Below are 50,608 nucleotides of genomic sequence, written 5' to 3'. Positions count from 1 at the left end.
GTTACTAGCTTTTGCTAGCTGCCTCTGTCGAAGCGGATGCGTATCTTACAGCGCATCTTTTTTTTGTCAACAACTTTTGTTTATTTATTTTTAAACTTAGTTTTTGACATCCTCATCAGTTGTTAGCGTTTTGCTGTTCCCTGTTGAGGAGGCGCGCATTTTACGCATTCCTGACACATCGTCAACACCCTTTTTAGAATAAATACAAAAAAAGCGACCGTTCGGTCGCTTTTTAATCTATTAGCACATTAAGCATGCGTTTAAGCTTGAATATCCTTATTTTAATCAGCTAAAAAAGGCATATCCTCTTTAATATGAGCAAAGACATATGATTATTGCTACGTAATCATTCTTGCTTACTGTCTGCACTTTCATTGCTTTTCTTTTTATCAGCATTGAAGTCCGCATCTTCTTCATGGTCGCCCACTACGTCGTCTAACGTTACTTTCTCAACGGTACGAAAAGTATTGATAGGTCCAGCTAACGCATATAGTGCAAACACAAGGAACAGCACCAGTGCGGGCTCTGTTGCTACAACAACGAATATCAGGAGAACTACAAGAAGACCTACAAATGGGACCTTGCCATGCCAATTAACTTCTTTGAACGAATTGTATTTAAAGTTGCTCACCATAAGTAAGCCAGCTAAGCCAGTTACTGCAGCAACTATAAAACCATAGTCGGTACCTACTGCATCATACTCAACACCTACCCATACAAGACCAGACACAACTGCCGCAGCAGCCGGACTTGCGAGCCCTTGGAAGAAACGCTTATCTGCAATACCCACCTGTGTATTAAAACGGGCCAAGCGAAGCGCTGCACCTGCAACATATATAAAGGCTGCTAACCAGCCTAGCTTGCCAAGTTCAGTCAACCCCCAGTTATAAGCAACAAGTGCAGGCGCTACGCCAAAAGAAACCATATCGGCCATAGAGTCAAATTCAGCACCGAAGTCACTTTGTGTATTCGTCATTCTTGCCACACGCCCATCTAAACCATCAAAGATCATAGCGACGAAGATTGCTACTGCGGCCGCCTCGAATCTTCCGTTCATTGATGAAACCACAGCAAAGAAACCCGAAAACAACCCTGCTGTTGTTAATAAGTTGGGAAGTAAGTATACCCCTTTACGTTTTTGATCAGACATATGTCCTCATACTTCTACATATACAATTGCGTTAATTATTTCATAGATATCTAGGAACGCATAGCAAAGTAAAAATACAGTGTCTTAGCCTGCATATTTTTACCCTGCTTCGATAAAGCAAAGAATACTCGCTATTCTATCGCCGACATTACTAGCAGCAGCCCCCAGACGCTTCAGTTGCCTAACGTATCCCTTCAACTGAGTCTAATAACTAGGTATACGGCAACATACCTTAAATAGGTCACCGTTCATATATCATACAACTCCATGTTGAAATTAGGTACTTACTAAGTGTGCGCCAATAGAAAGGTGCAACGCTATCTTAGTATGTACTAGAAGCGAAAAGCGCTTCTTTTATAGGAAAGCAATTATGCTATTACTTCCAAAACACTTTTCTTTGAAGTCTGTATTACTAGTCTCCACGGCTTTGCTATCCACGTTAAGTGCTAATTCAGCATATGCCACCTACTATTATACCAAGCAGAGTTATTCACATTGCGGTTCGTCAAGTCAAACATCAGAACAAAGCAAAGTATGCAATTCACCGTTAGGTGAATACAATTATGACTTAGTAGATAATAAAGTAACCCAGAACACCCCGACAAGTGATTCAATCGTTCAAATAGACGGGCTAAATATAAACATGTCTGCCTTTTCTGATACGCAGGGAATTACTGGAGAAACCGTAGTCGGCGCGAAGCTAGAGAAAATCTCTGATAAATGGGCTTATGGTGTAACGAATAATGATGAAGCGAATTATAAAGGTTATTCCGACCACGCCATTGATAACTTAAATTACTTCTCTAGTGGTAGCGACAACTCTGAATATTATAGGTTTACAAACGTAGAACGAGATTACGATTTTGTTTTGCTGTCTTTTGATTCTGCGGTAACGCTTACCGGCGCTAGCTTTTCTTGGCTACACAGCAGCAGCGATAGTCAGGTGTCTGTAGCAGCGCTTGGCAATACGGCTAAACTAACCTCTGGCGTTAACACGTGGAGTGATATTGTTGCAGATGCACTAACCTCAGCATCGTTTGACATCGAAAGCTGTGAATATTTAGATCACCGCGCAGACTTTACGTTCACTGAGTCGGCCCAATATTGGTTGGTGGGTGCGTACAACACTGTATTTGGTGAAACAGACGGAAGAATAGGCAACGACGCGTTTAAACTTGCCAATATCGGTTTCTCTATTTCAGAAACAGCGGGTACAACAGATACTACCGAAGTGTCTGAACCTGGAACTATCGGTCTACTCATGGCCTGCTCACTCTTCGTCATGTGGCGTCGCAAAAAACTTATTTAATAAAATTAGACTTTAGATCACTGACAGGTGGTACAACCTGTCAGTTTTTTTTACTATCACTAACTCACACGCATCAAAATCCCAAAAAAACCAATACAAATCATAATCATACAAACATGGCACAAAGTTCGCTTAACCTTCAGTAGTATTGTAAAGCAAATTTAGAGTCGGTATTTATTTATATGAAGTATTTAGGATTAGCGACAGTTTTTCTTTTATTTTCCGGGAATGTATTAGGTAGTGACAGCAGTTTAGATGAAGGCACTTACTCGTTAGTAAATAGCGGTATTTCATATTCACTTCTTGGTGATTCTCAAAATGGAACCGCGGTTACGACTATTGATGGTAAAACAGTTTATGTTGGGCTTACTGCGTGGTCTGATACGGGTTATTATAAAAGCCACTCTGATACCTACACCAGTCGTTATTATCTTGACGAAAACGACGACCTTGTCAAAAAACAAGGCGTGCTTGATGGCTGGATAAACAGCAATAACACGACAGGTTATGGACTTATAAACAAAGACTCGACCGAACAGAGCGACTACACAACTTCGAGCTATTACGGAGATGCTCATACAATAGACAATAGAAGAACAGGCGATAGAGGAAAACAAGACTTCGATATGGTTTTGTTGTCTTTCAGCGAAGAAGTTACCCTTACCTCTGGTTCATTTTCCTCGATATATCGTTACAGTGGACAATCACAAAACGAAGTATCTGTAATAGGCCTTGGCGATATTGATAAATTTAAAGGTACCGAAAACTTCACATGGAATGACATTGCCTCTACTAGCGGCATAGAGACGGGTCATTTCTCTGTTGGAAGTAAAGTGAACAACTATTATCAGTCTGAGTTTACCGGCTTGAGCGCCGCCAAATACTGGTTAGTAGGTGCCTACAACACTATATTTGACAGCGGAGCTTCTCAGGAGAGCGACTTTGGATTCAAGTTGTCTGCCCTTGGATTTTCGATAGACAACACTCCTGATACTCCTACTAAACCACCAACAGAAGTCAGCGAACCAGGTGCCCTAGCACTAATGAGTTTAGGTTTGGGTCTTGTTCTATATAGACGTAAGCGTCGCGTTTAATGGTTTAAAAACGCTTAGAAAACACGTATCTTTAGAAGGTGGCTTAGGTCACCTTTTTTTATGCTATTTTTAAGCCAGTGGCTAGGCTAAGTTTCGAAGGTTTATATGGATTTTTTTAATAATAAAAAGCGAATTGTACATCGCACTATTATCTCAGCAGTTGCCTCATCGTTAATCACTTTCAACAGTTTTGCTACTACATCAGAAGATTACGAAAAAGCGCTCACCGCGTTTAACCAAAACGAGTATGAAGAAGCCTATATTCACCTTAAAAATAGCTTACAAAAAGACCCTGAAAATCTAGCTGCAAAAATTCTTATGGGCGAAATACTGCTTATAAACGGCTACTTAACCGCGGCCGAAATGGAGTTTGTAGAAGCGCTAGAGATGGGTGCCGATATTAACCTTCTGGCAGAACCGCTTGGCAACACTTGGCTGTTCTTAAACAGATATAAAGAGATTGTCGATTTTGCCGATTTAAACAAACTGTCAGGAGAGGCAGAGCGCGAGTGGTTAATGATTCGTGCAACAGCATGTATTAGATTGGAAGACGAGCAGTGTGCCTTACGCGACTACAACACTATAGTCTCACGCACACCTAACTTCGTGCCAGCTATAAACGGCTTAGCCTCTATTGCCCTTCAAAATGAAGACTTAACTAAAGCGAATTCTCTTATCAATAAAGCCATGTCGTTAGAACCAGAAAACGCAATCACATGGCGATTAAAGGGCCAGCTTGCTTACCGACAGGGTAATACAGACGCAGCAACTGCACATTTACAAAAAGCCCTAACGTTTAACCGAGACGACCCTATTGCCCTGCGTAATCTAGTGGATTTGTATCTAGAGGCGAAAGACTACGATACCGCAAAGCTATTCGTTGATGAAATTATTGAGGATACACCTAACGATCCGTTAGCCATATTACTCAATAGCTGGCTACAAAGTAGAGACAACCAGCAATCTATTGATAATGCAAAGCTAAAAGAACTTAACGACTTCATGGCGCAGCTCGACCCTGAGCTGATAACCTCTCAACCCATGTTACTGTATATCAGTGGTTTAACGAACTTCTTTAACAACAACATGGAAACAGCCGCAAAGGACTTTAATGCTTACTTGCAGCAGGAGCCTGATGACCTGCAGGCAGTATTAATGCTAAGCCAAGTCTATATGGCAACACAGCAAGACAAACAAGCGCTTGCCCTGCTTGAACGCCATCAGGATGCGTTAATGGAAGACCCTGACTCAGCATTGCTATTAGGTGATTTATTTATTCGCCAAAACAAAGCGTTTAAAGCTGAACGACTGCTGCAGAACCTTGAATATAAGTACCCAAATGAAAATAAGCTCCAGCTTTTTAAAATTAAACTGATGGCAGCGAGGGGAAAACAGGACGAGGCGCTATCAATTCTTGAAAAGAATTTGCCCACCTACAAAGATAACGCAGGTTTTCTATTCACTTATTCACTAATGAATTTACAAGCGCAGAAGTTTGACAATGCATTAAAAGGTGCAAACCTGCTTAGTGAACTTTATCCTGAAGAAGCTGAAGTATATAACCTTAAAGCTGGCATCTTGATTAGACAAGGTCAGCTAGAAGAAGCCAAAACCAATATTGAAAAAGCGCTGGCACAGAACCCTACCCTTTTTCCCGCAAAATTTAATTTGGCGGCTACAGAGAGTCGCTTAGGCAACGTAGAAACTTCTAATCAACTGATTGAAGAACTTCTTACTTTGTCACCGCAGCATAATGAAACGCTGATGCTAAAAGCGTTTAACCTGACCAAAGCAGGCAAGGTAGATGAAGCAAAGCAAATCTATCTCGATTTACTAACTCTTACGCCGTCGAATAGCGGTGCTAGAGAGCGTGTTTCGTCTTTGTATCAGCAACAAGGCGACATTAAGAATGCACTGTATCACTTAGACCTGCTAATTAAAGATGACTTCGACAATGCTGACTACCTTCTTCGTAAAGCTGCCCTTCAGCTTGCTAATAATCAGCGTGCAGATGCGGAAAAAACGCTAAGCATTGTAAGAAACTTTATTAACGACGACGCAGGTAAATTAATTGCCTATGCCGACCAAGCCCGAAACATTGGTGATAGCGAGAGCGCGTTAAACGCCATGGCTCGCGCACACGACATAGCAAACACAAGCACATTTGTTACCCTGCGCTATACAAGTTTGTTGTTAGATTTACAGAAAAACGATAAAGCACAGTCGTTGTTAGCGACAATTCCTGCAAACCAGCAGCAAAACCCGGTTTACCATTTTCTAAAAGGAAGATTAGCTGCGAATAAAGGTAATGATGAAAGTGCGATTAACGCTTTCAAAAAAGCGCTAGAAGTCGACGCTTCTTTTGCACAAGCCTTTGTTGCGATCTACAACTACGCATTGAACGAACAATTCGTTGATGTATTTTTAAATACTGCCCGCAAATTGGTGAGCGAAAGTGAAAACAACCTGCTGGCGAAAAACCTTTTAGCACAGTACCTTTTCTTTATTCAAGAGTTTAACGAATCGATAGCGCTATACAAAGAGCTTGTTGAAGAGCCCAATCTATTGAACCCAGCCGAGGCCTTTAACCGCTTAGCTATCATGCATATAGAAAAGTCTTTAGTTACCGCGAAAAACTATGCGAGACAGGCTTACGAATTACAGCCTAATTCATCAAAAATACTCGACACTTTTGGGCATATTAAAGCGCTACAGGGAGATTATGAGGGTAGTCTTAAAATGCTTAGAGACGCTTTCGCAAGGGACGCTAACGACCCTAACGTTCGCTACCACCTTGGCTACACGCTTGCAAAACTCAATAGAATTGACGAAGCGAAGAAAGAGCTAGAGTATGCAGTAAATGTAGAACGCCCTTTCTTTAGACGTCCGCAAGCTAGAGCATTATTAGAGAGCCTATAAGGCTCTCTCTCGCATACGATTAAAGGCAGCACGAACAATTGCGTTTGTGCTTCTCCATCTTACCAATGCCCGGATTAAAGGTATTGGTAGGGTCTAGCTCTCTGTAAAACTGCTGTAACGTACTCTCAGCTTCATACAAATGCCCGACGTTATGCTCGGCAGGATATTTAGCGCCGCGACTATCTAATAATGCCAACATGTCCGCCTTTACTTTTTTGGCATCGCTGCCCTTTTTAAGTATGTAGTCTTGATGGAAGACATGGCAAAAGAAATGGCCGTAATAAAGTGGCTTTTCGACATGTTTGGCTATGTGCTCAGGCAACTTTTCTACCCAAAACTCGTCATTGCGGCGCAACGCAATATCTAACGCTAAAATATCCCCGACTTGTTTGTGATACAGCATTTGATAGCGCACCGCGGCACCTGCCGCTGCGAAGCGGAGTAAAAAGGCTTTAGATGCTTCCTCTTCATTACAAGTAATGTAGTCTCCGTCTAGTTTCTCTTCCTTAAACAGCTTGGACATAAGTCTGCGAGCCTCCTCAATACCTTCATCGCTCATTTTAAGGATAAGATGGTGCTCGTACTTGTCGCGGTAGGCTCTTAAACTTGCAGGGATTTGATCAGAGAAAAGCTTACTCCCAAACTGCATAACTCTGTCGCTTAGGTAACGAGGCATAAAAGGCAGTTTGTTGAGCACAGCATCCACCCGCCCTTTAAGTGCAAACATTTTAGGTAGTGCATCTGTGCCTAAACGTTCAATACTTAATATCGTATCTTTGCCATACCTATCTGCAATATCAAACATTTCTCTATGCAAGTATTCACCAACTTCAGGAACATTATCAAACGTTGACAGAATATCTCTGCGGATGCGGGTAAGTACAGCAGCATCGTTCGTGCCTATGTAAAAGGTTTGTTCTTTTTTAGGTACTTCGAATGTGTCTAAGCGCACGGCAAAAACGGCGATTTTGCCTGCACAGCCACTGGCTTCATAAAGCCTTGTTGGATCGGCATTGAAGCGACTCGGCGTATCAGCGTTTACATCTCGAACGATTTCTTCATAGTCACTGGCTGACGCTTTCTTTATCGTTTCTGGGAGGGATTTCTCAAAATTACCGGAAGAAAGGTTTCCGATAATTTCTTCAGGTGTTTCACCCAAGTCTATCCCTAAATGATTAACCAGATTTAGCTCGCCGTTTTCATCTATTTGAGCGAATAAGGATAGCTCTGTGTACGCAGGCCCTCTTTTGACAAGCGCCCCACCTGAATTGTTTGCTACGCCACCAACGATAGACGCCCCTAAACACGAAGACCCAATCACCGAATGTGGCGCGCGCCCTAGTGGCTTCAACATTTTTTCCAGCTTAAACAAGCTTGCCCCTGGAAAACTCAACACCTGCCTACCATCGTTTATTAGGAGGATATCGTCCATGGCTAGGGTGTTAATTACTATTACCGGTCTATCATAATCGTCACCGCTTGGTGTCGAACCTTCAGTCAGCCCGGTTTTCGCGGCCTGCATAATGATGATGCAGTTAAAATCAACACAGACCTTAAGCACTTCCCAATATTGCATGAGCGTGGTTGGAAACAGTACGGCCAATGCCTTACCTTCGCCCGAGCGCCATCCTTTTCGATAGTGCTCAGTTTGGCGTTCTCCAATGGCAAGGTTGCTTTCCCCGAGTACGCGTTTAAATGCGTTAATAATTGGGGCTGTTTCCATGTATGACTCCTAACACTCACGCTGAAATTACTCTAGCAGAGTAAACTAAAGGAAAAGACAGTGCCAAGGCAATAATAAAGCAACAAAAAAGGCACTGTTTCCAGTGCCTTTGACTTCAAGATTTGGTTTGCTGATTAACCGCTTACTACAAATAGTCCGCTTTCGTCAGCATCAATGCGAATGGTGGACTCAGGCAATAGCTCACCCGCTAGCAATTGCTGGGCGAGTGGGTTTTCTACTTGCACTTGAATCGCTCGCTTAAGCGGACGCGCGCCAAACACAGGGTCGAAACCTGCATCGGCTAACTTGTCCATGGCTGCGGCAGACAAGGTCAGTTTGTACCCTTTTTCAGCAAGTCTTGCACGCAACGAGGCAAGCTGAATTTTAGCAATAGACTTAATTTGCTCTTTACCTAATGGATGGAATACCACAATGTCATCCACACGATTGATGAACTCGGGCCTGAAATGCTGCCCCACCACGCTCATTACCGATGCTTTCATATCGTCATACTGACTTTCGTTGTGTTTATCTTGAATGATGTCTGAACCTAAATTAGACGTCATGATCACAACCGTATTTTTGAAATCTACGGTGCGGCCTTGCCCATCAGTCAGTCTGCCGTCATCCAGCACCTGAAGAAGAATGTTGAATACATCAGGATGTGCCTTCTCAACTTCATCTAACAAGATTACTGAATAAGGCTTTCGGCGCACCGCTTCGGTTAAGTAACCACCTTCTTCATAGCCAACATAGCCAGGAGGTGCGCCCACTAAACGCGCCACCGAGTGTTTTTCCATAAACTCTGACATATCGATACGCACCATGGCATCTTCAGTATCAAACATAAAGCCGGCCAAAGCTTTGCACAATTCAGTTTTACCTACACCCGTTGGGCCTAGAAATAGGAACGAGCCAATGGGACGGTTTGGATCGGCAAGCCCCGCACGTGAACGTCGAATGGCATTTGATACTGCTTCAACGGCTTCTTCTTGTCCAACAACCCGTTTGTGGAGCACATCTTCCATGCGCAACAACTTCTCGCGCTCGCCTTCTAGCATTCTCGCTACAGGTATACCCGTCCAACGAGAGAGCACATCAGCAATTTCGATGTCCGTTACTTTATTTTTAAGCAACGTGGTTTCACGGGTTTCGTTTTCTGCCGCTTGCTCAAGCTTGGCTTCAAGTTCAGGAATACGACCATATTGAAGCTCCGACATACGATTCAAATCAGATGCCCGACGAGCAATTTCTAAATCTAGCTTTGCTTGTTCTAGCTCTCCCTTAATAGTCTGGGTGCCTTGCATGGCATCTTTTTCGTCTAGCCATACTTTTTCTAGCTCTGCATACTTAGTTTCAGCTTGCTCGCGCTCTAGCTCAATCATTTCAAGGCGTTTATGGCTGGCGTCGTCGGTTTCTTTAGCAAGCGCTTGCTCTTCCAGCTTTAGCTGGATAATACGGCGCTCCAAACGGTCCATATCTTCTGGCTTTGAGTCTATTTGCAAACGAATGCTAGATGCAGCCTCGTCAATAAGGTCAATGGCTTTATCTGGCAATTGGCGGTCACTAATATAACGATGTGACAAACTTGCCGCTGCAACGATGGCAGGATCCGTGATGTCTACCGAGTGGTGAAGCTCATAACGCTCTTTCAAGCCACGAAGAATAGCGATAGTGTCTTCTACACTTGGCTCTTCAACCAATACCTTTTGGAAACGACGCTCAAGTGCCGCGTCTTTTTCAATGTACTGACGGTATTCATCTAGCGTGGTTGCTCCCACACAGTGAAGTTCACCGCGAGCCAGCGCTGGTTTTAGCATATTCCCAGCGTCCATTGCGCCATCGCCTTTCCCTGCACCTACCATGGTGTGCAGTTCGTCGACGAATAAAATGACGCGGCCTTCTTCTTTAGCTAGCTCGTTAAGAACAGCCTTTAACCGTTCTTCAAACTCACCGCGGTATTTAGCACCAGCGACTAATGCCCCCATATCTAGGGCAAGAACGCGCTTGTTCTTTAGGCCTTCAGGTACTTCGCCGTTAATGATGCGCTGTGCTAAACCTTCAACAATAGCCGTTTTTCCCACACCTGGTTCACCAATAAGGACTGGGTTGTTTTTGGTTCTGCGCTGTAGCACCTGCACCGTTCGACGAATTTCGTCATCACGCCCAATCACCGGGTCAAGCTTGCCTTGCTCCGCACGCTCGGTTAAGTCTGTGGTGTACTTCTCAAGAGCTTGGCGCACGTCTTCAGCGTTAGGATCCGTCACTTTCTGTCCGCCACGCATATCATCGATAGCACCTTCAATGGCGTCTTTGGTGATATTCAAACTCTTGAGAATTTCACCCAATCGTCCTTTGTCTTCAAGTGCTGCTAACACGAAGATTTCCGACGTTATATATTCATCTTTTCGCTGTTGAGCTATCTTGTCGCAAAGATTGAGCAGAACACCACTGTCTTTGCTTAATTGAACATCGCCCCCAATGCCTTCGATTCGAGGTAGGCGTTCAATGGCCTGACTTAAAGCAGAACGAAGTGCGTTAACATTAATGTTAGCTTGATCAAGCAACGGGCGTACTGAACCACCTTGCTGATTCAGCATGGCGGTCATTAAGTGGACAGGTTCAATATATTGATGATCTCGCCCCAATGCGAGTGATTGAGCATCGGATATTGCGAGCTGAAATTTACTGGTAAATCTATCTAGTCTCATAATCTCAACCTAATAAGTGAACAACTATACCTACGGTAACACGCCGCGATTACGAACATTTTAACTCTCGCTGAGTGGGTAATGATCTATGCGGAATGGTATTCTTTATATTCTAGTTATGTAGACTGCTCAATTGCGATTCAAGTATGAGATTGAAAAGTTGGCCAAAAAGATAACAAATACTGTAGGAAGTTTGATTTAGCGCAAATGTTTGATGAGACTGAAAACTGCAGCCTTTTATCCTAAACAATCTAAAGCAGTCCTATTACGCTTACCATGCGCCCCGTCGTGCGTTTGTTTTGATGGGTTGCTCTTCGATGTGAATAGAAGCGTCGCTCATCAGAGTAAGTGCAAAGATTACTTTGCGTTATATTTTCTACACCTGTTTGCTGCAATTGAATCTGTGCCACTAGAGGTAAATCTAAAAAGTATTTCCCTTTATTATTACTATTGGAAACTGCGCCATCTATGTGACGAAATTTACTAGCCAAATTTGCGTCTACTTCATAGCAAGCACCGCTTATTGCAGGACCTATCCAAGCCATGATTTTATTGGTATCGCAGCTAAATTGCCCAACCGCATTTTTGATAATATTGGTCTCAAGCCCTTTCCACCCCGCATGTACTGCTGCCACTTCTTGACCACTCTCATCACATAATAAGATGGGCACACAGTCAGCAGTCATTACAGCGCAAAAATGTGAAACAGAAGAAGAGTACGCTGCATCCGCGGTGGTATCAGCGCTTGGCAATGACACTACACGGTTGCTGTGCACTTGTTCTAACCACGTAGCTTTTTGACTGTGGGGGAGAAGGCTTCTATTGGCTTTAACTAATAAGAGATCATCCCCCACGTGCGCGCCGACATTTAAGCCTGCAAAATCCCCCATACTAGCGCCCCCTAACCTTGTCGTTGTATAAGCGACTATGTTAGATGGGCAAGACCACTCTGGCGTAATCAACTCCAGCGTAGATGAAATAGGTGAATTTGCATCTGACAATGTCATAATACCTACTCCCTAGTTAGAGCATATCTTGCGGATTGTCCGTTGTGTCTTTCTTGACTGCTTTAAGCAAGTCCTGCATATCTTGAGGCAGTGGTGCTTTCCACGTCATCCACTCTTCAGTTTCAGGGTGAAATAGTGAAAGCTGAGCTGCGTGCAATGCCTGACGCTGAAAACCACGAAGTGCTGCGATAAACTCCTCGGATGCGCCTTTAGGTAAACGCGGACGCCCGCCGTAAACCTGATCGCCCAGTAGCGGATGTTTTATATGCGCCATGTGCACACGGATTTGGTGTGTACGACCGGTTTCAAGCTTCAATCGCAGGTGAGTATACGCACGGAACTTTTCAATAACGCGATAATGGGTCACCGCAGGTTTACCCATTTCGCGAACTGCCATGTGCGTGCGCTTTGTGGCATGTCTGCCAATAGGTTCATCTACAATACCACCCGCAACCATAGTACCTAGCGCAATGGCTTCATATTCACGACTCATTTCGCGACGCTGTAGTTGGTCAACAAGGTGCGTTTGCGCAGGTATTGTTTTTGCCACTACCATTAAACCCGTGGTGTCTTTGTCTAGACGATGGACAATGCCCGCTCGCGGAACTTTATCAATCTCAGGGTAATGATTTAGCAACGCATTTAGCACGGTTCCGCTCGGATTTCCCGCGCCAGGATGCACGACCAAATCGGCAGGCTTGTTTATTACCAAGATATGCTCATCTTCATAAACTATATTTAGCGCGATATCTTGCGCTTCGCTTGTAACCTGTACATCCATTTCGGCTTGTACCGTAACAAGTTCGTCCATCTGCATTTTGTGGCGAGGCACGGTGATCACTTCACCATTTACTGCAACATTCCCTTCTTGAATCCAAGTTTTTAGCTTAGAACGAGAATATTCAGGGAACAAATCAGCTAATACCTGATCTAACCGTAAACCAAAATGCGTAGCTTCCGTTGAAGCCTCTAATTGTATTGTGTTCGGCGACTGTGTCATAACACCATTGATTACGTCTAAAAAAGAGTATTATAACAAGTATTCACGCTGTACACTGCCTTGTTTACGTTTTTGTATGGTTTTTCTCGTCGTTAGTGCGTTAGAATGCAATTAAAGTGTTGTTGTTTAACACATGAGCTTAGACAGCGAAGTATTAAACTGTTTAGCAGGAAAATAGAATTATTATGAAATCATTTCGTCTACTGGCTCCCGTTCTATTGGGTGCTATGGTGTCTGTCGCAGGATGTAGTTCTTCAGATCAAGAAGAGAAAGCAGTTTTAGCTAACATGGGTGCGCAGCAACTGTATGACAGAGCAAAGCAGAGCATGGAAGTAGGTAACTTCAGCGCTGCAGCGCAAACGTTAGGTGCACTAGATTCACGTTACCCCTTTGGTCCTTTGTCGCATCAAGTACAGCTAGATCTTATTTACAGCTACTACAAGTCGGGTAAAAATGAAGAGACGCTAGCCACTATCGACAGATTCATCCGACTAAACCCGAATCATTCTGATGTTGATTATGCTTACTACATGCGTGGGTTAACCAACATGGAATCGGACAGCAATCTGTTCCAAGAATTAATGAATATTGATCGTACGGATAGAGATCCATCAAAGTCCCGTGCGGCTTTTGAAGATTTCCGCAGGCTCATTCAACAGTACCCAGACAGCAAATACGCAGCTGACGCAAAGCAACGCATGGTGCACATCAAAGACCGACTCGCCCGCTACGAGATAGCTATTGCGCGTTTTTATATGAGACGTGAGGCTTATGTAGCTGCAGCAAACCGCGGTCGCTATGTTATTGAACACTTCCCAAATACCACGCAGGTTCAACAGGCTTTAGAAATTATGGTTTCAAGCTATGAACAGCTTGGCCTTACGGAACTGCGTGATAATGCAATGAAAACACTCAAGCTTAACTACCCGGACAGCGAATTTATTGGCTAGTCAGCAGATTCCTTTACATTAGTTAAACCAAAAAAACGCACCAAGGTGCGTTTTTTGTATGCTAGGAATATCTATAAATCAATATTCAGAAAGTCATTTTAACGGAAGAATAAATGACTGAACGGATTTAGTAGTCTTGCTAAACCGGAGGTAAAGTGTAACGGCTGGTCTACGATACTAAATACTAAACAACCTTCTTTACCCTCAGCTTTTGGGGTATGCGTTTTTTCGCCGTCCATAAAAATGAAATCACCCGTGTCATATCGACTAAGCCCATCACTAAACTCACCGTCGATAACCAGCGTATATTCAGTACCTCGATGCGTATGCTCTGGCACGCTACCGCCACTACCCATGAAAATAAAATTAGCGACACCCTGATTACCTAAATCAACAGGCGCTTGCCATAATTTTCCGACCAAGCTCGACCAATTACCCGTCTTATCTATGTAGCGATGTAATGTTCGGGGTAACGTAAACGTCCGGCCGTCCAATTCGATTGTCCTAAAACCAACGTGCTCATGCTCATCAACGTTTCGCGCTAACTCTCGATACTCTAGCGGCTGATTTGATTCACTGCGGTTCTTATTGGTCGAAGGTAGTTGGGTTATTTGAGACAGCATGTCACCAAACTGAAATGCGATATCGCCCGCATCAGCTGCCCTATCGTTTGCGGTTGACACCATTTGAGCAGCCAAACTCTCTGTTTCAATTTCTACAAACCGCTGACACTTCTCACACATGTCGCAATGTGCAGAAACCATTAAAGATATAGCAGGTGTTTGTGTGCCCTCAACAAATTCTTTAAGCTGCTGGGCACTCGGGTGAAACCTAATCATTATCGTTTAACATGACCTTTAGTCGTTGTAGCGCCAAACGTGTACGCGACTTTACTGTGCCTAGTGGTATAGATAGTTCATCAGCAACTTCTTGCTGCGACTTGCCATCAATATATATGGCCTCGACTACCGCTTTTTGCTTAATGGGCAAAGACTCAAACAAATATCCAATTTGCTCCAACGTGACTTGCTCGTCTAGCGGCGCCTCATTGGCGTCTGCCGTTTGCTCACAAAGCACCGGCCACAAATCATCAGAGCATACGTCTTCTTTTCGATTCTGCAGCTTGCGAAGCATATCAAAACGTATATTACGTGCAATAGTAAAGATCCATGTGGATGGCGACCCTTTCTCGGCATTAAAAAGGTGCGCTTTCTGCCAAACATTCGACATTGTGTCTTGCACCAACTCCATCGCTAATGCTTCATTACCCATCTGCTTTAAAGCGTAAGAGCGTAAGCGAGGTGCAAAATAATTGAATACTCGAGCAAATGAACGCTTGCATCTGGCCTCAGCAACCGCGACAAGGTAATCAGACATTTCAGTAGCACACTCTTTAGGTTTGATTGTGCTGTTACTTTGTTCCAAAGGAATTCCAACTAACATAAGATTCGTCCGCTTTTCCGTTTTGGTTGTATCATTCTACGGCGTTCTGACTTAAAACGTTTGCGAAATTCGCTAATATTGGATTACGAATTTGTAATCTCAAGATCAACTCTCATTATCAAGCGATTAGTGCAGAGAGATAATTGACCAAACTAGTACATTCTCTTTGCGCTAAAAAATGCTGCTTTTGAGAGCCATCTACAGGCAGTAGCTCCAGCCATCGATTTAATACCCAGTTGGGGCAATCAAATTTCGGTGATTCATACAACGCTGCCAGTTCTTCGTAATTTCCAAATATTTCTTTAAGCCGCTCGTCCATAGGCGCTATTTGTTGAGGAGCTAAATCGCACTGCCAAGGTTTTAAAACTTTACAACTACCGGTGCGAAGACCATCGTTGTCTACCTCGATGTTACTAACCTCAACTAAATGAGAACCAGCAACCTTTATGCCAAGCAACCCGTCATCAAGCATATCGAAGTCCACAACCTGTGCGTATGTTCCTATTTTATGAATATGCTCGTTTGCATTCTTATCGCCGTTTGCATTTAACATACACATCACAAAGCCTTTATTTTCGGCACATGACTCTTTAACCATGCGTACATACCGAGGCTCAAAAATACGCAAAGCCATTCTACCTTCAGGCAAAAGGTGCGCAGATAAAGGAAATAAGGGAAAACGTTCTACACTCATACTCGACACTTCCAAAAACACGAAATTTATTACGCAACTGAGTACAAATAGGATCGAATGGGAAAATTTTTCACTAATAATCTGAAAAACATGATCTCTAGAACGTAGTTTAATGTAATTTATGATTTATCTAACAACATTAACAGATTTAGATCATAGACTTGCAGTCGATATTCAAAAGAGTCCCAACAAGACCAAACAGAATTTGGCAGCAAATTGTTTTTCCATCATACCACTTCGACGTTAAGGAAGCTGAATGGATGTCATTGCACGCTTTTGTAAAATTTACACAGATATATGTCAAATCTCTCCAGTGGACTTAGAAAAAATATACGCCAATGACATTTTATTTATAGATCCAATCACTACACATCGTGGAATTGGAGAAGTGAAAAACTACTTTGCTAACCTTCTAACCCAAGCGGAAAGCTGTAAATTCGATATAGCGGACATTTTTATCTGCTCACAACAGATATCCTCATGTCACTCTAATGTCACTCACGTTGTAAATTGGACAATGACCCTCGTACTAAAAAATAACGCGAAAAAGATCACGCTAGACGGCACAACACAACTTGGTGTTGAAGGTGACATCATCATCTACCACAAAGATTATTACGATTTGGGCGAAATGGTATACGAGCACGTACCTATCTTAGGTTTTATAATCAAAAAGATTAAAGGGAAGCTGGCAAAATGAAGAGTATATTAATTACTGGCGCAACATCTGGAATAGGTAAAGCACTTGCAATCAAGTGTGCCGATAATGGATATAGTGTCATTGCGTGTGGAAGAAACAAAGATGCCCTCGATGAGCTTAGCAAATATAGTAATATTAGCGGTTGCCAGTTCGATGTGTCAGATTTAGAAGATACAAAGCGAGCTTTAGCAAATGTTAAGTTCGATATTGCTGTACTCAATGCTGGTACTTGTGAATATGTCGACCTTGAGGATTTCGAGCCAGACATGTTCCGGCGCGTTTTCGAGCCTAATTTCTTCGGCGTAGTTCACTGCGTTAACGCACTTCTCCCACGATTAAAAGATGGCGACAAGCTGGTCATAGTTGACAGTATGGCCCGTCTATTACCTTTCACTCGAACTCAAGCCTATGGCTCTAGTAAAGCTGCTCTTCACTATTTTACCAAATCTTTAGAAGTCGACCTTCACCATAAAGGGGTAAAAGTACAGGCCGTCTCACCAGGTTTTGTTGAAACCCCCCTTACCGATAAAAATGACTTCGAAATGCCAATGAAAATTAGTGCAGAAGAAGCTGCCGAGGCTATGCTTAAAGGGATAGAAAGTAACAAGCAAACCGTTTTCTTTCCTCGATTCTTTGGCTTTATTCTGCGCTTTATGCACATTTTGCCAACGCCACTTCAAAAGCGACTATCGTTGTCTATGCGAGAAAAACAATAAGAGACACAATAATGAATAATAAGATTGCCATAATAGGCACAGGAATTTCAGGATTAACCTGCGCATACCTTCTTAACAGAAAGCACGACATCACAGTTTACGAAGCAAACGACTATATAGGTGGTCATACTGCTACTAAAAAAATTAAGGATAATGGTGAAACCCTTCACATTGATACCGGCTTTATTGTATTCAACGATTGGACTTACCCTAACTTTATTAAGCTTATTAATCAGTTAAACGTTGACTACCAGCCAACAGAGATGAGCTTCTCTGTGATGAGTAAAAAAGCGAACCTTGAATATAATGGCAATAACTTAAATAGTTTGTTCGCACAGCGGCGCAATATTTTTCGACCTAAGTTTTGGCGCATAGTAAAAGACATACTCGCGTTTAATAAAGCGTGTAAAGCTATGGTTGCGGAAAAGCGTGACACGTTTTCGTTAACGCTAGAAGATATTATTAAAGAATTAGGGCTAAGCGATGATTTCGCGCGCTACTACATACTGCCTATGTGCGCAGCAATTTGGTCTAGTAGCCTCGAACAGACGAGAAAGTTTCCGTTAACCTTCTTCCTGCAGTTTTTTAATAACCATGGCCTGCTCAATATTACCGACCGACCACAGTGGTTCACTATTAAAGGTGGCTCTAGTCAATACATTCCACCACTGGTTGCACCATTTGAGTCTAAGATTAGATTATCTACAGCTGTAGTTTCTGTGGCCAAACGCGATGATAAGTGGGAAGTTACCGATTCATCCGGTGCAGTTGCGACATTCGATCATGTAGTGTTTGCGTGTCACAGCGACCAAGCACTAAAAATGATTCATTCACCTACATCGCTGCAAAAGAATATTCTTAGCAATATTCCTTATGCAGAAAATGATGTGGTAATGCACAAAGACACGGGCCAATTACCCAAAAGAAAGCTGGCGTGGGCAAGTTGGAACTACAGCTTAAAAGAGGATGCAAGCGAGGAAACCCGCCCCGCCTCTGTCACCTACAATATGAACATTCTCCAGAGATTAGAAGCAGAGAATACTTATTGTGTAACGCTAAATAATACGCCTGAAATTGAAGAGAAGAGTATTTTACGAAGCTACCAATACACTCACCCTCAGTATAGCGCCAACATGGTTGAAGCGCAGTCACGTAGAAGTGAGATTTGCGGCGTAGATAACTTACATTTCTGTGGAGCCTACTGGTACAACGGCTTTCATGAAGATGGCGTTACCAGTGCACTAGACGTTTGCTCTCGTTTTGGTGAAGCCCTGTGATAGAAAGCGCGATATATAAAGGCAAGGTATATCATCAACGTTTCAAGCCGACCCAACACAAGTTTGACTACGATATTTATCTGTTTTGGTTAAAGCTCGAAAGCGACGAACTGAACGCGCTATCAGATACGCTGACGTATTTTAGCGCCCATAGCAAAGCAAGAGTTAGATTCAAGCGGGAGGATTACTTAGGCGACCCGTCGATTTCGCTGAAACAAGCGGTTTTGGAAAGGATGACCGAGTTAAACGGTGGTAAAACACTTAACGGTGACGTTTTCATGTTGGGTCAATTACGCATGTGGGGCCTTTATTTTAGCCCAGTTAATTTTTACTACCTTCGCAATGATGAGGGTATATATTCTCACATGCTTGCGGAAGTAAGTAATACTCCATGGAATGAGCGCCATCACTATCTTGTAAACCTAGACACTCAAGCCGATACGCCTAAGGCTTTTCACGTTTCGCCTTTCAACCCTATGGATATGACCTATAAATGGTCGATTTCCCAGCCTTCGTCTAGACTTTCTTTAGCGATGGATTGCGTAAGAGAAGACAAAGAATTTAGCGCGGGGATTAATTTGACTAAATTTACTTTAGATAATGCGAATCTATCTGCCGCACTTAAACGTATACCCAGTATGACAATAAAAACTGTGGCCGGAATTTATTGGCACGCGCTTAAGCTATTGCTGAAACGAACGCCACTATATACACACCCAGAAAAGAGTCAGGAACAATAACAATGTCTTTCGGTGAATCTGTACTACTGACCACCTCAGAGGTCTCTTTCGTAGATAAAACTTGTAGAACACTTTTTCTAAAGTGTTTAAACCAACTCCCCTTTGGTCGCCTGATAATTCAAGAAAACGGTGACGAGATTGCACGTTTTGGTGAAGAAAATAGCGATTTACGTGCTACTGTAAATATCAAAGACGTGCAGGCCTATCGTCGCTTGCTACTTGGCGGTAGCGTGGGCGCTGGCGAAGCCTATATGGATGGATTATGGGACAGCGACAACGTGACGGCTGTGGTAAGGGTATTTGCTAGAAACTTACCCACCCTTGATGACTGGGAAAATAAATTCAAATGGGTCACCATGCCCATTAACAAAATTCAACACTTTGCACGTCGCAACACGAAAGACCAAGCCAAAAAGAACATTGAAGCGCACTATGATTTGGGTAACAAGTTGTACACCCGATTTCTTGACCCAACAATGATGTATTCGTCGGCTATTTATCCAGACCCTAATGCTACGCTAAACGAAGCGCAAAATTACAAACTCAAAGCGATTTGCGACAAATTGCAACTTAGCGACACTGATCATCTACTGGAAATTGGTACCGGTTGGGGCGGCCTTGCAGTCTATGCTGCGAAAAACTATGGCTGTAGCGTGACCACCACTACCATTTCGGAAGAACAGCACGCCTGGGCAAAAGACTGGATCGCACGAGAAGGGCTTGAAAACAGAATTACCCTGCTTAAAAAGGACTACCGTTTACTTGAAGGCAAATTCGATAAACTGGTTTCCATTGAAATGATCGAAGCTGTGGGTAAACAGTTTTTAGGTAACTTCTTCGAAAAATGCTCATCACTGTTAAAAAACGATGGGCTTATGCTGCTTCAGTCGATAACTATAGATGACAGACGCTACGACAGCTATTCGAACAGCGTTGATTTTATCCAAAAATACATCTTCCCAGGTGGATTTTTGCCATCGCAACATCAGCTGAATGTCCATCTTAAAAAGTATACTGATATGATGATAAGAGACTTACATGATATTGGTATCGATTATGCGAAAACGCTGGACCATTGGTACGAAGCGTTTATCTCGGCAAAAGATGAATTGTTAAATGATGGATACGACGAGCGCTTCATGCGAATGTGGACCTATTACCTGAAATACTGTGAAGGTGGCTTTTTAGAGAGAACAATCAGTACTGTACAGCTTGTTATATCTAAACCTCACTTCAGAGATGAACTAGCCAGAGTGTAGTCTATCCGTTAATGGAAACGTGGACAGGTTCCAAAATTAAAAAAACGGTGCTTATATAAGCACTGTTTTTATGAGCAGCCACCCAATACACATGCAGCAATTAATCATCTACCACTGATATAGGTTTAGATATCATCGGCTTACCCTGATTGATGTTTATTTCCACACGGCGGTTTTTAGCTCTGTCACTCGATGTTGTGGCATTCTCTACAATAGGATCAGTATCGGCTTTACCAACCACAGACATACGACTTTCATCAAAGCCTGGGGCCGTTCGCATAGCCTCTGCCACTGCAACGGCGCGCTGTGAGGATAAATCCCAATTTGAGCGATATAGTTCGTTAGCAATATGCTGACCATCACTATGGCCCGAAATCTCGATTTCTCCGGGTACATCTGCTAACAGCACACCAATTTTTCTTAATACGGGCTGAAACTGCGGCTGTAAGAAAGCAGAGCCGGCGGAAAACGAACCATTTTCTCTAATTCGAATGGTTAGCTGCTGCCCCAGCGACTCCATCTCAACCGACCCGTCTAAAATTTGTTTTTCTAGTTGTTGGGCTACTTTTTTCATTAGCTCTGCCATTTGAGATTGGTCAGTGCTTTGTTCAGCGGATGAAGATGACTCAGTAGCCGTCTGTTGAGACTGACCGCCGCGTTGTTCGCCACGTTGCTTTTGCCTGCCGCCCGCTGAGTCCTCGTTTCCCGCTTGAAATTCAAGCATTTGTTGAGTCATTTCGGTAGTTTGCTGCTGAATGGATTCAATTGGCGTTGGGTCGGGTTTACCTGGGCGAAACTCCATGGCAATAACACTGGTCCCCTTAGGAATATCTTTTACTTCGATTTTGTTTTGCACCCCGAATGCAAATTTCATTGAGCCAGCTATTTGCTTAAATTTGAGCACGTCCATTTCGGAGAATGAGAGTAAAAGTACAAAAAAGCACATAAGCAAAGACATTAAGTCTGCGAAGGTCCCCATCCAGGCTGGAAGCCCCTCGGGGGGGCATTTTGGGCATTCTTCTTCGGCCATTACTCTTCCTCTGCGCTTCCACGCTTGCTTGCAGCAAGGTAGTTTTTCAGTACGCCCTCAATAACTCGCGGGTTTTGACCGTCAGCGATGCCGACAATACCGTCAAGAACAAGACTTTGATTGAGCTTCTCTTCCCCTGCCCGTACGGCCAATTTAAACGCTATAGGCAAACAAATAACGTTGGCGAAAAAAGCACCATATAAAGTAGTAAGTAGTGCTACCGCCATTGCTGGGCCGATAGCTTTCGGGTCATCCATGTTTGATAGCATGGCAACCAAACCAATCAGGGTTCCAATCATACCCATCGCCGGTGCAATATCGCCCATGCCTTTGAAAAATGATGCGCCGAAATCGTGTCGTTCTGACGTCATGGATATATCTTTAGCAAGTGTTTCTCTGACCACCTCTATATCATGGCCGTCAACTAACATATCCACACCCTTTTGCATAAACTCATTAGAGATTTCCGCCTCTTCTAGGGCGAGAAACCCTCCTTTTCGCGCTGCATCTGCCATCTCTACAATTTTTTCAATAAGCTCTTCCGGCGATTCAATTTTGAACATGAAGGCTTTGCCAGCAATCTTACCTGCACCGAAGAACTGACCTAAAGTAAACTGTGACAAAACAACGAACAAGGTCCCACCAAATACAATTAATATTGATTGGACGTCGATGAACATGCCTAAGCTGCCGCCTAGAATCATAGCCATAACTATGAAACCAATGGCGCCCAACATACCTATGACGGTTGCTAAATCCACTCACTCTTCCCCATTTATGCGCAGACAGTGCTGTTGATGTACAATAATTCTATCGGCAAGAGATAGAAATACTAAAACGACATTATTGAAAAATATCACATTTATTTGTTTTTTATGAAGCGCGTTAAAAACTCCCCGCATTTCCCAAGACATTTAAAAACGATGAGTTTGCCCATTCATAGAATTCACGTTAGGCAAACGCTGTCACTTCACATTTAAAAGTAATAAAACTACTCAACACGAATATAGCACAGTTTCTGTTTGTCCTGTTTGCTCAACTGCGTGAAAAAAAAGCTATGTCGCAGTGATATAGGCGATATACGGACAAACCATTTGACCCTTGTGCAGCCCTCGGTTAATGTGCGCGGTATACGTATTTTGGCCACTATATTGAGTGTTTTTATGACGACAGAAAAAGCATCAGCGTCTTTTGAAGAAACTTTATCAGAACTAGAAGCTATCGTTAACGAAATGGAAAACGGTGATCTGCCTTTAAATAAAGCACTAGAAAAATTTGAGCGTGGTATTGCACTGTCCCGCCAAGGCCAGCAATCACTCGAAAACGCCGAACAAAAAGTAAAAATACTGCTCAGTGAACAAGGCGAAGAAACCCTTCAAACTCTTCCTGAAAGTGAACAGCCGTAATTCGTTCATTTTTAACTAACAGGCAATATATGAATTTTTCTGCTTTGCATCAACAAGTTAAACAGCAAACTGATGCATCTCTTCTTACGTTAATTGATGATTTACCCGATTACGCGCCGCGCCTAAAAGACGCCATGCGCCACGCCTTATTGGCTGGCGGTAAGCGCATGCGCCCCCTTTTGGTTCAAGTTGTTGGCAACACGTTAGATGTGCCCAAAAAAGACCAGATGGCCATTAGCATGGCGATTGAGTGCGTGCACGCCTATTCATTAGTGCACGACGATTTACCCGCCATGGACGATGACGACTTGCGTCGCGGAATGCCAACCTGCCATATCGCCTTTGATGAGGCCACAGCTATCTTAGCTGGTGACGCGCTGCAAGCACTTGCATTCACGGTGTTAGCCGATGCGCCATTAAGTACGTATGCTGAAACAAAACGTAGCCAGTTACTGTCTGTACTTGCGAAAAGTGCTGGCTACCTAGGGATGTGCGGTGGGCAAGCTATCGATTTAGCCAGCACCGGCAAAACCATCTCGCTAGAAGAGCTTAAACAACTGCATAGATTGAAAACCGGTGCATTGTTAAAAGCCTGCGTAGAAATGATCGCCATAGTTAGTGAAGGCTTACTGCCTCAAACTAAAATTGACTTAATGGCTTATGCCACGGATATTGGACTAGCTTTCCAAGTTCAAGACGATATTTTAGATGTGGAAGGCAGTAGCGAAAAATTAGGTAAGCCCGCGGGGTCAGACGAAGCGTTAGGGAAAAATACCTTTCCCGCCAAACTTGGCATTACAGGCGCTAAACAAGAATTAGAAATGCTTCACGATAATGCACTTCAAGCATTGGCGCGTTTACCCTACAATACTGACAGTTTAATTGCGTTTAGCGAGCTTTTGGTAAAACGCGACCATTAGCCACGCGCCATGTTGAAAAAGATAATAAGTACATGAGTTTAGATCTCCAACATTACCCAACGCTTGCGCTTGCGCAAACACCCGATAAATTGAGGCAGTTGCCCCAAGACAAATTACGCGAGCTTGCCGACGAATTACGTGAATATTTACTAAATAGCGTAAGCCAAACCAGCGGGCATTTTGCTTCAGGCTTAGGCACTGTTGAGTTAACAGTGGCGCTGCACTATGTATATAACACGCCATTTGACCGCTTGCTATGGGACGTAGGCCATCAAGCCTACCCTCACAAAATCCTGACCGGCCGTGCAGAGCGCATGAGCACCATTCGCCAAAAGAATGGTCTGCACCCTTTCCCATGGCCGCCTGAGAGCGACTACGACACCTTTGCTGTTGGGCATTCATCCACGTCGATAAGTGCAGCACTGGGAATGGCCGTAGCGGCAGAAAAAGAAGGTAAGGACCGCAAGGTAGTAGCAGTTATTGGCGATGGTGCAATGACCGCAGGTATGGCCTTTGAAGCCCTTAATCACGCTGGTGATATCAAGAAAGATATGGTTGTAGTACTTAACGACAACGAAATGTCTATTTCTGAAAACGTAGGCGCATTAAATAGCCACCTAGCTCGCTTACTTACAGGTAACTTTTTCAACTCTATACGCGATGGCGGCAAAAAGCTATTAAGCAACGTGCCTCCAATCAAAGAGTTTGCTAGCCGTGCAGAAGAACACATAAAAGGCATGGTCGTTCCGGGTACCATATTTGAAGAGCTTGGCTTTAACTACATAGGCCCTATCGACGGCCACGACGTTAATGGTGTAGTTGATACGCTTCGCAATATGCGTAAGTTTGATGGACCACAGCTGCTGCACGTAGTCACCAAGAAAGGTAAAGGCTACGCGGTTGCTGAAGAAGACCCTATCAAGTTCCACGCGGTACCTAAGTTCAACCCAGCAGATAACGCCTTACCCAAGTCTAAGCCTTCAGCCCCTACCTACTCGGCAATCTTTGGAAATTGGCTGTGCGATATGGCCGCGCAAGACCCTAAACTAATGGCGGTAACGCCAGCTATGCGCGAAGGTTCAGGTATGGTTGAGTTTTCTCAGCGCTTCCCTGAACAGTATTTTGACGTTGCGATAGCCGAACAGCATGCTGTGACGTTTGGCGCAGGGCTTGCCAAAGACGGGATGAATGCGGTTGTTGCTATTTATTCGTCATTCCTGCAGCGCGCCTACGACCAGCTAATACATGATGTGGCAATCCAAGACCTACCCGTATTGTTTGCTATCGATAGAGCCGGTATCGTTGGCGCAGATGGCCCTACTCATCAAGGGGCGTTTGATATCGCTTTCCTTCGCTGTATTCCAAATATGGTGGTTATGGCTCCTTCAGATGAAAATGAATGTCGCCAAATGCTCTACACCGGTCACAAGCTTAATAAGCCTGCTGCTGTTCGCTACCCTCGTGGTGCTGGCATGGGTGTCACGCCTGAGGAAACCATGACAGAACTTGAGATTGGTAAATCTCGTACGGTTCGTGAATCATCAAAAGGCAAGTCTGAAAGTATCGCCATTCTAAACTTTGGCTGCTTACTGCCTTACGCTCTCGAAGCTGCAGAAGCCATTGATGCCACCGTCATCGACATGCGTTTTATTAAGCCGTTAGACGGCGACGCAGTATTAAAAGCAGCCAGTGAACACAGCGCGCTTATCACGCTAGAAGACGGCTGTATTATGGGCGGCGCTGGCAGTGCAGTACTTGAGCACTTGCAGCAAAACGGCGTATTAAAAGCGGTGAAGATGTTGGGTCTACCTGATAGCTTCATTCTACAGGGTACACAGCAAGAAATGTACAAAGAACACGGTTTGGATGCTGAAGGCATTATTGCTGCAGCTAACAGTTTAAGCGCTAATTAATTGAGCTCAAAAGCTATCACTAAAACATTAAAAAGCCCGCTATTTTGCGGGCTTTTTCGTAAATAGTTTTCTCACTGTCAACGGACTTTCGGTACGTCTAACAAAATAGCGGCGAGTATTCGTCAGGAACTAAAACAAAGCCAATGCTGCTGGCCAGAACGCAATTAGCAAATGTAGACAGCCACACGCCATAGCGCCCGCGATAAGATCATCAAGCATAATGCCTGTCCCCCCGTGTAAGCGCTTATCTATAATACCTATTGGCCAAGGCTTCAAGATATCGAAAAGCCTGAATAGAACAAAGCCTACAAGCAAAGAGGACGCTGAAATAGGTACAAATAGAAAGGTCACAAACATGCCCGCTATTTCATCCCACACAATAGAGCCGTGATCATGAACCTGCATATCATCAGCCGTTTTACCGCACAGGTAAATACCCACAACAGAAAATATTAGCGTAAGCGCGATAAAAGAAATCATGGAAATCTGGCTGCACGCAATAAGTAGAGGCAACGCAGCAAGAGAGCCAAAAGTTCCCGGCATGAAAGGAACTAGCCCACTACCAAAACCTAGCGCAAGAAAATGAACGGGATTTTTCATACTCACTCTTGCGCGATATTCAGCCTGCATGCTTCTTCCTTTTTATTGGTTTTGTAGAATATGTGGTTGCCTAAAAGGCGTGCTCGTAACCAGACGGGTTAATGGGCGTGTACTTTTCATTGTCCTTAAGTAATGAAAGCGTGCCTTTATGACCGGTTAATTGTCCGATACATGTGGCCTTCACATTTGTGCTCGCCAATGAGGTTTCTAAGCTTCCGCGCTGTTCTTCGCTTACGGTAAAAATAAGTTCGTAGTCGTCGCCTGCAGATAGCGCATACTCTACGGCTTGTTCAGGTGTAACTGCACTGGTTAACGCGCGTGATAACGGTAAACGATCTACATGAACATTCGCACCGCAATTAGACGCTTTTAAGATGTGCCCCAAATCTGAAAGTAATCCATCAGAGATATCAATACACGACGTTGCAATACGTCGGATAGCTGTGCCCACCGCAACGCGAGGGGTTGGAAAATAATGACGGTTGACCAACACGTCTTTCGCTTCACCGCTTACGCTAAGCTTATTTTGTAGAATATCTAAACCAGCACCTGCGTCACCAAGCGTTCCGGTGACATAAAGCCAGTCACCCGGCTTAGCACCGCTGCGCGTTAATTCGGAGCCAGGCGGTATAAAGCCTTGAGCCGTAATGGTAAACGCCATTGGGCCTTTAACCGTATCGCCACCGATAAGCTGTACAGAATAGTACTGAGTTAGCTCGTAAAGGCCCGAAACAAAGTCATCTAGCCAAGCTTCGTCTACTTCCGGCAGCGATAGAGATAAGCTAATCCACGCAGGCTCTGCGCCCATCGCGGCAAGGTCGCTTAAGTTAACAGCGACTGTTTTATATGCCACAGACTTAGCCGGTGCGTCTTTTAAAAAGTGTACGCCAGCAACAAGAGTATCGGTGGTAACGGCAAGCTGTTGGTTTTCAGGAACCGTTGTTACAGCACAGTCATCACCAATACCAATAACAACGTCTTTGCGTTTGTGGCCGCTGTTTGAAAAGTAGCGGCCGATAAGATCAAATTCTTTCACGGTAATTTTAAAACCCTTTTAGCGGCAATCCTTGCCGCCATGGTAAGGTTAGTCGCGCTCGTCTTTGCGCAACGTGCGCACTGCTTTATCCAGTGCACCATTAATGAATTTATGACTTTCTTCAGCACCAAATGCTTTAGCAAGCTCAATCGCTTCATTAATGATTACGCGGTAAGGTACGTCAATGCGCTCAGTCAGTTCCAGCGTCGCAATGCGCAAAATTGCTTTTTCAATAGCGTCTAACTCTTCAGGCAAACGGCCAAGGTAAGGCTTAATGGTTGCATCAAGTTTACTTGCGTTGTGTGCAACACCGCGAAGCAAGGCCTGAAAATACGCCATATCTACCTTTTGCATGTCGTTACTGGTGGCTAGCGCCAGTTCAACCTGCTGAATATCGTTGTGACTCATTTGCCATGAATACACGCCTTGCAAGGCGAGTTCACGGGCTTTACGACGAGCTGAAACTTTCACTTAATGTTTACCTTAAAGCTTTTCAACAGCATCGATAACGTTAACCATTTCCAGCGCGCCAAGTGCAGCTTCTGCACCTTTGTTGCCCGCTTTGGTTCCTGAACGCTCGATAGCTTGTTCAATTGAATCTGTTGTGATTACGCCAAATGATACAGGTACACCGTATTCAAGTGATACTTGCGCAAGACCTTTGTTGCTCTCGCCTGCTACAAAATCAAAGTGTGGCGTGCCGCCACGAATAACTGCACCAAGAGCGATGATGGCGTCAAATGACTTTTTCTCAGCTAATTTCTTAGCAATTACAGGTAACTCGTAAGCACCAGGTACACGTACTACCGTGATATCGTCATCACTCACTTCACCGTGACGCTCTAGCGTGTCTAATGCACCTTCTAGTAAGCTTTCAACAACAAAGCTATTAAAGCGTGATACAACGATAGCAAACTTCTTACCGGTTGCTCTGATATTACCTTCAATTACCTGCATGGATTCATTCCTCGAGAAAAAACGGCGCGAAGTATACCACAACTGCGCCCAAACTAAATCGATTGTTTCTTTAACTTCAACTATTCGTAAACGGGTACTTTAGCTTTACTCAATGTGGGAAGGGAGTGCTCGTCGCAAACCCTCTCCACTTGAGCTCCGCCCTACTGCTAAATACTAGTCGTGCACGTACTCAACTACTTCAAGGCCGTAACCTGAAAGTGCGTGATATTTAATTGGCTTACTAAGAAGACGCATTTTGTGTACGCCCATTGATGCTAAAATTTGACTGCCTACACCAATGGTGCGTGACGATCCCTGCCAGTCAGCGCCAGCTGGGCGTTCGCCTCGGTCTTCAGCGGCAAAGCGACGAACCTGACTTTCAATGTGCTCTTCTTTACCTAATAGCACCAATACGCCACCGTCTTCTGAAATTTTGCGCATGCCGTCTGCAAGCGTCATCGAGCGATGAATACCGCGGGTAGACCCAAGAAGATCACTAAAGGTATTGTGAAGGTGCACACGTACAAGTGTTGGCTTGTCTTCTTTAATCTCGCCTTTTTTAAGTGCGAAATGAAGCTGATTGTCGATGCTGTCTTTAAAAGTGTGAAGCTCGAAGTCGCCATACTCGGTTGGCATATTGCACTGAGCAACCTTCTGTATGGTGGTTTCGTTGAGATTGCGATATTCAATCAAATCAGCAATGGTGCCAATTTTAAGGTTGTGTTTTGCCGCGAACTTTTCTAGCTCAGGGCGACGAGCCATAGTGCCGTCTTCATTAAGAATTTCTACGATAACCCCTGCAGGCTCTAACCCTGCCAAACGCGGCAGGTCTACACCCGCTTCAGTGTGACCTGCGCGGTTTAACACGCCACCGTCTTTAGCAATTAGCGGAAAAATATGACCTGGCTGCACAATGTCTGTCGCTTTCGCGTCTTTTGCAACAGCAGCTTTGATTGTTGTAGCGCGATCTGCCGCTGAAATACCTGTGGTCACGCCGGTTGCCGCTTCAATAGACACAGTGAAGTTGGTAGAAAACTGTGCTTCGTTTTTATCCACCATAAGCGGAAGATTCAAGGTGCGACAGCGCTCTTGCGTCATTGGTAAACACACCAAACCGCGGGCGTGGGTAACCATAAAGTTAATGGCTTCTGGCGTCACATGCTCAGCCGCCATTATCAAATCGCCTTCATTTTCCCTGTCTTCGTCATCCATCAAGATAACCATTTTACCTTGGCGAATGTCTTCAATTATTTCTTGTGTAGTGTTAAATGCCATGTTGTGTGCTTCTTGTAGGGTTATTTTCGTAAAAATCCGTTCTCGGCAAGAAATGCCATGTCAATGCCTTTGCTTTTTGGCTCGGCGGCTTTGTCGCCCAACATCAATCGCTCTAAATAGCGCGCAATAACATCAACCTCTAAGTTCACCGCTGTGCCCACCTTATAGCTCCCCATAATGGTTTCTTGCAATGTATGAGGAATGATCCAAAGCATAAATTCTGCGCCATTAACTTCGTTAACAGTTAAGCTGATGCCATCGACAGTAATACTGCCTTTATGCGCGATATATTTAGCCAAGGCTTCTGGCGCTTTTACCCAGAATTCGACGTAGTCAGAGTGCTTAATGATTTGCGTAACTTCGCCCACGCCGTCCACGTGACCGGAAACGATATGGCCACCTAAGCGGTCGCTTGGCCGCATTGCCTTCTCAAGATTCACCGTAGAGCCTGCACTGTAATGGGCAAAACCAGTTAATTTGATAGTCTCTGCTGACACATCAGCGCAATAATAATCGGGCCCCATATCGGTGACTGTTAAGCAAACACCATTGGTTGCGATACTGTCGCCAAGTGCGACATCAGACATATCAAGCGTAGGTGATGCAACGGTTAGGCGAATATCGTTGCCTCGGTTATCAAGCTTTTTAATTGTACCTAGCGCTTGAATAATTCCAGTAAACATAAAGTTCCTCTTTAATCGCGTTAACCACGAGTGCTGCTAACATCAGGGCGGAAGATAAGCTTAATATCGTTGCCCACCTGACGATTTTCAATAAGCGAAAGCGAAATACATTCATCTAACGACGTAAACGCTGGGAAATTAACCATGCTCATACCCTTATCACCTAAGAGCTTGGGCGCTTGGTAGCAAATTAGCTCATCTACCAGCCTTTCTTGCAGTAATGCGCCGGCAAGGCCTGGGCCCGCTTCCACCCATACTTCATTATACTGCTTATCGCCTAATGCCGACATTAGTGAATGTAAGTTGAGCTTACCGTCTTTTTCATCTACCGAAAGATAGTGTTGTGTAGCTGTATCGGGATGGGACTGCGAAGTAGCCGTTAAGGTGGTATTGCCGTCGTTAAATAAAGTGTAGTCTCGACTAAGCGTGCTTTTGCCATCGACAACAACTCGTGCTGGTTGACGGATGTGCTCAAGAGGATAATTGTCAAACTGTGCCTCTTTTTCTCGCACCAACAGGCTAGGATTATCAGCTTTTACTGTCCCGGAGCCCGTTAACACTACACAGCTTTGCGCGCGATAGCGCTGCACATCTCGCCTTGCCTCGGGTCCAGTGATCCATTGACTTACGCCATTTTGAAGCGCTATTTTTCCATCTAAGCTAATGCCCAATTTCACGCGAACAAAAGGTTTGCCGGTAAGCATGCGTTTGATAAACCCGGGGTTTAGCGCAGCGGCTTCAGCAGCCATCACGTCGCTAACTACTTCAATACCTGCTTCTTGTAAGATGTTAATACCCTTTCCGCATACATTTGGGTTAGGGTCGGTCATAGCGATAACCACCCGCGCCACCTTCGCTTCAACCAAAGCTACCGCACAAGGCGGCGTGCGGCCAAAATGACTACAAGGCTCTAGTGTAACGTAAGCCGTTGTTCCTTTCGCTCCTTGCGGACGTGCGTTAGTGGCTTGTCTTAGTGCATGAACTTCGGCATGGGGGGTGCCAGCTTGAATGTGATATCCCTGGCCTAGTAATTGATTGTTTTCGTCAACAATTACACAGCCAACGCGAGGGTTCGGAGAGGTGGTAAAGCGCCCTTGTTGGGCAAGCTGAATGGCTTTTGCCATCCAAAAATAATCGTTTTTAACCGTATCGTGGTTCACTTGGATTCCTGTTGTAGCCCTAAGTGTCTGATGTTTGAGAGGTAGCCGACTTAATCTCCTAATCGTGCAATCTCTTCTCCGAATTCACGAATATCTTCAAAAGAGCGATAAACGGAGGCGAACCGAACATAGGCAACTTTATCGAGTTCTTTGAGGGCTTTCATTATTAGGTTGCCGAGCAATTCACTGCTCACTTCGCGTTCACCGGTTGCGCGCAACTGTGATTTAAGTGAGAGAATACATTGTTCAACTTTTTCTGTGCTAACAGGGCGCTTTTCTAGTGCCCGTTGCAAGCCTGCACGAAGTTTGTCTTCGTTAAAAGGTTCACGAGAACCATCGCGTTTAATAACGCGGGGCATCACAAGCTCAGCACTTTCAAAAGTCGTGAATCGCTCGTGACAAACCATACATTCACGGCGCCTGCGCACCTGTTGCCCTTCTGCGACCAAACGAGAATCAATAACTTTTGTTTCCTGTTCTGAACAAAACGGGCAAAACATGAATAATCCTTAAATATTGCGTACTTAGGCTTATTAAGCGAACGTAGACTAGTTAGTCCAGCATTAGTACCAAAGTACGCAATAAAACACAAACCTATTTATTTATAAACAGGGAATTGTGCGCAAAGTGCAACCACTTCGTCTTGAACGCGTTTGATAACAGACTCATCGCCCATGTTATCTAGGATGTCGCAAATCCATGTTGCAACTTGCTTAGCTTGTTCTTCTTTGAAACCACGGCGAGTGATCGCTGGGCTACCGATACGAAGACCGCTGGTTACAAACGGTGAACGCGGATCATTTGGCACTGAGTTTTTGTTTACCGTGATGTTTGCGGCACCTAGTGCTGCATCTGCATCTTTACCGGTAATGTCCTTGTCAATAAGGTCAAGAAGGAACAAGTGGTTGTCAGTACCGCCAGAAACGATGTTATAACCGCGCTCTTGCATGACAGAAACCATCGCTTTCGCATTTGCAACAACTTGCTGCTGATACACTTTAAATTCTGGCTGTAGCGCTTCTTTAAAGGCAACGGCTTTAGCTGCGATTACGTGGCAAAGTGGACCACCTTGATTACCTGGGAATACTGAGCTGTTAAGCTTTTTGTAAATTGCTTCGTCGCCGCATGAAGATAGGATTAGACCACTACGCGGACCCGCAAGAGTTTTATGGGTAGTCGTGGTTACTACATGAGCATGAGGAAGCGGGTTTGGATAAACGCCAGCGGCTACTAAGCCCGCTACGTGCGCCATATCAACAAGTAAGTACGCGCCAACGCTATCTGCGATTTCGCGGAATTTCGCCCAATCGACAATGCCTGAATAAGCAGAGAAACCACCGATAATCATTTTCGGCTTGTGCTCTTTAGCAAGCGCTTCAACCTGCGCGTAATCGATTTCGCCGGTTTCTTTGTTCAAACCATACTGTACAGCGTTATAGGTTTTACCAGAGAAGTTTACGTGTGAACCGTGAGTTAGGTGACCACCTTCAGAAAGGCTCATTCCCAACACCGTATCGCCTGCGTCAAGTAATGCCATGAATACGGCAGAGTTAGCTTGTGAACCAGCGTGCGGTTGAACGTTCGCGTAGTCTGCACCAAAAAGTGCTTTTGCACGGTCAATAGCAAGTTGTTCAACAACGTCTACGTGCTCACAACCACCGTAGTAGCGCTTGCCTGGGTAGCCTTCCGCGTACTTGTTAGTAAGCTGCGAACCCTGTGCTTCCATTACACGTGGGCTACAGTAGTTCTCAGAGGCAATTAGCTCTATGTGATGTTCTTGACGCTCAACCTCTTTAGACATTGCATCGGCTAATTCAGGATCGAAGTCAGCTATATTCATTTCGCGAGAAAACATGGGGGCTCCTTAACTGCGGTTTTTATATGGCGTTACGCACTGATTGCTCAAATTCGAGCCATATTCTAGTCATTTTCGGGAGCTTGTATACCGCTTTGTGACCAAATTAATATAAATGGCGCAGGTTTAACGAAATACCTGCGCCAGCGCGAGATCAGACCTGTTTTTCCAGGGCTTTAACACGGTCAAATAAACTACCAATTTTGGCAAGGCGAACCGTATTTTTACGCCAGTCACGGTTGGTTTGTGCTGGCTGGCCAGAAGAGTAAACACCCGGTTCAGTGATATCTTGTACAATCATGGTATATCCAGTCACCTGAACATTATCGCAAATGCTAATGTGGCCATTAATGCCCACTCCACCACCGATAATAACGTGCTTGCCGATATGGCAGCTACCAGCAATACCTGTAGCGCCGCAAATACAAGAATGATCACCAATAATACAGTTGTGGCCAATTTGTACTTGGTTATCGATAATAACGTTAGTGCCTAAAATCGTATCTTCCATGGCGCCGCGGTCAATGCTGCTGCTTGCGCCAATCTGACTGTCGTCACCAATGCGAACCGACCCTGTTTGAGGGATAGGGATCCAAACGCCTTTATCGTTTGCGTAACCAAAGCCTGCCGCACCAATAACCGTTTGGCTATGAATTGTCACGCGCTTACCAATCACAACGTCATGATAGATAGTTACGTTAGGGTGAATAGTACAGCCTTCACCAATATGGGTGCCTCTACGAATAACCGTATTCGCGCCTACAGTAACTCTATCGCCTAAAACCACGTTCTCTTCAATGATTACATTGTGGCCTAGCGATACATCACTGCCGATGCGGGCAGATGGCGCAATTACCGCTGACTCAGCAATACCTGTCGCTACCGCTGGGGTAGTATCAAACAACTGAGCGATAAGGGCGAACGCTGCATGAGGGTTTGCCACAACCAACGCTGGAACTGGGCTATCATCTTTCAAGTTTTTGTGCAGAATTACCGCACCAGCCTGAGTATCTTTTAACTGCGGCTTGTATTTAGGATTGGTCAGAAACGAAATTTGGTGCGATGCTGCACCAGATAACGTACCTACTGCAGAGATAGTAATGTTTCCATCGCCCTGCACTTCCCCACTTACATGTTTGGCAAGCTCTTCCAGACTGTATGTGCGTTTACTCATAGCGGTCATCATAATTACCTGTTCAGAGATATGAATAGTGTTGAGTCTATCGCTCTGGGAACTTTCTATTTGATTTCAAGCTCACCCATGAGCACGTTTTACTCATTTTTATAAATTACTCATTTTTATAAAACTAAGTTTACCTCAAATCGCTTCGCCAACCGATGCATAAATCAATCTTTTTGACATGAGCGCTCAAATAACACCCAAGCGCGAAAACACCTAGCCTTGATGTTAAGAGCTTATTGTCCTTTGCTGCACACTTTTGCAGCAGTCTGTCTGCCATCTCAATTAGAATTCATACTCCAAAGGTCAACAGGCTCTAGCATAAACAGCCTTGTTGCGAGTAGAATACGCACCAATTAAGACTAAATTATTTTTCACCGCTTTTTCAGCGAGGATAGAGCATGGCTCAATACGTTTACAGTATGCATCGCGTGGGCAAAATCGTCCCACCAAACAGACACATTTTAAAAAATATCTCACTAAGCTTTTTCCCTGGTGCCAAAATTGGTGTGCTAGGTCTAAACGGTGCGGGTAAATCAACCTTGCTTCGCATTATGGCTGGCGTAGATACCGATATTGAAGGTGAAGCGCGCCCTCAGCCAGGCTTAAAAGTGGGCTACCTTCCGCAGGAGCCACAACTTGATGAAACAAAAGATGTTCGCGGTAACATCGAAGAAGCCGTGGCCGACGTTAAACACGCGTTGACTCGCCTTGATGAAGTGTATGCAGCTTATGCAGAGGCAGATGCTGATTTCGACGCCCTTGCTAAAGAGCAAGGTGAGCTAGAGGCTATTATTCAAGCCAAAGATGGCCATAACCTAGAAAACGCCCTAGAGCGTGCTGCTGATGCCCTTCGCCTTCCAGCGTGGGATGCGGACGTTAGCAAACTATCTGGTGGTGAACGCCGCCGCGTAGCGCTGTGCCGCCTGCTTCTAGAAAAGCCTGAAATGTTGCTTCTAGACGAACCGACTAACCATTTAGACGCAGAATCAGTCGCATGGCTAGAGCGCTTCCTTCACGATTATGAAGGTACCGTAGTTGCTATTACCCACGATAGATACTTCCTTGATAACGTAGCGGGTTGGATTTTAGAACTTGACCGTGGTGAAGGTATCCCGTGGGAAGGTAACTACTCTTCTTGGTTGGAGCAAAAAGAAAACCGACTTGAGCAAGAAGAGCGTACCGAAACGGCACGTATGAAGAGCATGAAACAGGAACTTGAGTGGGTACGCTCAAACCCGAAAGGTCGTCATGCTAAAAGTAAAGCTCGTATGGCCCGCTTTGAAGAACTATCTACCAGCGATTACCAAAAGCGTAATGAAACCAATGAGCTTTTCATTCCGCCAGGTGAACGCTTAGGTGACAAGGTTATTGAAGTAAGCAACCTTAAAAAGTCGTATGGCGATCGCGTACTTATTGACGACTTAACGTTTAAAGTACCAAAGGGTGCCATTGTAGGTATCGTTGGTCCTAACGGCGCGGGTAAATCAACCTTGTTCAGAATGCTTACCGGTGCTGAGCAACCTGATTCAGGCACCATCGATTTAGGCGAAACCGTTCAGATTGCTGCGGTAGAACAGTTCCGCGACCACATGAACGAGAACAACACCGTGTGGAAAGAAATTTCTGACGAACAAGACATTATTCGCATTGGCAACTTTGAAATTAACAGCCGCGCCTACTGCAGCCGTTTTAACTTTAAAGGCACCGACCAGCAGAAGTTCATCAAAGACTTGTCAGGTGGTGAGCGTAACCGTGTTCACCTTGCGAAACTGCTTAAAGCAGGCGGTAACGTATTGCTACTGGATGAGCCAACCAACGACCTAGACGTAGAAACACTTCGTGCCTTGGAAAACGCGTTGTTGGAGTTCCCAGGCTGTGCCATGGTTATCTCGCACGACCGTTGGTTCCTAGACCGTGTAGCAACACACATTATGGATTACCGCGATGAAGGTAACATCAACTTCTTTGAAGGTAACTACTCAGACTACGAAAGCTGGTTGAAGCAGGAATTTGGACAAGATGTGGTTGAACCGCATCGCCTTAAATATAAGCGTATGTCTAAATAACACAAAATCAGAGATGTAAGATCTGTATCTCTGCTTTACGCCTCAAAGCCGCTATCGCTGATAGCGGCTTTTTATTTGTTCGCTTTTCATTGCGAACCCACGCAAATTAGCCAATACTAATATCAGTCCGCATAGGTCATTACCCACTCAGCGAGATTTAAAATGTTCGTAATCGCGGCGTGTTACCGAGGTATAGTGACTCTACATCAAGGTGACACAACAAAGAGTACGGACATTTTAAACTCGCCCTTCGGGAAGGTCTGGCAAGCTTCCTAGCTTCATCCTGGGAATTTGAAAGGGAACAGCCACTCCTGTATTCCCACGCTTCGCTAGGAAACTTGCCAGCGCCTTCTGAGTGCGCAATTATCTACGCGGACTGGTATAACAGCGTTAATGATAACTGGGTATTTGAAAAATGACGGATAAGCGCCAATTCCAACGGGTGTCACTGAATGTAAATGGCACACTGGCACACAATGACATTAGTATTGATGTGGTAGTCAGCGACGTATCGCTTCAAGGCATTAAACTTCAAGCTACCGAAACGGCGTTGTCACACTTACCTTTTGATAGTCACGACCCTTACACTGCAACGTTCCAAGCAAATGAAGACAGTCCTGTAATAACCCTTGCTATTTCGCAGTTGTATCGTCATGCCGACAGTAGAAAAGAACGGGTTTCATTAGGCTGTAAAGTAGAGCAAATGGATGTCGACAGCATTAGCGCCCTTCGCCGCTTAATAACCTTAAACAGCGACGACGCCAGTATTGAAGAGAAAGACCTGAATGCGTTAGTTAATGCGGTTTATCAGGCGCCACATTAACCTCTAAAAAAACGGATTTCACTCGTTTAATGCAGGAAAGGCCCATTCAATAGGCCTTTCAATCTAACTTATACCATCGAAACCATATTTACATGTGCGTTCACGCTACTCAAGTGCGTCTAACGCTTCAGATAAACGTGCCACCGGCACCACTTTCATGCCATTAATGGCTTGTTTAGGTGCATTCGCTTTTGGCACGATCGCCCGCTTAAAACCATGTTTCGCCGCCTCGATAATGCGTTCAGTTCCATTCGGCACTGGGCGAATTTCGCCGGCTAGTCCCACTTCACCAAAAACGATTAAGTCTCGTGGCAGCGAGCGGTTTCTGAAACTTGAAATCATGGCCAGTAATAAAGCAAGGTCAGCACTGGTCTCAGAAACGCGCACCCCACCAACTACATTAACAAATACGTCTTGATCGTTCATTTGCACGTTACCGTGACGGTGAAGCACGGCTAACAACATGGATAAACGGTTCTGATCTAACCCTACAGCAATCCGTCTAGGGTTAGACATTTGCGAGTAGTCAACCAATGCCTGAATCTCAACAAGTAGCGGGCGTGTGCCTTCCCAAATTACCATCACGCTAGACCCTGGCGTTTCATTGTCACCTCTACTCAAGAAAATGGCAGAAGGATTGCTCACTTCTTTTAGGCCTTTCTCTGTCATGGCAAATACACCGAGCTCATTTACCGCACCAAAGCGGTTTTTATGACTTCGAAGCGTACGGTAGCGACCATCACTTTCTCCTTCCAGCATCATAGAGCTGTCGATACAGTGCTCAAGAACTTTCGGACCCGCCAAGTTACCGTCTTTTGTTACATGGCCAACAATGAACATGGCAATATGATTTTGCTTGGCAAAGCGCGTCAAATACGCTGCACTTTCTCGTACTTGCGACACACTGCCTGGCGCAGACTGCACATCTGACACGTGCATTACCTGAATAGAGTCGATAACCATAATTTTAGGCTTTTTCGAGAGCGCTAAATCGCAGATAGTTTCCACGTTTGTTTCCGCTAACATCATCAGCTTGTCGTCAGGTAGATTTAAGCGCTTTGCTCGCATGGCGACTTGCTGAAGCGACTCTTCCCCTGTGACATAAAGCGCGGTTTCACTTTTTGCCATCTGGCACATCACTTGAAGTAAAAGCGTACTCTTACCTGCACCTGGCGAGCCACCAATTAACATAGCTGCCCCAGGGACTATTCCGCCCCCTAACACTCTATCTAGCTCTTTAAATGTTGACGAGAATCGCGGTAGTGATTCGAGATCTATTGCATTTAACGTCTCAATTTTAGCAGCGGTTTGCCCTGCATAGCCTGACGTGGTTTGGCGTGCGACACTTTTGGCACTTGCAACCACAAACTCACTTATCGTATTCCACGCTTTACACTCCGAACATTGACCTTGCCAGCGAGGGAACTCTGCACCGCAGTCAGAACACACATAAGCAGTTTTACGTTTTGCCATATTCCAGTTTTATCCATTGCTTAAAAAGAGTATTCTAACACTTAACAACGGTGAATTAAGCACAAACCTAAGGTCAGTTTTTCCCCAGAAAAACAGTACAAAAGTATAACAACTTTGCGGGTTAATGAGTTTTGCTGATTTGCCGATAACAACTAAAATAATGATACTAAACAACAAAGTTGCGCATTCATGAGTCAAGATTTAAAGCAATATGCTGATATTATTGAACAGCTAAAGCCCATGGTTAATGAGCCTGAGTTTAACCAGGTATTGCTTCAAACTGCTTCTGACGTTCCAAAAGAAAAACGCTTTCTGATTAAAATGGAAGTAAAGCGTTTAGCCAAACCTTGCATGCGTACCATAGATTTGCGCGGCCATGTTGACGGAAAGTGCAATAAATACGTACACGAAGGGCGAAGCCACTACATGGATGACGTCGCTGTTGACAAATTTGAAGAGCAGCTTAGGGTATTTGGCCGATATACTTATGGTGTTTACGAGGCGGTACAAAACACTGAAAACAACTTTCGCTTAATGCGCGAAAAAGAGCTTGCTCAAGAGCGCGCAGATAAAGAAAACCCCGAAGTTAAAAAACGCTCTGCAGTTTTAGAGCAATTTAAAGTTCCCACTGTAAACCTTCTCGATTATAGGCAGCGTAATACAGAGCGCATGAACTTTGCGGTTGCCGTAGAAATATTCAACAGTGCAAATCAATCGATGCGTGGCTTGAGCGTGGATATTTCTCTTGAAGGCTTGCAGATAAAATTATCGAAAGACTCTTTTTTTGAAAAAGGTGAGACCCTTTTTATCTACTTCAGAGGGCTTGAAAGCGAATTTGCCATGGATAAGAAAAATGGCATTGCTTACAAACTAGTGAAAATCATTACAAAGAATGACGTTAACTACTTAGCCCTACAGCGCGACAAGACTCACCCAAACCCAGCATTCGACAAGTTCTTAGAAACCTTCATACACGGCAATAAGCGCCGTTATAAAGTGAACATGACGAATACCATTGAAGCAATAACCAGCAAGACCTGTGAACAGTACTTTTCTCCTCGCAGCCCTACACTTCCTATATTTATTGATGTGGTAAATGAAACCTTAGTTCCACGCTATGCAATGGTAAATGAAGTTAACCGAGAAACCGTTCAATACTGGCAAGATGAAGAAGACAACTGTCGTCTGAATTTCTTGCTAACACAAGAAAGGCTTGCGCGTTTGCTCAACAAGTCGGACGAAGTAAGAGAGATTTTTGTATTTAGTTTTACGCACTTGCATAGCGACAAAGTGTATTTTTATTCAGCCTCCTATGAAGAGCTTCAACAGAAAGAGGTGCTGTCTCGGGTATTCTTAGGCTTTGGTTCAAGAAAAGCCAGCTGGCGAGTGTTTAAAATAACGCTAACAGATATGGAGCCCGAACAAGCGCACATCCCACTCTCGATTCCAGACTCTGTTGGCCACAAAGTAAAAAAACTCAATACACCGCCCTCGGCGCGATTGATGTCTAAGTTAAAAAACCTTCGCTACCTCGCTCATGTAACGGATGTTACCTCGGTAACGGGGCAAGAGACCTATAATGAGCTCAAGTTTAATCGAGACAACCTTTCTCACTTGAGAATTTTTGGTCACCCCAGAAATCGCGCAGCGTCTAACATTCATCTGGTTCGCTTTAAGTACGAAGAACAACGCATAGAAAGCCGCTATCAGTTAAGAACACAGATTGAGGCAAGGTTTAATGGCGAGACAACGGTGCATCGAGGCATAAGCGAGGATATTTCGGTTCATGGCTTAGGCCTTCGCATTGAGCTTGCAAAAGACTACAGCGGCAGTTTAGAGGGTAGAGTCGAAGTCGCGTTCCCTCGCCTTCAAGAGATAGCAAACGCTTTTGATGTCATGCATCTTCGATACGATATCATCTATCATAATGTAGAGAAAAATATCCTTCATCTGAAAACCGCGACCGGCGATGAAGGTAAAAGCGCACGTAATTTCTTTGAAGAGTTAATTAAAAAGAATAAAGGCAACCTTAAGGTCGATAACGATGAAGAAGAGGTTCCTGGCATCGGGCAAGCGCTTCGCTGCATTAACGCCAGAAACGCGACTTCTCTATCTTTTCTGATGAGCAAAGATGGTGTTCGATATACGCCCCAAGCTTGTATCGTCGGAAAACAAGACGAAAGAATTACCACACTTACTACGCAATATGCAGAGCGTGGCAAAGTGAATTTAGAGTTTTTGTTCCGAGATAGAAAGCAAGATTCTCCATTCGTTCAAAGCGGAATTAAAGCGGTCAAGCTTGAAAATATGCCTTTACGACAAGAGCTCTTCATTTCATTTGATGCGTCTCAAAAAGAACCGCGAATGGCAATTATTCCTCGTTACTCGCATAAATTTGAAAGCAATGAGCAACGCCGTGCGTTTATCAGAGAAGCCATGGTTCGGGGCCAGTTTGTTGCTATACACGTTATGCTAACCACCACGGGTAAGCCCGACTTAACCATGCTGCAAACAGAAATTAACTACGTTACCATGTACGCCATGCACAGAGCCCGCGAGTTAGAGAAAAAAATGTGGAGTATTGCCGCATGTTCTCATCTTATCGATGTAACCGATGAGGTTCTGATAAGATACGGCTTTTCGATGGAAGACATCACTGCAAATAAAACGCTTAAAAGCGCCATTAAGCCTGGTGTTGCGGCGAACATCCCATAGCTAATGTCGGTGACATCACGCCAGTGTCCTTGAACGCCAAGCTTAAATGTATTACTCACTGAAAGCGTAGCGTTAAAAGTAAGCTCGATGATTTGGGATTGACCGAAACGACACTAAACGTCAATCTTTGAAAAAGTGAATTTTTGGTAGCATCGAAGAGCAAAAATTGAGAAACGCTAGTTTAACTGATGTGAGAAACTAGCGTCTTTCTATCACTTATCTTTGTCTGTTATTTATCTAAGAAATATAGAAGGCTGTTCAAACTACCAACGCGTATTGCCACATCTGCTTTTTCATTAACCAAGGGTTTGCCATGACACGCTACGCCAAGAGCAGATTCTGCCATCATAACTAAATCATTGGCACCATCACCCATAGCAACGGTTTGATTAGAGGGAATTTGCCATCTTTCTGCAAGCTCTCTTACGGTGCGGGCTTTTACGTCTGCATTGATAATTTCACCAACCACTTTACCCGTTAAACATTCATCGTGTACTGCTAGCGTATTGGAAATCGCATAATCAAGGCCTAGCCTCTCTTTTAGGTGATCAGCAAAAAACGTGAAGCCTCCAGATGCGATAGCTAACTTCCAATCATGCTTTTTCAACTGACTAAGCAGTACTTGAATACCAGGCATTATTGGAATGCTGTCACGTATTTGATTGAGGTGCTTAATAGGCACGCCTTCTAAGCATGCTACTCTATGCGTTAAGCTATCGTTAAATGCTATTTCGCCGCGCATGGCTTTTGCTGTAACTTCGGCAACCTGCTCACCAACCCCAGCTAGTTTTGCTATCTCATCAATACATTCAATGGCAATCACAGTACTGTCCATATCCATGACCAGTAGTCCAGGCTTAGACAAGGACGGTCGCGACGCTTGAAGACCGACATCGAGGTTAAATGCTTTACTTACATCACCAAGTAGCGGTTTAATCTTTTCAAGGTCTGCGTTAACTAGGTTTCCTCTAACTTCAACAACATCGTCACCCATTTGCTGGTGTAAATGATGAAACGCGGCGCTCAGCGGTGTGAACACTACTTTTAGTTTCTCCAATACGCCATTTAATAAATAAGGTGTGACCGCTTGACCGATTACAGTCAGCGTATGCGAACAAGAGTGTTCATTGTGCTCATTATTGACAATGTTTGACAGCGAGGAAGCTAGATGAATATCGTCGTTATTAATATCTATGATAAAGGTGTCTTTCATAACGCACACAGAAACTGCGGTGGTTGGCAAATGATGCACTAATGCTAACCAATTAGGCTAAACAATAAAATATCCTCTTTAAAATTATTTAGATTTCACCTACTGTTAGGCAACTCATCGCATTTATGGAATTACGCATTGGTAGACGCGCTTAGCAAAGCCCAATCACAAGTAAAAAGCAGCTCCCACTCTTTGTATACGGCATTGAAAAGGCTATTTCATACCCTAGTAGTGAGCACGGTATTTGCTCTGGTGGTTGTATTAATACTTTTGTTACAGCAGTACCAAAATGACTGGTTAACAGTTCAAACCCGCTTTTCTGGAGAAAGTATTGCCAGACAATATGCAAAACTTCTTCAGCCTGCATTCATAGCAGATCAACTCACCAGTGAAAACCTTGAAACAGATGCTGGCACTGTGTTATCGAACAATATTGCCACAAGGGATTACATTGAAAGTGTCGCTGCTATTTTGATAAACGAGCCACACATTCTTGCGTTGTCCGTGTTTGATAAAGATGGAAGATATATTGCCCCTTTGCCCCAAATTGAGAGCGTGGTTGCGATGAGCCAATCTCAAAGTGTAACGCCGCTAACTTATGTTGGCGTTATCACTGACGATAATGAAAATTTACTAGGTTATGTGAATATTCACATGAACACGCAGGCTGTCCTCGAAAGTCCACTGACATTGCGTTACCAGCTTGCCCTTATTGCGTGCATTCTCGTCTTTTTAGCTCTCATGCTAGGTATTTACCTAACCCGGGCATTTTATAAGTCTCGCCCATGGTTTATTCAGGTGATCGAATCAAAAAGAAACAAAGAGAAGCGCTAGATAGCTAGTTTGGAAGTCTATGCTTCACTTCCAGCATCAATATTAAATAGTCGATTGTAGTTCGCTGTGGTGGTGGACACTATTTCTTTATGTGGCATCCCATAGTAGTCGCTCATAACATCAACGACATCTGATAAATAACGAGGTTCGTTTGCTTCTCCTTGTCTACCGTACATGGGCATATCAGGGCTATCCGTTTCTAAAAGCAATTTATCAAAATGGTGTTCTAACAAAAACGCAAGGGTGTTTCGAGTTTTTTGAGCACGTTCATAGGTAATCGTGCCGCCTATACCTAGGTAAAATCCTCGCTCGATGTATCCCTTGGCTGCTTCAATGCTACCAGAAAAAGCATGCACAATCCCCGCTCCCTGATAGTTGGCTAGCTTCAGCGCTTCAACGAGCAAATGATGACTTTTTCTGTGGTGTAAGATTACGGGTAACGATACTTTATCGGCAAGTTTCAAATGGTTATGTAGCGCTTCCTTTTGAAGCGCTAACGGCACGCTTATATGTCCATCGATACCTGTTTCCCCCAAGGCTTTTACCGAAGGGTGCAAGTTAGCCGTAGCGTCTTCAAGTTGACGAAGACTCTCCTCGAGTGTTTGCTCTGGCTTTTCAAATTCACTGCCAGTTAAAAAATAAGGATGAAGCCCAAGCGCAGTATCAATAGATAAAAGGCTTTCATAGCGTTCACTGAGCGCTTGTAACGCCTGCCAAGATTGGGGGTTAATGCTAGGCGCCATGATGCGAGTGAGCCCTGCGGCTTTGGCATTTTCAAGCGCCGTTCTAAGGGCTTTTTTCGGGGCAAGCAAGTCCAGATGGCAATGGCTATCAATCACAGTTTACATGCCTCCTTCTTACTCACTTGTCGCGCGCTGATTACTCATTACAACGTCAGAAACACGCGCTACGCCAGGTGACATTTCAAAAGTATATTAGCGGGACCGATTGTTAAAACAATTATCTACGGCATTAAGCGCTGTGTTACCCACGCGCCATCTTCAGCTTTGTTGTATTCGAAGCGGTCATGTAGCCTATCTTCTCCACCTTGCCAAAACTCAATTTGATGAGGCACTATCCTGAAACCGCCCCAAAAGTCCGGCACGGGAAGTTCTTTGTTAGCAAACTTATCTTTTAACTGCTTAAACTGGGTCAGTAGAAGCTCCCTGCTGCCAATAGGTTTGCTTTGCTTTGACGCGTACGCTGCTAGTTGACTGTCTTTCGGTCGCGAAAAGAAATAGGCAGCATTCTCAGAAACAGAGAGCTTTTCAACGCTGCCACATACGCGAACCTGACGTTCCATAAAAAACCATGGAAAGTGGCACGACACTTTAGGGTTTACCGCTAACTCTTGCGCCTTACGGCTGCCTAAGTTAGTGAAAAACACAAAACCCTTTTCGCTGACATCTTTTAACAAAACGATACGCTGCGAGGGTTGGCCGCTGGCATCGACGGTGGCAACCGTCATTGCAGTGGGATCAGGAATTCCGGCGTCTATGGCGTCCTTTAACCATTTATCGAACATGATAAATGGACTTGAAGTAATATCTGACTCACTCAAACTGCCCTTTGAGTACTGCCTGCGCATATCTGAAATTGCCATATACCGCTCCTAAAAAGAAGTTGTTGTGCCTGCTAGTGATGTTGAAACCGAGTAAGTAAACAACCGTGTAAATGCTCACATAAGCGCATCTAACTGAGGTCTTTTCGCACAAACCATCAGTTTCACCACTTGGCGAAAATGCTGACTCGCTATTTTTGCTAATATAACGCCAGTTACTGCTAACCGGCGTTATAAAGATAATATAGGCGTGAACTAGAAGTTACTGTCGTCACCGTAACCTAGAGAGCGCAGAGCACGTTCATCATCAGCCCAGCCTTGTTTCACTTTCACCCAAAGCTCTAGAAATACTTTGTTGTCGAACAAGTTTTCCATATCTTTACGCGCTTGCTCACCAATGGTTTTCAAATGCTTTCCGCCTTTGCCGATGATCATGCGTTTTTGGGTTTCACGCTCTACCAAAATCAGTCCGCTGATACGATAAACACCGTTGTCAGCCATTTTGAATTGCTCAATTTCCACAGTAGTAGAGTAAGGCAATTCATCGCCGGTAAAGCGCATAAGCTTTTCGCGAATGATTTCAGCAGCCATAAAACGGCTTGAGCGGTCAGTGATGTAATCTTCTGGGAAGAAAAACTCACTTTTAGGTAGCGACTTGGCCACCAACTCTCTAATTTCGTCGACCATTCGGCCCTGTTTAGCACTGATAGGGATCATGTGCTCAAACGGGTGCTTTTCGCCAAGCTTTTTAAGGTGAACCATAAAGTTTTCTTTATCTTCAACCTTATCCATCTTGTTTACGATGAGATAGCAAGGAAGGTTTGCTTGTTTAACCTTACTTAATACCATTTCATCTTCGGCATTGAATCGATCGCCTTCGACAACAAAAAGCACAAGGCCAACTTCAGCCAAAGAGCTTGATGCCGCGCGGTTCATGTAGCGATTAATCGCGCGCTTTTCGTCTTGGTGAAGCCCAGGGGTATCGACGTAAATCGCTTGATAGTCACCGTCGGTATCTATACCGAGAATGCGGTGGCGAGTAGTTTGCGGCTTACGCGACGTAATACTTACTTTTTGACCTAGCAAGCGATTGAGCAAGGTCGATTTACCCACATTAGGGCGACCGACTATGGCAACTAGGCCACAGCGAGTTTGAATATCAGGTATTTCTGGCAAATTCGATTCATCATGCGTTGTCATCAAGCTTCTCCAATGTTAAACGAGCAGCTTCTTGTTCTGCTTTTCGGCGGCTATTGCCAGACGCCACTACGGCTTCTGGTAAGCTTTCTACCTTGCAGCTAACTTCAAATGTTTGTGCGTGATCTTTCCCTGAAATAGACAACACCTCATAGGTTGGCAGCGCTTGTTTACGACCTTGTAAAAACTCTTGAAGACGGGTTTTGCTGTCCTTAGGATGGGCATTAGGGTCTAGTTTGTTTATGCGGGTTTCCCATAAACGGTCTATAACGCCGCGTACCTCGTCCATACCGGAATCAAGGTAAATAGCCCCTAAAATAGCTTCAACAGCATCGGCTAAAATCGAACTTCTGCGATGACCACCGCTTTTGAGCTCACCTGGCCCTAAGTTAAGCAATTCACCCACACTGGCTTCCTTTGCAAGTTCTGCCAGTGTGTCTCCTTTAACCAAAGTAGAGCGCATGCGGGTAAGCTTGCCTTCAGGCACCGTTGGAAAACGTTTAAACAGTGTTTCCCCTACAATCATGCCTAAAATAGCATCGCCTAAAAACTCTAAACGTTCGTTGTGCTGCTTGGCCGCACTACGGTGAGTAAGCGCTTGTTCCAATAAAGCTTCATTGGTAAATGTGTAGCCTATCGCCTTGTACAGACGAAGATATTTATCAATTCCCTGCATTAATGAATGCCACCTGCTCGCTCAAATCGAACACCTGTTGGTACCCACGTTGGAAGGAAGTCTGACGGGCTGCGCTCAAATTCAAATGAAATCCAAATCGCCACCGCTTTTCCAACCAAGTTTGCATCTGGCACAAAACCCCAGAAACGGCTGTCGCGGCTGTTGTCACGGTTATCGCCTAGCACGAAGTACTGACCTTCTGGCACAATCCACTCATTGCTGCGCGTTCCAGGTTGGGTATAAAAATTAACCGGCGAAATCTCGCGTACTGGGTGGCGCAAAATGTCATGCTCGACTGTGCCTAAATCTTCGGTGTAACGCATAAGCTGCGCCATGTCCTGCACGAACTCACCACGCTCTTGGAACGTAAGCGGTACGGCTTTCAATTTAGGACAGTTATTGCCAGTCTCACACTTCGGTTTGATATAAACCTGTTTATTTTGATAAACCACAGTATCGCCCGGTAAACCGATCACGCGCTTAATGTAGTCTATTGAAGGCTCTTCAGGGTACTTGAAAACCACCACATCACCACGCTCTGGAACCCCAGTTTCAATAAGCTTACTTCTGAAAACCGGGTCTTTCACGCCATAGGCAAACTTTTCAACCAAAATGAAATCACCCACTAACAGGGTGGGCATCATTGAGCCAGAAGGAATTTGAAATGGTTCATATAAAAACGAACGCAATACCAATACGAAAGCAATAACAGGAAAAATCTGTTGCGAAGTATCAACAAGGTACGGCAGTTGAGGATCTTCTCCATAGCCCGCTCCTTCTGCGGTTGCCGCAGCCTGTAAACGTGCTTTTCGCTTTGGCGCAAACACAAGGCTATCCACTAGCCAGATTAATCCTGTTATTAAGGTGAGTGCCACCAAAATCAAGGAGAAGTAATTCGCCATTATTTGCCCACCTTCAATACTGCAAGGAAAGCATCTTGTGGCAATTCAACATTACCCACTTGCTTCATTCGCTTTTTACCTTCTTTCTGCTTTTGAAGTAGTTTCTTCTTACGGCTTACGTCACCGCCGTAACACTTCGCGATTACGTTTTTACGTAGCTGTTTAACTGTACTTCTTGCAACAATATGGTTACCGATAGCCGCCTGAATAGCGATATCGAACATTTGTCGTGGAATAAGCTCGCGAAGCTTTTCGACCAGCTCACGACCACGGCCTTGAGAGTTTTCTCTGTGCGTAATGACCGCTAACGCGTCTACGCGTTCACCGTTAATAAGAATATCAACACGTACCATGTCTGATGTCTGGAAACGCTTAAAGTTGTAATCAAGCGATGCAAAACCACGGCTCGTAGATTTCAAACGGTCGAAGAAATCGAGAACCACTTCTGCCATTGGCAGCTCATAAGTTACCGCAACTTGCTTACCGTGGTATGTCATGTTGGTTTGCATACCGCGCTTTTCAACACAAAGTGTAATTACGTTACCCAAGTATTCTTGTGGTACAAGGATGTTGGCTTCAACCATAGGCTCACGAATTTCAGCGATATCATTTACCGGAGGTAATTTAGCTGGGCTATCTACGGTAAGAGTTTCGCCCTTGGTCGTTTCTACTTCGTAAATTACAGTAGGCGCAGTAGTGATAAGACCCAAGTCATATTCACGCTCTAAACGCTCTTGAATGATTTCCATGTGTAGCATGCCAAGGAAACCAATACGGAATCCAAAACCTAGCGCTGCAGAGCTTTCTGGCTCATAGAACAGTGAAGCGTCGTTCAGACTTAGTTTCGCCAAGGCATCACGGAAGTCTTCGTAGTCATCAGAGCTTATTGGGAAAATACCGGCATAAACCTGAGGTTTAACCTTTTTAAAGCCCGGCAGCATTGCATCAGCTGGCTCGCGAGCCAAGGTAATGGTGTCGCCCACAGGCGCGCCTTGGATATCTTTAATTCCTGCGATGATAAAGCCTACTTCGCCGGCTCTTAATGTGCCTGTATCGAGTGGCTTAGGCGTAAATACACCAATTTTGTCAACCTGATGCGTTTGACCATTTGACATAATTTGAATTTTGTCTTTCTTGGTCAACTGGCCTTCGACAATACGAACCAGTGAAACAACGCCTTGGTAGTTGTCGAACCAAGAATCGATGATCAGCGCCTTAAGTGGCGCTTCGCGGTCACCTTCTGGCGGCGGGATTTTATTTACAATGACTTCAAGTACATCTTCAATACCGATACCGGTTTTTGCTGAGCAACGCACAGCATCCAACGCATCGATACCAACAATATCTTCAATTTCTTCTGCAACGCGGTCTGGCTCGGCCTGAGGAAGGTCGATTTTGTTTAGTACAGGCACTACTTCCATATCCATCTCGATAGCGGTATAGCAGTTTGCCAATGTTTGTGCTTCTACGCCCTGACCTGCATCAACTACCAAAAGTGCACCTTCACAGGCAGCAAGAGAACGAGAAACTTCATAGGTAAAGTCAACGTGCCCTGGAGTGTCGATGAAGTTAAGCTGATAAGTTTCACCGTCGCGCGCTTCGTAGTTCAGCGTTACGCTTTGCGCTTTAATAGTAATACCGCGCTCTTTTTCCAGGTCCATTGAGTCGAGAACCTGTTCAGCCATTTCGCGGTCTGTTAGCCCTCCACAATGCTGGATTAGACGGTCTGACAGCGTAGACTTACCGTGGTCAATGTGGGCGATAATACTGAAGTTACGAATGTGCGATTGTTGCATAATGCTGGAAATTACCTGCAGAAAAATTCATTAAACAAAAAATGCTGCTTGCCTTACTTTAAGGGTTATACGCAGCGCGTGCGGATTTTACCCATTTCTTGCGCGAAAAGCGAATTGGCGTGGCGGAAATTTTATTACTTTCAAGAAACATAACGACAGGAAGTGGCAACCTGACGTGACTTTTGCCTCCTATCTCAAAACTTGGCTACATTGATGAGTTAGCGCATCAATTGCATATGCAATGCTTTTACATGAAACACTTTAGCCAGTGATACGCCTTTCTAAAATTCAACGTTCTACTGCGCTGTGGTCTTGTTGGCTTAATAGGACAGGTTGATATTTTGTACGCTCTACACGATGCAATTTGTAAGCAATTAACTTATAGGTAAAAAAGGTAACCAACCCACTTGGCAACATGGCCCATAACTCGTGGGTAAAGGCGGTACTGCTTAGCAACGATATAGACAACGAATATGCCCCAATAAACGCTATAACCGGTAGCAAATACAACCAAGCCGATGCGCTTAAAATCCCTGCTTCGGGTATACCTACAGTCACTTCCTGGCCAACCCTCACAGGCATTGGAGTACGCAGCGTCAACTGCTGCGTTTTCGGTGCAAGCGCGCGAGAAATAACGCCAGT

Annotated in this window: 45 protein-coding genes (1 of these 45 cut by a window edge); 16 read left to right on the top strand and 29 right to left on the bottom strand. The window is 44.5% G+C overall.

What is annotated here, in order from left to right; translation table 11 throughout:
• Positions 1-346 precede the first annotated feature (346 nt).
• The gene (gene pssA, locus AC27KT_RS07195) at positions 347-1,150 is read right to left on the bottom strand and encodes a CDP-diacylglycerol--serine O-phosphatidyltransferase (protein ID WP_487128630.1); all 804 of its coding nucleotides are present in this window, start codon (positions 1,148-1,150) and stop codon (positions 347-349) included.
• A 370-nt stretch (positions 1,151-1,520) separates the two neighbouring features.
• Here pssA and xdp1 (AC27KT_RS07190) point away from each other — a divergent pair, with 370 nt between their 5' ends.
• From xdp1 (AC27KT_RS07190) to prsT, 3 genes are all read left to right on the top strand, one after another.
• Entirely contained in the window at positions 1,521-2,459 is a 939-nt protein-coding gene (gene xdp1 / locus AC27KT_RS07190) for an exosortase-dependent surface protein XDP1 (RefSeq protein ID WP_487128628.1), read from the top strand.
• A gap of 182 nt (positions 2,460-2,641) precedes the next feature.
• A complete protein-coding gene (xdp1, locus tag AC27KT_RS07185) occupies positions 2,642-3,553 on the top strand; it encodes an exosortase-dependent surface protein XDP1 (protein WP_487128626.1) in 912 nt (303 codons plus the stop codon).
• Positions 3,554-3,658: 105 nt separating this feature from the next.
• On the top strand, positions 3,659-6,472 hold the full coding sequence (gene prsT / locus AC27KT_RS07180; RefSeq protein WP_487128624.1) for an XrtA/PEP-CTERM system TPR-repeat protein PrsT: 2,814 nt from the start codon (positions 3,659-3,661) through the stop codon (positions 6,470-6,472).
• A gap of 19 nt (positions 6,473-6,491) precedes the next feature.
• Here the strand turns inward: prsT and dld are convergent, their stop codons facing one another.
• From dld to rluD, 4 genes are all read right to left on the bottom strand, one after another.
• Positions 6,492-8,195, bottom strand: coding sequence for a D-lactate dehydrogenase (gene dld / locus AC27KT_RS07175; RefSeq protein WP_487128622.1), 1,704 nt, complete (start codon positions 8,193-8,195; stop codon positions 6,492-6,494).
• Positions 8,196-8,329: 134 nt separating this feature from the next.
• Positions 8,330-10,906: an ATP-dependent chaperone ClpB gene (clpB, locus tag AC27KT_RS07170; RefSeq protein ID WP_039217096.1), complete on the bottom strand. Its 2,577-nt coding sequence runs from the start codon at positions 10,904-10,906 to the stop codon at positions 8,330-8,332.
• A 251-nt stretch (positions 10,907-11,157) separates the two neighbouring features.
• The gene (pgeF, locus tag AC27KT_RS07165) at positions 11,158-11,913 is read right to left on the bottom strand and encodes a peptidoglycan editing factor PgeF (RefSeq protein ID WP_487128620.1); all 756 of its coding nucleotides are present in this window, start codon (positions 11,911-11,913) and stop codon (positions 11,158-11,160) included.
• A 16-nt stretch (positions 11,914-11,929) separates the two neighbouring features.
• A complete protein-coding gene (gene rluD, locus AC27KT_RS07160) occupies positions 11,930-12,913 on the bottom strand; it encodes a 23S rRNA pseudouridine(1911/1915/1917) synthase RluD (protein WP_487128618.1) in 984 nt (327 codons plus the stop codon).
• 185 nt (positions 12,914-13,098) lie between these two features.
• Here rluD and AC27KT_RS07155 point away from each other — a divergent pair, with 185 nt between their 5' ends.
• Positions 13,099-13,863 (top strand): outer membrane protein assembly factor BamD, encoded by a 765-nt coding sequence (locus AC27KT_RS07155; RefSeq protein WP_487128616.1) that lies wholly within the window; start codon positions 13,099-13,101, stop codon positions 13,861-13,863.
• A gap of 98 nt (positions 13,864-13,961) precedes the next feature.
• Here AC27KT_RS07155 and AC27KT_RS07150 read toward each other — a convergent pair whose 3' ends face one another.
• The 3 genes from AC27KT_RS07150 to AC27KT_RS07140 form a co-directional block, all read right to left on the bottom strand.
• Positions 13,962-14,702: a ChrR family anti-sigma-E factor gene (locus AC27KT_RS07150; protein ID WP_487128614.1), complete on the bottom strand. Its 741-nt coding sequence runs from the start codon at positions 14,700-14,702 to the stop codon at positions 13,962-13,964.
• A complete protein-coding gene (locus AC27KT_RS07145; RefSeq protein WP_487128612.1) occupies positions 14,695-15,306 on the bottom strand; it encodes a sigma-70 family RNA polymerase sigma factor in 612 nt (203 codons plus the stop codon). The genes AC27KT_RS07150 and AC27KT_RS07145 overlap by 8 nt, the downstream gene beginning before the upstream one ends.
• Before the next feature lie 118 nt (positions 15,307-15,424).
• Positions 15,425-16,000: an LON peptidase substrate-binding domain-containing protein gene (locus tag AC27KT_RS07140; RefSeq protein WP_487128610.1), complete on the bottom strand. Its 576-nt coding sequence runs from the start codon at positions 15,998-16,000 to the stop codon at positions 15,425-15,427.
• Between the two features lie 256 nt (positions 16,001-16,256).
• Here AC27KT_RS07140 and AC27KT_RS07135 point away from each other — a divergent pair, with 256 nt between their 5' ends.
• From AC27KT_RS07135 to AC27KT_RS07115, 5 genes are read left to right on the top strand one after another with little or no spacing between them, the layout of a single operon-like run.
• A complete protein-coding gene (locus tag AC27KT_RS07135) occupies positions 16,257-16,700 on the top strand; it encodes a nuclear transport factor 2 family protein (protein ID WP_487128608.1) in 444 nt (147 codons plus the stop codon).
• Positions 16,697-17,416 carry an SDR family NAD(P)-dependent oxidoreductase gene (locus AC27KT_RS07130; protein WP_487128606.1) on the top strand — a complete coding sequence of 240 codons (720 nt, stop codon included), beginning with the start codon at positions 16,697-16,699 and terminating at the stop codon, positions 17,414-17,416. Before AC27KT_RS07135 ends, AC27KT_RS07130 begins: the two co-directional genes overlap by 4 nt.
• An 11-nt stretch (positions 17,417-17,427) precedes the next feature.
• Positions 17,428-18,693, top strand: coding sequence for an NAD(P)/FAD-dependent oxidoreductase (locus AC27KT_RS07125; RefSeq protein ID WP_487128604.1), 1,266 nt, complete (start codon positions 17,428-17,430; stop codon positions 18,691-18,693).
• Positions 18,690-19,433 carry a DUF1365 domain-containing protein gene (locus AC27KT_RS07120; protein ID WP_487128602.1) on the top strand — a complete coding sequence of 248 codons (744 nt, stop codon included), beginning with the start codon at positions 18,690-18,692 and terminating at the stop codon, positions 19,431-19,433. Before AC27KT_RS07125 ends, AC27KT_RS07120 begins: the two co-directional genes overlap by 4 nt.
• A gap of 2 nt (positions 19,434-19,435) precedes the next feature.
• Complete coding sequence (locus AC27KT_RS07115) at positions 19,436-20,692, top strand: class I SAM-dependent methyltransferase (RefSeq protein WP_487128600.1); 1,257 nt, start codon at positions 19,436-19,438, stop codon at positions 20,690-20,692.
• Between the two features lie 100 nt (positions 20,693-20,792).
• Here the strand turns inward: AC27KT_RS07115 and AC27KT_RS07110 are convergent, their stop codons facing one another.
• Both AC27KT_RS07110 and pomA read right to left on the bottom strand, forming a co-directional pair.
• Positions 20,793-21,722, bottom strand: a complete 930-nt coding sequence (locus AC27KT_RS07110; RefSeq protein WP_487128598.1) for a flagellar motor protein MotB — start codon at positions 21,720-21,722, stop codon at positions 20,793-20,795.
• Positions 21,722-22,483: a flagellar motor protein PomA gene (gene pomA / locus AC27KT_RS07105; RefSeq protein WP_039217062.1), complete on the bottom strand. Its 762-nt coding sequence runs from the start codon at positions 22,481-22,483 to the stop codon at positions 21,722-21,724. Before pomA ends, AC27KT_RS07110 begins: the two co-directional genes overlap by 1 nt.
• A gap of 402 nt (positions 22,484-22,885) precedes the next feature.
• Between pomA and xseB the strand changes: the two genes are divergently transcribed.
• The 3 genes from xseB to dxs are packed head-to-tail and all read left to right on the top strand — an operon-like array spanning position 22,886 to position 25,961.
• Positions 22,886-23,128 carry an exodeoxyribonuclease VII small subunit gene (xseB, locus tag AC27KT_RS07100; protein ID WP_136782332.1) on the top strand — a complete coding sequence of 81 codons (243 nt, stop codon included), beginning with the start codon at positions 22,886-22,888 and terminating at the stop codon, positions 23,126-23,128.
• Between the two features lie 29 nt (positions 23,129-23,157).
• Positions 23,158-24,048 carry a farnesyl diphosphate synthase gene (locus AC27KT_RS07095; protein ID WP_487128595.1) on the top strand — a complete coding sequence of 297 codons (891 nt, stop codon included), beginning with the start codon at positions 23,158-23,160 and terminating at the stop codon, positions 24,046-24,048.
• A gap of 32 nt (positions 24,049-24,080) precedes the next feature.
• Positions 24,081-25,961 (top strand): 1-deoxy-D-xylulose-5-phosphate synthase, encoded by a 1,881-nt coding sequence (dxs, locus tag AC27KT_RS07090; RefSeq protein WP_487128593.1) that lies wholly within the window; start codon positions 24,081-24,083, stop codon positions 25,959-25,961.
• 129 nt (positions 25,962-26,090) lie between these two features.
• Here dxs and AC27KT_RS07085 read toward each other — a convergent pair whose 3' ends face one another.
• The 10 genes from AC27KT_RS07085 to lpxD form a co-directional block, all read right to left on the bottom strand.
• The gene (locus AC27KT_RS07085) at positions 26,091-26,591 is read right to left on the bottom strand and encodes a phosphatidylglycerophosphatase A family protein (protein WP_487128591.1); all 501 of its coding nucleotides are present in this window, start codon (positions 26,589-26,591) and stop codon (positions 26,091-26,093) included.
• A gap of 40 nt (positions 26,592-26,631) precedes the next feature.
• Positions 26,632-27,597, bottom strand: a complete 966-nt coding sequence (gene thiL, locus AC27KT_RS07080) for a thiamine-phosphate kinase (protein ID WP_487128589.1) — start codon at positions 27,595-27,597, stop codon at positions 26,632-26,634.
• 48 nt (positions 27,598-27,645) lie between these two features.
• Positions 27,646-28,068, bottom strand: a complete 423-nt coding sequence (gene nusB / locus AC27KT_RS07075) for a transcription antitermination factor NusB (protein ID WP_012518940.1) — start codon at positions 28,066-28,068, stop codon at positions 27,646-27,648.
• Between the two features lie 12 nt (positions 28,069-28,080).
• Complete coding sequence (gene ribH, locus AC27KT_RS07070) at positions 28,081-28,554, bottom strand: 6,7-dimethyl-8-ribityllumazine synthase (RefSeq protein WP_025255832.1); 474 nt, start codon at positions 28,552-28,554, stop codon at positions 28,081-28,083.
• Between the two features lie 174 nt (positions 28,555-28,728).
• Positions 28,729-29,829 (bottom strand): bifunctional 3,4-dihydroxy-2-butanone-4-phosphate synthase/GTP cyclohydrolase II, encoded by a 1,101-nt coding sequence (ribBA, locus tag AC27KT_RS07065; protein WP_487128586.1) that lies wholly within the window; start codon positions 29,827-29,829, stop codon positions 28,729-28,731.
• A 20-nt stretch (positions 29,830-29,849) separates the two neighbouring features.
• Complete coding sequence (locus AC27KT_RS07060) at positions 29,850-30,512, bottom strand: riboflavin synthase (RefSeq protein ID WP_071815324.1); 663 nt, start codon at positions 30,510-30,512, stop codon at positions 29,850-29,852.
• Between the two features lie 20 nt (positions 30,513-30,532).
• Positions 30,533-31,672, bottom strand: coding sequence for a bifunctional diaminohydroxyphosphoribosylaminopyrimidine deaminase/5-amino-6-(5-phosphoribosylamino)uracil reductase RibD (gene ribD / locus AC27KT_RS07055; RefSeq protein WP_487128584.1), 1,140 nt, complete (start codon positions 31,670-31,672; stop codon positions 30,533-30,535).
• Positions 31,673-31,722: 50 nt separating this feature from the next.
• Positions 31,723-32,172: a transcriptional regulator NrdR gene (gene nrdR, locus AC27KT_RS07050; RefSeq protein ID WP_012517538.1), complete on the bottom strand. Its 450-nt coding sequence runs from the start codon at positions 32,170-32,172 to the stop codon at positions 31,723-31,725.
• Positions 32,173-32,270: 98 nt separating this feature from the next.
• A complete protein-coding gene (gene glyA / locus AC27KT_RS07045; RefSeq protein WP_014950092.1) occupies positions 32,271-33,527 on the bottom strand; it encodes a serine hydroxymethyltransferase in 1,257 nt (418 codons plus the stop codon).
• A gap of 154 nt (positions 33,528-33,681) precedes the next feature.
• Positions 33,682-34,710, bottom strand: a complete 1,029-nt coding sequence (lpxD, locus tag AC27KT_RS07040; protein WP_014979776.1) for a UDP-3-O-(3-hydroxymyristoyl)glucosamine N-acyltransferase — start codon at positions 34,708-34,710, stop codon at positions 33,682-33,684.
• 398 nt (positions 34,711-35,108) lie between these two features.
• Between lpxD and ettA the strand changes: the two genes are divergently transcribed.
• Together ettA and AC27KT_RS07030 are read left to right on the top strand one after the other, a co-directional pair.
• A complete protein-coding gene (ettA, locus tag AC27KT_RS07035; RefSeq protein WP_014950094.1) occupies positions 35,109-36,776 on the top strand; it encodes an energy-dependent translational throttle protein EttA in 1,668 nt (555 codons plus the stop codon).
• A gap of 415 nt (positions 36,777-37,191) precedes the next feature.
• Positions 37,192-37,599: a PilZ domain-containing protein gene (locus AC27KT_RS07030; RefSeq protein WP_487128580.1), complete on the top strand. Its 408-nt coding sequence runs from the start codon at positions 37,192-37,194 to the stop codon at positions 37,597-37,599.
• Positions 37,600-37,704: 105 nt separating this feature from the next.
• Here AC27KT_RS07030 and radA read toward each other — a convergent pair whose 3' ends face one another.
• The gene (radA, locus tag AC27KT_RS07025; RefSeq protein WP_487128578.1) at positions 37,705-39,072 is read right to left on the bottom strand and encodes a DNA repair protein RadA; all 1,368 of its coding nucleotides are present in this window, start codon (positions 39,070-39,072) and stop codon (positions 37,705-37,707) included.
• A gap of 189 nt (positions 39,073-39,261) precedes the next feature.
• Here radA and AC27KT_RS07020 point away from each other — a divergent pair, with 189 nt between their 5' ends.
• A complete protein-coding gene (locus AC27KT_RS07020) occupies positions 39,262-41,787 on the top strand; it encodes a PilZ domain-containing protein (RefSeq protein WP_487128576.1) in 2,526 nt (841 codons plus the stop codon).
• Positions 41,788-42,016: 229 nt separating this feature from the next.
• On the opposite strand, the gene serB is transcribed toward AC27KT_RS07020, so the two are convergent.
• A complete protein-coding gene (serB, locus tag AC27KT_RS07015; RefSeq protein WP_487128574.1) occupies positions 42,017-43,000 on the bottom strand; it encodes a phosphoserine phosphatase SerB in 984 nt (327 codons plus the stop codon).
• Between the two features lie 138 nt (positions 43,001-43,138).
• On the opposite strand from serB, the gene AC27KT_RS07010 reads away from it, so the two are divergent.
• On the top strand, positions 43,139-43,834 hold the full coding sequence (locus AC27KT_RS07010; RefSeq protein WP_487128572.1) for a hypothetical protein: 696 nt from the start codon (positions 43,139-43,141) through the stop codon (positions 43,832-43,834).
• Positions 43,835-43,851: 17 nt separating this feature from the next.
• Here AC27KT_RS07010 and AC27KT_RS07005 read toward each other — a convergent pair whose 3' ends face one another.
• The 7 genes from AC27KT_RS07005 to AC27KT_RS06975 all read right to left on the bottom strand — a co-directional run.
• Positions 43,852-44,673: a TatD family hydrolase gene (locus AC27KT_RS07005; RefSeq protein ID WP_487128570.1), complete on the bottom strand. Its 822-nt coding sequence runs from the start codon at positions 44,671-44,673 to the stop codon at positions 43,852-43,854.
• A 125-nt stretch (positions 44,674-44,798) separates the two neighbouring features.
• Positions 44,799-45,437 (bottom strand): pyridoxamine 5'-phosphate oxidase, encoded by a 639-nt coding sequence (pdxH, locus tag AC27KT_RS07000; protein ID WP_487128568.1) that lies wholly within the window; start codon positions 45,435-45,437, stop codon positions 44,799-44,801.
• Between the two features lie 213 nt (positions 45,438-45,650).
• Positions 45,651-46,562, bottom strand: coding sequence for a GTPase Era (gene era, locus AC27KT_RS06995; RefSeq protein ID WP_014950102.1), 912 nt, complete (start codon positions 46,560-46,562; stop codon positions 45,651-45,653).
• A 19-nt stretch (positions 46,563-46,581) separates the two neighbouring features.
• Entirely contained in the window at positions 46,582-47,268 is a 687-nt protein-coding gene (gene rnc, locus AC27KT_RS06990) for a ribonuclease III (RefSeq protein ID WP_487128566.1), read from the bottom strand.
• Positions 47,268-48,170 carry a signal peptidase I gene (gene lepB / locus AC27KT_RS06985; RefSeq protein WP_014950104.1) on the bottom strand — a complete coding sequence of 301 codons (903 nt, stop codon included), beginning with the start codon at positions 48,168-48,170 and terminating at the stop codon, positions 47,268-47,270. The genes rnc and lepB overlap by 1 nt, the downstream gene beginning before the upstream one ends.
• Positions 48,170-49,966, bottom strand: coding sequence for a translation elongation factor 4 (gene lepA, locus AC27KT_RS06980; protein ID WP_014950105.1), 1,797 nt, complete (start codon positions 49,964-49,966; stop codon positions 48,170-48,172). The genes lepB and lepA overlap by 1 nt, the downstream gene beginning before the upstream one ends.
• Positions 49,967-50,254: 288 nt before the next feature.
• Positions 50,255-50,608 carry the 3' portion of a SoxR reducing system RseC family protein gene (locus AC27KT_RS06975; protein WP_487128563.1) on the bottom strand. 108 nt of this gene lie beyond the right edge of the window, so 354 of the gene's 462 nt are visible here — the last part of the coding sequence; its start codon lies beyond the right edge, outside the window; the stop codon is at positions 50,255-50,257.

This window comes from Alteromonas sp. 5NW40-0090 (assembly GCF_057552975.1).
Note: the sequence above shows the minus strand (reverse complement) of the source record. Positions and strands in the feature narration are given on the sequence as shown.

What these genes read in the sequence shown, in the direction of transcription:
- ribH (WP_025255832.1), bottom strand. Translation starts at nt 28,554, where the DNA reads ATGCAGGTAATTGAAGGTAATATCAGAGCAACCGGTAAGAAGTTTGCT.
- AC27KT_RS07135 (WP_487128608.1), top strand. Translation starts at nt 16,257, where the DNA reads ATGGATGTCATTGCACGCTTTTGTAAAATTTACACAGATATATGTCAA.
- AC27KT_RS07155 (WP_487128616.1), top strand. Translation starts at nt 13,099, where the DNA reads ATGAAATCATTTCGTCTACTGGCTCCCGTTCTATTGGGTGCTATGGTG.
- lpxD (WP_014979776.1), bottom strand. Translation starts at nt 34,710, where the DNA reads ATGACCGCTATGAGTAAACGCACATACAGTCTGGAAGAGCTTGCCAAA.
- AC27KT_RS07020 (WP_487128576.1), top strand. Translation starts at nt 39,262, where the DNA reads ATGAGTCAAGATTTAAAGCAATATGCTGATATTATTGAACAGCTAAAG.
- AC27KT_RS07110 (WP_487128598.1), bottom strand. Translation starts at nt 21,722, where the DNA reads ATGGCCGAAGAAGAATGCCCAAAATGCCCCCCCGAGGGGCTTCCAGCC.
- radA (WP_487128578.1), bottom strand. Translation starts at nt 39,072, where the DNA reads ATGGCAAAACGTAAAACTGCTTATGTGTGTTCTGACTGCGGTGCAGAG.
- AC27KT_RS07030 (WP_487128580.1), top strand. Translation starts at nt 37,192, where the DNA reads ATGACGGATAAGCGCCAATTCCAACGGGTGTCACTGAATGTAAATGGC.
- ribBA (WP_487128586.1), bottom strand. Translation starts at nt 29,829, where the DNA reads ATGGCATTTAACACTACACAAGAAATAATTGAAGACATTCGCCAAGGT.
- pssA (WP_487128630.1), bottom strand. Translation starts at nt 1,150, where the DNA reads ATGTCTGATCAAAAACGTAAAGGGGTATACTTACTTCCCAACTTATTA.
- AC27KT_RS07085 (WP_487128591.1), bottom strand. Translation starts at nt 26,591, where the DNA reads ATGCAGGCTGAATATCGCGCAAGAGTGAGTATGAAAAATCCCGTTCAT.
- clpB (WP_039217096.1), bottom strand. Translation starts at nt 10,906, where the DNA reads ATGAGACTAGATAGATTTACCAGTAAATTTCAGCTCGCAATATCCGAT.
- glyA (WP_014950092.1), bottom strand. Translation starts at nt 33,527, where the DNA reads ATGTTTTCTCGCGAAATGAATATAGCTGACTTCGATCCTGAATTAGCC.
- AC27KT_RS07145 (WP_487128612.1), bottom strand. Translation starts at nt 15,306, where the DNA reads ATGTTAGTTGGAATTCCTTTGGAACAAAGTAACAGCACAATCAAACCT.
- AC27KT_RS07060 (WP_071815324.1), bottom strand. Translation starts at nt 30,512, where the DNA reads ATGTTTACTGGAATTATTCAAGCGCTAGGTACAATTAAAAAGCTTGAT.
- AC27KT_RS07150 (WP_487128614.1), bottom strand. Translation starts at nt 14,702, where the DNA reads ATGATTAGGTTTCACCCGAGTGCCCAGCAGCTTAAAGAATTTGTTGAG.
- AC27KT_RS07140 (WP_487128610.1), bottom strand. Translation starts at nt 16,000, where the DNA reads ATGAGTGTAGAACGTTTTCCCTTATTTCCTTTATCTGCGCACCTTTTG.
- rnc (WP_487128566.1), bottom strand. Translation starts at nt 47,268, where the DNA reads ATGCAGGGAATTGATAAATATCTTCGTCTGTACAAGGCGATAGGCTAC.
- pdxH (WP_487128568.1), bottom strand. Translation starts at nt 45,437, where the DNA reads ATGGCAATTTCAGATATGCGCAGGCAGTACTCAAAGGGCAGTTTGAGT.
- AC27KT_RS07130 (WP_487128606.1), top strand. Translation starts at nt 16,697, where the DNA reads ATGAAGAGTATATTAATTACTGGCGCAACATCTGGAATAGGTAAAGCA.
- AC27KT_RS07125 (WP_487128604.1), top strand. Translation starts at nt 17,428, where the DNA reads ATGAATAATAAGATTGCCATAATAGGCACAGGAATTTCAGGATTAACC.
- ettA (WP_014950094.1), top strand. Translation starts at nt 35,109, where the DNA reads ATGGCTCAATACGTTTACAGTATGCATCGCGTGGGCAAAATCGTCCCA.
- AC27KT_RS07115 (WP_487128600.1), top strand. Translation starts at nt 19,436, where the DNA reads ATGTCTTTCGGTGAATCTGTACTACTGACCACCTCAGAGGTCTCTTTC.
- prsT (WP_487128624.1), top strand. Translation starts at nt 3,659, where the DNA reads ATGGATTTTTTTAATAATAAAAAGCGAATTGTACATCGCACTATTATC.
- lepB (WP_014950104.1), bottom strand. Translation starts at nt 48,170, where the DNA reads ATGGCGAATTACTTCTCCTTGATTTTGGTGGCACTCACCTTAATAACA.
- xseB (WP_136782332.1), top strand. Translation starts at nt 22,886, where the DNA reads ATGACGACAGAAAAAGCATCAGCGTCTTTTGAAGAAACTTTATCAGAA.
- AC27KT_RS07095 (WP_487128595.1), top strand. Translation starts at nt 23,158, where the DNA reads ATGAATTTTTCTGCTTTGCATCAACAAGTTAAACAGCAAACTGATGCA.
- dxs (WP_487128593.1), top strand. Translation starts at nt 24,081, where the DNA reads ATGAGTTTAGATCTCCAACATTACCCAACGCTTGCGCTTGCGCAAACA.
- pgeF (WP_487128620.1), bottom strand. Translation starts at nt 11,913, where the DNA reads ATGACATTGTCAGATGCAAATTCACCTATTTCATCTACGCTGGAGTTG.
- nrdR (WP_012517538.1), bottom strand. Translation starts at nt 32,172, where the DNA reads ATGTTTTGCCCGTTTTGTTCAGAACAGGAAACAAAAGTTATTGATTCT.
- rluD (WP_487128618.1), bottom strand. Translation starts at nt 12,913, where the DNA reads ATGACACAGTCGCCGAACACAATACAATTAGAGGCTTCAACGGAAGCT.
- serB (WP_487128574.1), bottom strand. Translation starts at nt 43,000, where the DNA reads ATGAAAGACACCTTTATCATAGATATTAATAACGACGATATTCATCTA.
- lepA (WP_014950105.1), bottom strand. Translation starts at nt 49,966, where the DNA reads ATGCAACAATCGCACATTCGTAACTTCAGTATTATCGCCCACATTGAC.
- xdp1 (WP_487128628.1), top strand. Translation starts at nt 1,521, where the DNA reads ATGCTATTACTTCCAAAACACTTTTCTTTGAAGTCTGTATTACTAGTC.
- xdp1 (WP_487128626.1), top strand. Translation starts at nt 2,642, where the DNA reads ATGAAGTATTTAGGATTAGCGACAGTTTTTCTTTTATTTTCCGGGAAT.
- dld (WP_487128622.1), bottom strand. Translation starts at nt 8,195, where the DNA reads ATGGAAACAGCCCCAATTATTAACGCATTTAAACGCGTACTCGGGGAA.